Origin of the sequence: Martelella alba (assembly GCF_006516955.1) — a bacterium.
GTDB lineage: Bacteria > Pseudomonadota > Alphaproteobacteria > Rhizobiales > Rhizobiaceae > Martelella > Martelella alba.
Map to the genome: position 1 here is coordinate 398286 of NZ_VHLG01000003.1, position 57051 is coordinate 455336.

Annotated in this window: 54 protein-coding genes (2 of these 54 running past the window's edge); 22 read left to right on the forward strand and 32 right to left on the reverse strand. The window is 58.2% G+C overall.

Translation table 11 applies throughout. The annotated features are described in order from the left end of the window. Nucleotides 1-331, forward strand: the final stretch of a protein-coding gene (locus FJU08_RS08205) for a CCA tRNA nucleotidyltransferase (RefSeq protein WP_141148486.1). Its footprint begins 938 nt before the window's first position; 331 of the gene's 1269 nt are visible here — the last part of the coding sequence; its start codon lies beyond the left edge, outside the window; the stop codon is at nt 329-331. On the opposite strand, the gene FJU08_RS08210 is transcribed toward FJU08_RS08205, so the two are convergent. The 3 genes from FJU08_RS08210 to hemF form a co-directional block, all read right to left on the reverse strand. Next, nucleotides 328-513, reverse strand: coding sequence for a DUF1059 domain-containing protein (locus tag FJU08_RS08210; protein WP_141148487.1), 186 nt, complete (start codon nt 511-513; stop codon nt 328-330). The two genes, FJU08_RS08205 and FJU08_RS08210, sit on opposite strands and share 4 nt — an antisense overlap. Before the next feature lie 151 nt (nt 514-664). Continuing rightward, nucleotides 665-844, reverse strand: coding sequence for a hypothetical protein (locus FJU08_RS08215; RefSeq protein WP_141148488.1), 180 nt, complete (start codon nt 842-844; stop codon nt 665-667). Nucleotides 845-965: 121 nt separating this feature from the next. Then, nucleotides 966-1877, reverse strand: coding sequence for an oxygen-dependent coproporphyrinogen oxidase (gene hemF / locus FJU08_RS08220; RefSeq protein WP_141148489.1), 912 nt, complete (start codon nt 1875-1877; stop codon nt 966-968). Between the two features lie 129 nt (nt 1878-2006). Between hemF and FJU08_RS08225 the strand changes: the two genes are divergently transcribed. Beyond that, on the forward strand, nt 2007-2255 hold the full coding sequence (locus tag FJU08_RS08225) for a hypothetical protein (RefSeq protein WP_141148490.1): 249 nt from the start codon (nt 2007-2009) through the stop codon (nt 2253-2255). Here FJU08_RS08225 and FJU08_RS08230 read toward each other — a convergent pair. Next, the gene (locus FJU08_RS08230; protein ID WP_141148491.1) at nt 2244-2732 is read right to left on the reverse strand and encodes a tRNA (cytidine(34)-2'-O)-methyltransferase; all 489 of its coding nucleotides are present in this window, start codon (nt 2730-2732) and stop codon (nt 2244-2246) included. The genes FJU08_RS08225 and FJU08_RS08230 overlap by 12 nt on opposite strands. A gap of 54 nt (nt 2733-2786) precedes the next feature. Further along, a complete protein-coding gene (locus tag FJU08_RS08235) occupies nt 2787-4184 on the reverse strand; it encodes an SLC13 family permease (RefSeq protein WP_141148492.1) in 1398 nt (465 codons plus the stop codon). 72 nt (nt 4185-4256) lie between these two features. On the opposite strand from FJU08_RS08235, the gene FJU08_RS08240 reads away from it, so the two are divergent. Then, complete coding sequence (locus FJU08_RS08240) at nt 4257-5099, forward strand: AraC family transcriptional regulator (RefSeq protein WP_141148493.1); 843 nt, start codon at nt 4257-4259, stop codon at nt 5097-5099. On the opposite strand, the gene FJU08_RS08245 is transcribed toward FJU08_RS08240, so the two are convergent. After that, on the reverse strand, nt 5011-7125 hold the full coding sequence (locus FJU08_RS08245; RefSeq protein ID WP_181409784.1) for an FUSC family protein: 2115 nt from the start codon (nt 7123-7125) through the stop codon (nt 5011-5013). The genes FJU08_RS08240 and FJU08_RS08245 overlap by 89 nt on opposite strands. A 488-nt stretch (nt 7126-7613) precedes the next feature. Between FJU08_RS08245 and FJU08_RS08250 the strand changes: the two genes are divergently transcribed. Both FJU08_RS08250 and FJU08_RS08255 read left to right on the forward strand, forming a co-directional pair. Further along, complete coding sequence (locus FJU08_RS08250; RefSeq protein WP_141148495.1) at nt 7614-9470, forward strand: ABC transporter ATP-binding protein; 1857 nt, start codon at nt 7614-7616, stop codon at nt 9468-9470. A gap of 325 nt (nt 9471-9795) precedes the next feature. Then, the gene (locus tag FJU08_RS08255; RefSeq protein WP_141148496.1) at nt 9796-11664 is read left to right on the forward strand and encodes an ABC transporter ATP-binding protein; all 1869 of its coding nucleotides are present in this window, start codon (nt 9796-9798) and stop codon (nt 11662-11664) included. Nucleotides 11665-11670: 6 nt separating this feature from the next. Here FJU08_RS08255 and FJU08_RS08260 read toward each other — a convergent pair whose 3' ends face one another. Continuing rightward, nucleotides 11671-12618: an endonuclease/exonuclease/phosphatase family protein gene (locus FJU08_RS08260; RefSeq protein ID WP_141148497.1), complete on the reverse strand. Its 948-nt coding sequence runs from the start codon at nt 12616-12618 to the stop codon at nt 11671-11673. Nucleotides 12619-12877: 259 nt separating this feature from the next. Here FJU08_RS08260 and petA point away from each other — a divergent pair, with 259 nt between their 5' ends. The 4 genes from petA (at nt 12878) to FJU08_RS08280 (ending at nt 16293) form a co-directional block, all read left to right on the forward strand. Next, nucleotides 12878-13456 carry a ubiquinol-cytochrome c reductase iron-sulfur subunit gene (gene petA / locus FJU08_RS08265; RefSeq protein WP_407943689.1) on the forward strand — a complete coding sequence of 193 codons (579 nt, stop codon included), beginning with the start codon at nt 12878-12880 and terminating at the stop codon, nt 13454-13456. A gap of 11 nt (nt 13457-13467) precedes the next feature. Continuing rightward, the gene (locus FJU08_RS08270; protein WP_141148498.1) at nt 13468-14748 is read left to right on the forward strand and encodes a cytochrome b; all 1281 of its coding nucleotides are present in this window, start codon (nt 13468-13470) and stop codon (nt 14746-14748) included. 11 nt (nt 14749-14759) lie between these two features. Further along, the gene (locus tag FJU08_RS08275; RefSeq protein ID WP_141148499.1) at nt 14760-15614 is read left to right on the forward strand and encodes a cytochrome c1; all 855 of its coding nucleotides are present in this window, start codon (nt 14760-14762) and stop codon (nt 15612-15614) included. A 139-nt stretch (nt 15615-15753) separates the two neighbouring features. Beyond that, nucleotides 15754-16293: an adenine phosphoribosyltransferase gene (locus tag FJU08_RS08280; protein ID WP_141148500.1), complete on the forward strand. Its 540-nt coding sequence runs from the start codon at nt 15754-15756 to the stop codon at nt 16291-16293. A gap of 915 nt (nt 16294-17208) precedes the next feature. Here the strand turns inward: FJU08_RS08280 and FJU08_RS08285 are convergent. Next, complete coding sequence (locus FJU08_RS08285; RefSeq protein ID WP_141148501.1) at nt 17209-17691, reverse strand: glutathione peroxidase; 483 nt, start codon at nt 17689-17691, stop codon at nt 17209-17211. Between the two features lie 79 nt (nt 17692-17770). After that, nucleotides 17771-18874: a redox-regulated ATPase YchF gene (ychF, locus tag FJU08_RS08290; protein WP_141148502.1), complete on the reverse strand. Its 1104-nt coding sequence runs from the start codon at nt 18872-18874 to the stop codon at nt 17771-17773. A gap of 216 nt (nt 18875-19090) precedes the next feature. Here ychF and clpS point away from each other — a divergent pair, with 216 nt between their 5' ends. Beyond that, entirely contained in the window at nt 19091-19402 is a 312-nt protein-coding gene (clpS, locus tag FJU08_RS08295) for an ATP-dependent Clp protease adapter ClpS (RefSeq protein WP_141148503.1), read from the forward strand. A 5-nt stretch (nt 19403-19407) separates the two neighbouring features. Here clpS and pth read toward each other — a convergent pair whose 3' ends face one another. From pth to FJU08_RS08310, 3 genes are all read right to left on the reverse strand, one after another. Next, the gene (gene pth, locus FJU08_RS08300; protein ID WP_141148504.1) at nt 19408-20124 is read right to left on the reverse strand and encodes an aminoacyl-tRNA hydrolase; all 717 of its coding nucleotides are present in this window, start codon (nt 20122-20124) and stop codon (nt 19408-19410) included. A gap of 338 nt (nt 20125-20462) precedes the next feature. Then, the gene (locus FJU08_RS08305) at nt 20463-22841 is read right to left on the reverse strand and encodes an EAL domain-containing protein (RefSeq protein ID WP_141148505.1); all 2379 of its coding nucleotides are present in this window, start codon (nt 22839-22841) and stop codon (nt 20463-20465) included. A 291-nt stretch (nt 22842-23132) separates the two neighbouring features. Then, a complete protein-coding gene (locus FJU08_RS08310) occupies nt 23133-23750 on the reverse strand; it encodes a 50S ribosomal protein L25/general stress protein Ctc (protein WP_141148506.1) in 618 nt (205 codons plus the stop codon). 341 nt (nt 23751-24091) lie between these two features. On the opposite strand from FJU08_RS08310, the gene FJU08_RS08315 reads away from it, so the two are divergent. Beyond that, nucleotides 24092-26119, forward strand: coding sequence for a putative bifunctional diguanylate cyclase/phosphodiesterase (locus tag FJU08_RS08315; RefSeq protein WP_141148507.1), 2028 nt, complete (start codon nt 24092-24094; stop codon nt 26117-26119). 69 nt (nt 26120-26188) lie between these two features. Here the strand turns inward: FJU08_RS08315 and FJU08_RS08320 are convergent, their stop codons facing one another. The 6 genes from FJU08_RS08320 to lgt all read right to left on the reverse strand — a co-directional run bounded on the left by FJU08_RS08320 (nt 26189) and on the right by lgt (nt 32362). After that, nucleotides 26189-27121, reverse strand: a complete 933-nt coding sequence (locus FJU08_RS08320; protein ID WP_141148508.1) for a ribose-phosphate pyrophosphokinase — start codon at nt 27119-27121, stop codon at nt 26189-26191. A 146-nt stretch (nt 27122-27267) separates the two neighbouring features. After that, the gene (locus FJU08_RS08325) at nt 27268-28200 is read right to left on the reverse strand and encodes a hypothetical protein (RefSeq protein ID WP_141148509.1); all 933 of its coding nucleotides are present in this window, start codon (nt 28198-28200) and stop codon (nt 27268-27270) included. A 194-nt stretch (nt 28201-28394) separates the two neighbouring features. Further along, the gene (locus FJU08_RS08330; RefSeq protein ID WP_141148510.1) at nt 28395-29546 is read right to left on the reverse strand and encodes a M24 family metallopeptidase; all 1152 of its coding nucleotides are present in this window, start codon (nt 29544-29546) and stop codon (nt 28395-28397) included. Next, nucleotides 29547-30347 carry a peptidoglycan editing factor PgeF gene (gene pgeF, locus FJU08_RS08335; protein ID WP_141148511.1) on the reverse strand — a complete coding sequence of 267 codons (801 nt, stop codon included), beginning with the start codon at nt 30345-30347 and terminating at the stop codon, nt 29547-29549. A gap of 57 nt (nt 30348-30404) precedes the next feature. Next, nucleotides 30405-31505, reverse strand: coding sequence for a class I SAM-dependent methyltransferase (locus tag FJU08_RS08340; protein WP_141148512.1), 1101 nt, complete (start codon nt 31503-31505; stop codon nt 30405-30407). Beyond that, nucleotides 31502-32362 (reverse strand): prolipoprotein diacylglyceryl transferase, encoded by an 861-nt coding sequence (gene lgt, locus FJU08_RS08345; RefSeq protein ID WP_141148513.1) that lies wholly within the window; start codon nt 32360-32362, stop codon nt 31502-31504. The genes FJU08_RS08340 and lgt overlap by 4 nt, the downstream gene beginning before the upstream one ends. Before the next feature lie 161 nt (nt 32363-32523). Here lgt and FJU08_RS08350 point away from each other — a divergent pair, with 161 nt between their 5' ends. The 4 genes from FJU08_RS08350 to FJU08_RS08365 all read left to right on the forward strand — a co-directional run bounded on the left by FJU08_RS08350 (nt 32524) and on the right by FJU08_RS08365 (nt 34922). Further along, on the forward strand, nt 32524-32784 hold the full coding sequence (locus FJU08_RS08350; protein WP_141148514.1) for an accessory factor UbiK family protein: 261 nt from the start codon (nt 32524-32526) through the stop codon (nt 32782-32784). 424 nt (nt 32785-33208) lie between these two features. Continuing rightward, entirely contained in the window at nt 33209-33709 is a 501-nt protein-coding gene (locus FJU08_RS08355; RefSeq protein ID WP_141148515.1) for a type III secretion system chaperone family protein, read from the forward strand. 1 nt (nt 33710) lies between these two features. After that, nucleotides 33711-34532: a pyrroline-5-carboxylate reductase gene (proC, locus tag FJU08_RS08360; protein WP_141148516.1), complete on the forward strand. Its 822-nt coding sequence runs from the start codon at nt 33711-33713 to the stop codon at nt 34530-34532. Nucleotides 34533-34577: 45 nt separating this feature from the next. Next, a complete protein-coding gene (locus tag FJU08_RS08365; protein WP_141148517.1) occupies nt 34578-34922 on the forward strand; it encodes a tRNA-binding protein in 345 nt (114 codons plus the stop codon). Between the two features lie 18 nt (nt 34923-34940). Here the strand turns inward: FJU08_RS08365 and FJU08_RS08370 are convergent, their stop codons facing one another. Genes FJU08_RS08370 through FJU08_RS08380 form a run of 3 tightly spaced genes read right to left on the reverse strand, consistent with a single transcriptional unit; the run spans nt 34941 to nt 37565 of the window. Next, nucleotides 34941-36392 (reverse strand): ATP-binding protein, encoded by a 1452-nt coding sequence (locus FJU08_RS08370; protein WP_141148518.1) that lies wholly within the window; start codon nt 36390-36392, stop codon nt 34941-34943. Between the two features lie 3 nt (nt 36393-36395). Then, entirely contained in the window at nt 36396-37094 is a 699-nt protein-coding gene (locus FJU08_RS08375; protein ID WP_141148519.1) for a response regulator, read from the reverse strand. Nucleotides 37095-37130: 36 nt separating this feature from the next. Then, nucleotides 37131-37565, reverse strand: coding sequence for a MarR family winged helix-turn-helix transcriptional regulator (locus FJU08_RS08380; protein ID WP_141148520.1), 435 nt, complete (start codon nt 37563-37565; stop codon nt 37131-37133). Nucleotides 37566-37790: 225 nt separating this feature from the next. Between FJU08_RS08380 and FJU08_RS08385 the strand changes: the two genes are divergently transcribed. Further along, nucleotides 37791-38438: an MBL fold metallo-hydrolase gene (locus FJU08_RS08385; RefSeq protein WP_141148521.1), complete on the forward strand. Its 648-nt coding sequence runs from the start codon at nt 37791-37793 to the stop codon at nt 38436-38438. A gap of 770 nt (nt 38439-39208) precedes the next feature. On the opposite strand, the gene FJU08_RS08390 is transcribed toward FJU08_RS08385, so the two are convergent. Together FJU08_RS08390 and FJU08_RS08395 are read right to left on the reverse strand one after the other, a co-directional pair. After that, nucleotides 39209-39424, reverse strand: a complete 216-nt coding sequence (locus FJU08_RS08390; protein ID WP_141148522.1) for a cold-shock protein — start codon at nt 39422-39424, stop codon at nt 39209-39211. A gap of 418 nt (nt 39425-39842) precedes the next feature. Further along, a complete protein-coding gene (locus tag FJU08_RS08395) occupies nt 39843-40736 on the reverse strand; it encodes a DMT family transporter (protein ID WP_141148523.1) in 894 nt (297 codons plus the stop codon). Between the two features lie 259 nt (nt 40737-40995). Between FJU08_RS08395 and FJU08_RS08400 the strand changes: the two genes are divergently transcribed. Beyond that, complete coding sequence (locus FJU08_RS08400; protein ID WP_181409785.1) at nt 40996-42090, forward strand: DUF1176 domain-containing protein; 1095 nt, start codon at nt 40996-40998, stop codon at nt 42088-42090. Between the two features lie 392 nt (nt 42091-42482). On the opposite strand, the gene FJU08_RS08405 is transcribed toward FJU08_RS08400, so the two are convergent. Then, nucleotides 42483-42881: a hypothetical protein gene (locus tag FJU08_RS08405; protein WP_141148525.1), complete on the reverse strand. Its 399-nt coding sequence runs from the start codon at nt 42879-42881 to the stop codon at nt 42483-42485. A 403-nt stretch (nt 42882-43284) separates the two neighbouring features. On the opposite strand from FJU08_RS08405, the gene FJU08_RS08410 reads away from it, so the two are divergent. After that, nucleotides 43285-44487 (forward strand): pyridoxal phosphate-dependent aminotransferase, encoded by a 1203-nt coding sequence (locus FJU08_RS08410; protein WP_141148526.1) that lies wholly within the window; start codon nt 43285-43287, stop codon nt 44485-44487. Between the two features lie 244 nt (nt 44488-44731). Continuing rightward, nucleotides 44732-45793 carry a transporter substrate-binding domain-containing protein gene (locus FJU08_RS08415; RefSeq protein ID WP_181409786.1) on the forward strand — a complete coding sequence of 354 codons (1062 nt, stop codon included), beginning with the start codon at nt 44732-44734 and terminating at the stop codon, nt 45791-45793. Here FJU08_RS08415 and FJU08_RS08420 read toward each other — a convergent pair. Further along, nucleotides 45769-46683: a LysR family transcriptional regulator gene (locus FJU08_RS08420; RefSeq protein ID WP_141148528.1), complete on the reverse strand. Its 915-nt coding sequence runs from the start codon at nt 46681-46683 to the stop codon at nt 45769-45771. The genes FJU08_RS08415 and FJU08_RS08420 overlap by 25 nt on opposite strands. 95 nt (nt 46684-46778) lie before the next feature. On the opposite strand from FJU08_RS08420, the gene FJU08_RS08425 reads away from it, so the two are divergent. Beyond that, on the forward strand, nt 46779-47792 hold the full coding sequence (locus FJU08_RS08425; RefSeq protein WP_141148529.1) for an NAD-dependent epimerase/dehydratase family protein: 1014 nt from the start codon (nt 46779-46781) through the stop codon (nt 47790-47792). Here the strand turns inward: FJU08_RS08425 and FJU08_RS08430 are convergent. The 4 genes from FJU08_RS08430 to trxB form a co-directional block, all read right to left on the reverse strand. Continuing rightward, the gene (locus tag FJU08_RS08430) at nt 47767-48870 is read right to left on the reverse strand and encodes a calcium:cation antiporter (RefSeq protein ID WP_141148530.1); all 1104 of its coding nucleotides are present in this window, start codon (nt 48868-48870) and stop codon (nt 47767-47769) included. The genes FJU08_RS08425 and FJU08_RS08430 overlap by 26 nt on opposite strands. Nucleotides 48871-48968: 98 nt before the next feature. Beyond that, the gene (locus FJU08_RS08435) at nt 48969-50084 is read right to left on the reverse strand and encodes an alkene reductase (protein WP_141148531.1); all 1116 of its coding nucleotides are present in this window, start codon (nt 50082-50084) and stop codon (nt 48969-48971) included. 881 nt (nt 50085-50965) lie between these two features. After that, the gene (locus FJU08_RS08440) at nt 50966-51862 is read right to left on the reverse strand and encodes a LysR family transcriptional regulator VtlR (protein WP_141148623.1); all 897 of its coding nucleotides are present in this window, start codon (nt 51860-51862) and stop codon (nt 50966-50968) included. A 21-nt stretch (nt 51863-51883) separates the two neighbouring features. After that, complete coding sequence (trxB, locus tag FJU08_RS08445; RefSeq protein WP_141148532.1) at nt 51884-52861, reverse strand: thioredoxin-disulfide reductase; 978 nt, start codon at nt 52859-52861, stop codon at nt 51884-51886. A 226-nt stretch (nt 52862-53087) separates the two neighbouring features. Here trxB and FJU08_RS08450 point away from each other — a divergent pair, with 226 nt between their 5' ends. Further along, the gene (locus FJU08_RS08450) at nt 53088-53552 is read left to right on the forward strand and encodes an Lrp/AsnC family transcriptional regulator (RefSeq protein ID WP_141148533.1); all 465 of its coding nucleotides are present in this window, start codon (nt 53088-53090) and stop codon (nt 53550-53552) included. On the opposite strand, the gene FJU08_RS08455 is transcribed toward FJU08_RS08450, so the two are convergent. Beyond that, complete coding sequence (locus FJU08_RS08455; RefSeq protein ID WP_141148534.1) at nt 53549-54697, reverse strand: glycosyltransferase family 4 protein; 1149 nt, start codon at nt 54695-54697, stop codon at nt 53549-53551. The genes FJU08_RS08450 and FJU08_RS08455 overlap by 4 nt on opposite strands. Before the next feature lie 143 nt (nt 54698-54840). On the opposite strand from FJU08_RS08455, the gene FJU08_RS08460 reads away from it, so the two are divergent. Next, a complete protein-coding gene (locus FJU08_RS08460) occupies nt 54841-55572 on the forward strand; it encodes a hypothetical protein (protein ID WP_407943690.1) in 732 nt (243 codons plus the stop codon). 4 nt (nt 55573-55576) lie between these two features. Here the strand turns inward: FJU08_RS08460 and FJU08_RS08465 are convergent, their stop codons facing one another. Both FJU08_RS08465 and greA read right to left on the reverse strand, forming a co-directional pair. Next, on the reverse strand, nt 55577-56527 hold the full coding sequence (locus FJU08_RS08465; RefSeq protein ID WP_235890632.1) for a glycosyltransferase family 10 domain-containing protein: 951 nt from the start codon (nt 56525-56527) through the stop codon (nt 55577-55579). 165 nt (nt 56528-56692) lie between these two features. Continuing rightward, nucleotides 56693-57051, reverse strand: partial view of a transcription elongation factor GreA gene (gene greA / locus FJU08_RS08470; RefSeq protein WP_141148536.1) — the 3' portion only. 118 nt of this gene lie beyond the right edge of the window; 359 of the gene's 477 nt are visible here — the last part of the coding sequence; its start codon lies off the right edge, out of view; the stop codon is at nt 56693-56695.

Consider the following 57051-nt stretch of genomic DNA (forward strand, 5'->3'; position numbering starts at 1 on the left):
GCAAAGCCTCTATCGCCATGGCCGGGACGGGAGCGAAATCCGTTTGCGGCTCCAGCTGGCTTCTGCCAGGGGAAAAGCCGCTGGGGGCGATCTGGAACAGGCGGCATCTGCGGCGCGGCTCTCGGCACTTCTTGATACGGTTACCCCTTGGGAAAAGCCGGTCATGCCGATATCGGGTGCGGATGTGATCGCAGCCGGTGCAGCACCGGGACCGGCAGTCGGTGAAATTTTGAAGGCGCTGGAGAATGAATGGGTCGAGGGGGGATTTGCATATGACCGGGCGACACTTGCCGCCCGGATGGAAACGCTTGTTGCGACGTGGAAGCCTTAACCGGCTTCTGTCGTGTCGCGGATCCGTTCCTTGATGTTTTCGACCATGTTTTCACGGATGATCGTTTCACCGTGAGCGGATTTCAGATGTTCAACTGCACGAAGCACGACTTCTGCCTCATCATTGGAGGCGGTGTGCCACTTGCAGCCGGGGACGAGTGTTCCGCAAGAAAATTCCTTCATGTTGATCTCCCTTTCGCTGTTATGGCTGGCCTTTCAGACCCCCGGAATGTTGCGAGAACATTCCGAAAGCCATATGCCAGCCTCTCGCTTCGCGGAGACGCATTTGCCGGAGGAATTATAGACCCGGCCAATGCGCCGGCGATCCAGGGCTCTAGTGGTGATGCTGAGCCCAGGTTTCAAAAACCGCCGTACCTTCGCATGGCCTTCCATGCTTGGCGGCCATTTCATCAGCGTGCTGCTTGCTCTTTTGATCCTCTGGTTGATGTACAACCAAAGGGTGGTCCTTCACAGGAGCCAGCTGTTTGTCATGGGCATGGGTATGATCTGTCATGATACTGCTCCTCCCAAAGCAAGTTTGCAGCTTCAGTCTACCAAAAAGGTGGGCATAGGAAAGGCAGAATGCAACGCTTTGTTAAGAAATATTAGCGAAATGCTAAAATGTCGCAGGTCAATTAAGGCCATCTGACGACAGGCGGCATGGATGAGAGAATTGTGTCTACGTTTCCGCCCGTTTTCAGGCCGAAAATCGTGCCGCGATCGTAAAGCAGGTTGAACTCGACATAGCGACCGCGCCGGATCAACTGTTCGTCACGGTCTTCAGATGACCAGTCGTGGTTGAAATTGCTGCGCACGATCCGCGGATAAACCAGGTTGAAGGCCCGGCCGACATCCTGAACAAAGGTGAAATCGGCATCCATGCCGCCTTTGTCGTCTGTGGAGTGCTGCCAGTCGAAGAAGATGCCGCCTATGCCGCGTGCTTCCTTGCGATGTGGCAGGTAGAAATAGTCATCGCACCAGTTTTTCAGCCGGGCGTAGTCGACAATGGACGAATGCCGGTTGCAGGCCACTTCCATGGCGCGGTGAAACAGCATCGTGTCCGGGTCGGTCTGGGTGCGCCGCCGTCCGAGCACAGGGGTCAGATCGGCGCCGCCGCCATACCACCAGCTCGACGTCACGATCATGCGCGTATTCATATGCACAGCGGGCACGTTGGGGTTTACCGGATGGGCAATCAACGAAATGCCGGAGGCCCAGAAGCGGCGGTCCTCGCTTGTGCCGGGGATCTGGCTGCCAAAATCCTCGGAAAACTCACCCGAGACCGTCGAGGTATGAACGCCGACCTTTTCGAAGACACGGCCCTGCATGATTGACTTGCGTCCACCGCCCTTGCCGCCTTCGCGCGTCCAGTCCTCAGCCTCGAAACGGCCCGGCTCCATGTCGGAGAGGGGGCCGGTCAACTCGTTCTCCAGCTGTTCGAAGCTCAAGCAAATCGTGTCGCGCAGGCTCTCGAACCAGCGGCGGGCTGCTTCCTTCCGGTCCTCGATATCATCAGGCAATCCAGAGGGAAGTTGCGGTCTTTCCATGTAAAGAGGCTCCAGAGCTCGTTCGTCTGACATGTGTTGGCGGGGCATTTCCCCTGGCGGCGATATGCGAAATGACTCGCAAATCAGCCCGTTGAATCCTATCTTGTTTGTCACCCGAGGGATAGCGTCATGGCAAAACTTCCAAAGCCGCCATCCATGGATGGCCTGAAGCAACGGATCAGACATCACCGGCAGGCCGAGAGCGACGGCTTCGTGCGCTCGCGCTACGTGTTGAGTCGGGAAGAAGCGCGTGCCAAGGCTCGCGAATGGTTCGATGCCTGGCCGAAAGCAGCCTACTGGACCGAGGTGGAAAGCTGGCGTCTTGCCGAGGATGGCCGGATCGAATTCACCATGCGGCGGCTGTCGTCAGCCGATTGATGCAGAAATTGAAGCAAACCCGTCCGTCTGTCTCAGTGCTTCTCCCGCAATCATGGCGACTGACATGGCGAGGTTGATTGAGCGCTGACCTTTGACCATGGGAATGGTGATGCGATGGTCTGCGGTCTCATGCACATGATCGGGAACGCCCGCACTTTCACGGCCGAACAGCAGGATATCTCCATCGTTGAAGCCGAATTCGGGATAGGGGCTGCTTGCCTTGGTCGAGGCGAGAACCAGCCGCCGTCCTTCTGCCCTGCGCCAGGTTTCAAACGCTTCCCAGTCGACATGACGGGTGAGGGTGACGCTGGCGATATAATCGAGGCCAGCCCGCTTCAGATTGCGGTCGGAAAGGGCAAAGCCTGCCGGTTCGATGATATCGACGGCAAGGCCGAGGCAGGCGGCGAGCCTGAGAATCGTGCCGGTATTTCCGGCAATATCGGGCTGGTAAAGGGCGATGCGCAGATGCGTTGTCATGTGTTTTCTCCTATCTGCGCTTGTGCGAGGCTGCAAGGGCGATCTGTCGGGTCTTCACAGCACCCCGATCAGCTTCCACCACAGGAAATCCAGTGGCAGCAATGCGACAATGGTGATGAGGGACAGCGGCAGGGTGATCCTGATCATCCGCGAGACCGGCTGGCCGGTCACCTGCAACCCAACCATCAGCGGGGCGGCCTGATAGGGCAGCATGACGGTGGAAAAGCCGACAACCTGCGTCATCAGGACAGCTGTGACACTGAAGCCCGTCAGGTGGGACAGCTCCGCTGCCAGCGGTGCCAGTACGGCCGGGACGCCTGGAAGCGTGGTGAACATGCCGGTGAGAAAGGCCATCAGCGCCAGCGACATGAAATTGAGGAAATCGCGACCCGGCGTCAGCGGCAGGGCGTTCTCCAGCCCATGGGCAATGGCTGTGCCAAGACCGGTGGCATTGATCACGGCGCCGAGCGAGAGAATGCCGGCGGTGAAGATCAGCACGCTGAGGCTGACGGTCCTGTCGAAATCCTCCGGCTTGATTGCGCCAATGCCCGGCACCATCAGAAGAAGCGATGCGGCGAGGCCGACCCATGCGGCATTGATGCCATGCATGCTGTCGGTCATCCAGAGCGCCAGCGTAGCAAGAAGAATGGCGATCGCATACCACTGCCGGGCGGAAAGCGGGCCGGAAGCTGGTGCTTTTTCATCATGCTCAGGCAAGGGCGCCCCGGCGCGATCGGGGAAGAAATGCAGTATCAGAAACACGGTGATTACGCCCTTCAGCAGGCCGAGGACCGGAAAATGAAGCGCCAGATAGCTGGCATAGGTCAGCGTGATGCCGTGGATCGTTTCACTCGCGCCGGCCAGTACCAGATTGGGCACATTGGAAGGCAGGATGGTGAAGCCGGTCATATTGGCGGAAAGGATCAGCGTGAGCGCAATCGCCGTGTGGCCATTCGATCCCTTGGCAAACCCGGCGCGACTGGCGAGCGCCATGGCAATCGGCAGCATGACGAAGAAGCGTCCGAGCGAGGAGGGGATGATGAAGGAAAGCGAGGCCGTGGCAATGAACAGGCCGCTGATCAGCACGGCATAATGGCCAGTTAAATGGCGTCCAAGTATGACACCGAGCCTTTCGCCAAGGCCTGAACCGCGCACGGTGGCGGCGATGATCGAGCCGGAAAAGACCAGCCAGATCGCCGTCGAGGTGAAGCCGGACAGCACCACGTTTGGCGGTGCCAGCTTCAGGATCAGGGTCACGGCGAAAAACAGCAGGCTCGCCATGAAGCCGGGCACAATGCCCGTCGCCCACAGGCTGAGCGTCACGAGCACAATGCCGAGTGTTCGCGTCTGGTCTTCGGTGAGCGTCTCCGGCGGGACGATGACCAGATAAAGCGCGATGAGAAACAGCGCCAGGACAACTATATGTTTGATCGTGAGATATTTGCGCAGCATTGGACTTCGTCTGTTTGAAACTTGATAGGCGTGATCCTATTTCATGCGAATGAATTGCGGAATAGAGACATCATGACAACTGATATCGTCAATCCGACAGATTTGAGCCCGGAGGCGCCAGGCTGGCTTGTCGATCCTGCCCGGCCGCTGCTGTTTCGCGCAGGGCGCTGGAATGCGGGCGATATCGGCCGCGAACCGCATTCGCATCCGCGCGGGCAATTGCTGTGGGCGCAAGAGGGCGTGCTGACCGTGCGTTCCTGCGGCGCGCAATGGCTGGTGCCACCAAGCCATGCCGTGTGGATCGACGGCGATGTCCGCCACTCCGTGGCGATGCAGACCAGCGCGACAACCTGTTTCATATATGTCGATCCATCGGTTGAAATTTCCGGGCGCAGGCGTTGCGAGGTGCTGCATATGAGCACGTTGATGAAGGCGCTGATCCTGAGATTTCGCGCCTTGAGTGACGCATCGGGCGAGGCTGCAAGGCTGTCGCATCTGGCCACCGTTATCCTGGATGAACTGGCAGCGCTGGAGGCCGCGCCGCTCAGCCTGCCCGCCGGCAGTGATCCGCGGCTCAGGCGGGTCACGGCGCGCCTGCTGGAAAATCCCGAGGACAATACGCCCCTTGCTGCACTCGCGCCCTTTGCCGGGGCCTCCACCCGCACGCTGGAGCGCCTGTTCGTTGCGGAAACGGGCTTGCGTTTTTCCGAGTGGCGGACGCGGCTGAAGCTGATGGAGGCGGTGAATTATCTCGGTCAGGGCAAGAACAGCGCCGAGATTGCCGCGCGGCTTGGCTATCTGAGTGCCAGTGCCTTTTCAGCCGCTTTCAGGCGTCAGTTCGGCCGGCCGCCGCAGTCTTTTCTGGAGCGCGCGGACGGTGCCAGAGCCACGGTCGCCGCACGCGCTGAGGCGTGAGGTTTCCGTCTTTGTGGGCCGCACGGTTGGCCTCTGCCAGTTCACAGAGCCGGGCGATTTCCGATTCCACTTCGGCGAAACTGTCCTGGCGGCGATTGGCCCGTGTTGCCGTGACCAGCGAGCGCGGATGGCCCTCGGGATCAGCAAGGGCCAGAAGCGCGGCGCGTGCATCCTCGAGGCGGACATCTTCGGGCGGCGGGTCGTCAAGCGTGCGCTCTTCGGCATAGGCGGTGATCCGGTCACACAGGCGTTCAGCACCAGCAACGGCTGGAAACCAGGCGGCCGCTTCGCGGCCTGCCGGTGGCGGTTCGGCAATGAAACGCTGCAGCTGGGTGCGAAGGTCGGACAGCTTGCGCAGCGCCAGCCATTCTGCATCGGAAAGTGTCCGGTGAAATGCCGGTAACCCGTCTTTGCCCGGAGCTGGGGCCGTGGCGGCTTCCAGATAGGCGCCGACACTGGTCAGCGCGGTGGCAAAGATTTCATTGAGCCTGCGCCCCTGCGAACGCGGCCAGATCATGTAACCGAAAATCAGTGCGATGGCCGAGCCGAGCACGGTGTCGACGAGGCGCTGCAATCCATAACTGGCCGAATGGCCCGGCACGACCACATCAATCATCAAAAGAATGATCGGCGTGATGAAGGTGACCATGAGCGCATAGGATCTAAGGCCGGCAAAAGGCAGAATGGCGCAGAGAGCGGCGATGCAGATGATCTGCGGATAGCCTGCGGGCACGAAGATGGCAATTGCCGTGCCGAGCATGACGCCAAGCACGGTGCCGATCGAGCGATGGATGGCACGCACAAAAACCGAGCCGAAGTCCGGTTTCAGCACGATGGCGACGGTCATCGGCAGCCAGTAGGAATGATCACCGCTCTTGAAGTGGCCGGCTATCACGGCAATGCCGATGCAAAGGGCAAGCTTGGCAGCGGAAACGACCACTTCGCGCCCCAGAATGAGCCGGCGGGCGAGCCTTGCGACAATGCGGGTGGAAAGCAGAGACGACCGGCTGGCCTCCCGCGTCTCGGCGTGGTCGGGCTCCGGTCGGGAAGACCAGATTGTCTCGGCCAGCCGCTCCGTCGCGCGCATCAACTCGCCGGTCTCGCGCGGTGAAGGGCCGGGATGGCGCACGGGCGTCACCGGCGGCGGGGGCGGCTCGCGCTGATCCTTTTCCACCGCATCGGCGATCAGTTGCAACCAGCTGGCAACGCGGCGAAGTTCGGGAACCGTCGCCCGTCCGGCAATGATGATCATGTTCAGGTGGTTGGCAAGGCTGACGATTTCAGCGGCATGCAGCACATAACGGGTGCGTGCGCGGCTGTGGCTGCGCTTTTCAATCAGCGAGGAATAGGCGGTCTTGGTGATGTCGGTCACACTGCGGCGCGCCTCCACCAGTTCGCGCCTTGCGCGGTAGGAGGATTGGGTTTCCATGACGCGCGCAACCGCCAGCGCATGCTCGGCGATATGGTCGAAAATGCGGGCAAGCGTCCTGCGCTCCGGCCTGTCGCGGTCCATCATTGCGCCAAGCCCCAGAAGCAGGCAGACAAAGCCGGCCCCGCTCAGAAATTCCAGAAAGGTCCGGTAGATCGAGCCCTCCGCTGGCACCGCGGTGACAACCACGGCCAGCACCAGCATGTTCATGGCGCCGGTGGAAAAAGCCGCGCCATAGCCGCTGATCAGGCCGGAAATGAAAGCGATCAGAATGAGAAGGGCGAGTGTGAGATAGCCGTGACCGGCGATCTGCGGCCCGATCAGACAGCCGGACAGGCCAACCAGCGTCGAGATCGCGATCTGGCGGAAGCGTTCGCGATAGGGGTCGAGCCGGACGGCAACAGCCGTCAGAAAACCGCCGAGCGAGATATAAAGGGCACCCCCCATCTGGCCAGACATCATGCCGAGAAAAAGCGGCAGGCTGGTTGCGATGGCCAGCCGCAGCGCGTGGCGCCAGGGCCGGTAGGGGGCGGGGGCAATCAGCGCCAGATTGTGAACCCAGGCAGCCGGGCGGAGCGTGAGGTTTCGAAGCGGCATCAAGGTCTCGTCACGTTTTCCGAGCGCTGGGCTGACGCAGGGTTCCGCGCACATTCTAGCGTCGATTCAAGCGATGCGACAGGGCGCTGTCCAGCGCTATTGGAATTTATTCCAGTCCAAATGACTGAAAAAGCAGCATTATCACTCCGAGAGTTGCAATTTTGGTACAGCAAATGCAAATGAAAGCCTCGTTGTGCCCAATTGCTATGCAAATCGATCTGAATCGGATAAGAACACAACCGTCTTTTCTCTAACGAACGCAGGAGGCATCGGAATGAGTGATATCTACCCAGCTGTGATGCTCGGCGTTCTGCCCGTACGGGCCGCCTGATCTTCCGGGCTTGTTTCTTTTCACATCCAGAAATTTTTCTTTTGTCCTGACGCGGGATCGACATGCCCGTGTCTCTGCTTTCCGGGTCGCCTGACGCCTGTCTTGTGTCTTTTGCGTCTGCGATTTTTGCCGAAAGCAGGTCGAACGGAGTTTTGTCATGTTTGGCTGGTTTGAACAGCGCTTGAATGCTTATCCTCAAGAGGAGCCGAACACGCCGCCCAACGGCCTGTTCAGGTTCCTGTGGCATTATTCGAAGCCGGCATTGCCGTGGCTGATCGCCATGTCGATCAGTTCCGCGATCATTGCTGTCGGTGAAGTTATTCTGTTCCAGTTTCTGGGCGATATCGTCAACTGGCTGTCGACGGCAGACCGGGCGACCTTCCTGCAATCGGAATGGCCGCGCCTGGCCGGCATGGCGGCACTGGTGCTTTTCATCCTGCCGGCGGTCGTGATCTTTGATTCGCTGGTCATGCACCAGACGCTACTCGGTAACTTTCCGATGATCGCGCGCTGGCAGATGCATCGCTATCTGCTGCGGCACGGCATGAATTTCTTTGCTAACGAGTTTGCCGGCCGGGTTTCCACCAAGGTCATGCAAACCTCTCTGGCGGTGCGCGAAACGGTGATGAAGGCGCTGGACGTATTTGTCTATGTCTTCACCTTCTTCATCACCATGCTGGTGGTCGTCGGATCTGCGGACTGGCGCATGCTGCTGCCGCTGCTGCTGTGGATTTCGGTCTATATCGGGCTGATCGCCTTCTTCGTGCCGCGTCTGAAAAAGATTTCGGCCGATCAGGCGGATGCGCGCTCGATGATGACGGGCCGGATCGTCGACAGTTACACCAATATCGCCACGGTGAAGCTGTTTTCACATGCCGGTCGCGAGGCCGTCTATGCCAAGGAAAGCATGGATGGCTTCCTCGATACGGTCTATCGGCAAATGCGGCGGATCACCCAGTTCCAGGCGCTGGTCTATATCAACAACGCCATGGCCCTGTTTCTGATTGCCGGGCTTGGCATTGGCCTGTGGATCAGCGGTCATATCGCAGTCGGCGCGATCGCGGTTGCCATCGGCCTAGCCATGCGCATCAATGGCATGTCGCAGTGGATCATGTGGGAAGTCTCGGCTCTGTTCGAGAATATCGGCACGGTCTATGACGGCATGGGGATGATGACCAAGACGCATGAGGTCGTTGACGCTGCCGATGCAAAGGCGCTGACGGTCGAAAAGGGCGGGATTGTCTATGACGATGTCACCTTCAATTACGGGCGGAAGAAGGGCGTGGTGGAAAACCTTACTCTGGAAATCCGTCCCGGTGAGAAGGTTGGTCTGGTCGGGCGCTCCGGTGCGGGCAAGACCACGCTGATGAACATGCTGCTGCGCTTCTATGATCTGGAAGGCGGTCGCATCCTCATCGATGGTCAGAATGTCGCGACGGTGACGCAGGAAAGCCTTCGGGCCAATATCGGCGTGGTGACGCAGGATACCTCGCTGCTGCATCGCTCGATCCGCGACAACATCGCCTATTCGCATCCCGAAGCCAGCGATGAGGCGGTGATTGCCGCGGCCAAACGCGCCAATGCCTGGGACTTCATTCAGGGGCTTTCCGACATGAAGGGGCGCACCGGTCTTGATGCCCATGTCGGTGAGCGCGGTGTGAAGCTTTCCGGCGGTCAGCGCCAGCGTATCGCCATTGCGCGGGTGTTCCTGAAGGACGCGCCGATCCTGATCCTGGATGAAGCGACATCGGCGCTTGATTCCGAGGTCGAGGCGGCCATTCAGGAAAGCCTGTTCGGGCTGATGGAAGGAAAGACGGTCATCGCGATTGCGCACCGGCTTTCGACCCTGACCGAGATGGACCGGTTGATCGTCCTCGACAAGGGGCAGATCGTCGAGACCGGGACGCATCAGGCTCTGGCGCATGGCAGCGGCATTTATGCCGATCTGTGGCGGCGCCAGTCGGGTGGGTTCCTGGCTGATGAACCGGCCACGTCGGAAGCTGCTGCCGAATAAAATCACGAAAGCCGGGTGCGTGAGGGATCCGGCTTTCATCAGGCTGTTGACAAAGTGATTCAGCTTGTCTGTTTTGGGGGATAACCACACCTCCATCGTCATCCCCGTGCTTGTCACGGGGACCCATATTCTTAAGGCTTTGAATAAGCTGAGTCTCTTGCAGCGCGGACGCGCGCCGGCTTGGATGCCTGTGGACCAAGCACAGGCATGACGTTAGCGAAGGAAATAGGGTTTGTCAGCAATCTGGTGAAAGCTGGGTTCCAAAAAGACCCGGCTTTCAGTGTTTTCATTTTACCTTGTTCTCATTTTAATATATGCGGTTGTCATGTTTTTTCGCGCTATTTCACGTGTTTTCGAAAACTGGATTGATCCCTTTGCGGAGCGGCCGGCCGCCATGCCGCCGACGCAGCTGTGGGCGTTCATTCTTTATCATGTCCGCCAGGGCAAATGGCCCTTCATTGCCATGCTGGTCATTGGCGGTGGCGTTGCGCTCATGGAAACGGCCTCCTTCTGGTTCATGGGCGTGCTGATTGACTTTCTGAGCGACACGCCGCGCGAGGCTGGCTGGACCGGGTTGATTGCCGATCATGGCTGGGCGCTTTTCGGCATGGCCTTTGCCATGGTGGTGTTGCGCTTCCTGTTCACATCGCTGCAGACTCTTCTGGAAGAGCAGACGCTCGTCTGCGGCTTCGTCAATCTGGTCCGTTGGCAGAATTATCGCTATGTCGCACGCCAGTCGCTGGATTTCTTCCAGAATGATTTCGCCGGGCGCATCGTCACCAAGGTGACGCAGGCGGGCCAGGCGATCGGCGACCTGATGTCGGCGCTTTTGCAGGTCGTCTGGTTCATGGTCATCTACACGGTTTCGACCCTCATTCTGATGGCTGGGCTCAACTGGCGTTTTGCCGCGCTGATTGGTGTCTGGATCGGCATTTTCGCGCTGCTGGCCTGGTATTTCGTTCCGAAGATCCGCGAAAATGCCAAGGAACTGGCCGAAGCAAATTCGGTCATGACGGGGCGGATGGTCGATTCCTATTCGAACATTTTGACGCTGAAGCTGTTCGGTCGCGACAGCATGAATGATGACTATATGCGCGGCGGTTTCGAGCGACTCTTGGATCGCGCCCGGCGCTTCACCCGGCTGATCACGGGCGTGCGTTCATCGCTCTCGCTTCTGTCCGGCATCATGATCACGCTGATTGCAGGGCTGTCCGTTCAATACTGGTTCGCCGATACGCTGACCTCCGGCGAGGTTGCCTTCACCATCGGTCTGGCGCTGCGCCTCAGCATGCTTTTGGGGCGGATGATGATGCAGATGAACGGTATCATGCGTTCGCTCGGCACCGTGCAGAATTCAGCCGAACTGATCGCCCAGCCGATCCGTCTGGTCGATCAGCCGGAAGCGGGAACGCTTGAGGTGAAGCGTCCGGCGGTGTCCTTTGAAAATGTCAGCTTTTCCTATGGCGCAGCGAAGGGGCGGCCTGTCATCCGCAATCTGTCACTCGATATCGCGCCGGGTGAGAAGGTCGGCATTGTTGGCCGTTCGGGCGCTGGGAAGTCGACCCTCGTCAACCTGCTATTGCGTTTTTATGATCTGGAATCCGGCCGGATCCTGATCGACGGTCAGGACATTGCAACCGTTACTCAGGAAAGCCTGCGCGCGCGGATCGGCATGGTGACACAGGATACCGCCCTTCTGCACCGGGCGATCCGCGACAATATCAGCTTTGGCCAGAACGAGGCTGAAGAGGAAGAACTCTGGCAGGCGGCGGCGCGCGCCGAGGCCGATGATTTCATCGCCACGCTGGAGGATCAACGCGGCCGCAAGGGGTTCGATGCCTTTGTCGGCGAGCGTGGTGTCAAGCTTTCCGGCGGCCAGCGCCAGCGCATCGCCATTGCCCGTGTGATGCTGAAGGATGCGCCGATCCTGGTGCTGGACGAGGCGACTTCGGCGCTTGATTCAGAGGTCGAGGCGGCGATCCAGTCCAATCTGTTGCGCCTGATGGAGGGCAAGACCGTGCTCGCCATCGCCCACCGATTGTCAACCATTGCCGCCCTTGACCGCCTTATCATTATGGACAAGGGCGAGATTGTCGAAATGGGAAGCCACGAGGATCTGCTTAAGTCAGGTGGCATCTATGCCGGGCTGTGGGCGCGTCAGTCCGGGGGCTTCCTGCCGGAAACGGCCGAGTAGAGCCGGTCAATTCTGCGCGTTATCGCTTTCGCCAATGGAAATCTCGGCCGTCAATCCGTAGTGGTTCGAACCGAGATTGTCCTCTATCCGTTGAAGCCTGTCGATATGTGCAGGCGGGCGCACGAAGATATGATCGATGGCAAGGCCCAGTGAAGGAGCGGCAACAGGCCAGGTCTTGGGTTGGTGGGCCGCTGTCCGAAGCCCGGTGACACGCAGGAAACGTTGCATGTCGCCTGCCAGAATGGAAGAGTTGAAATCGCCGGCAACAATGACGGGCTCCTTGCTTTGCCGCCATCCGCGTTGACCGGCTGTCTGTAACTCGTCGATGTGAAAATCATCATAGTATGGCTTGGTGAGATGCATACCGATTACGGTGACCGTCTGATCGGAGACCGTGATACGCGCCTGCATGTAACGATCAGGGCGTAGCTTCCCGATGGATGTTACGATTGCGTTCTGGAGTGGATGGCGCGAGAGGATCAGCAGATCGCAGGTCTGGGTTTTTTCGCCACAGCCCAGCCGGTAAGGATAGGTCTTTGACAGTTGCGGCAGGTGGCTGGCCATTGTACCTGCTTCGAGGATGAAGGCGATGTCGGCATCTGCCGATTGGAGAAAGGCCGCGACCTTGTCGGCCTGGGTGTTGCTCTCGAGAATATTGAATTCGACCACTTTCAGCTTTGGTCCTGTCTTGTTGACGGCGACGGGCTGCTCAAAATGCGTGCCGAGATAATTCAGATAGACCAGCATTGCCAGCGACAACCCGAGCGGGACGATCGAATTTGGCCACTGCCCGGTTGCCAGCAAAAGCAGTGACAGGATGAGGGCAAAGATTGCCAGATGAAGCCGCATGCCGCCGATGAAGGAAAAGAACCAGGAATTTGAAAAAACCGGGATTACACACAGAATAAGGGCGAGCAGCGCCGAGGCGCTGAGAAGTGTCGAAATCGTTTTCAAATTGATGTTCCGCAGGAGATGAACGAATAGGCACTTTTAAAATCAAGCGCAGTTTAGCATGCGGTGCGTTTGTCAGGCAATTATGAACCGATATCTGGCATTTCTTATATGGCGCAAATACGGCCGAGACTGGACATCAACCGGTATCGCGCTTAAAACTTTATGATCATAACAGAAGCCGGTCGCGCTTCCGTCGGGGGACCGACATGGGAGAGGGGGCGCCAAACGGTGTCAGGCACTGGCGGATGGAGGGTTTGCTGTGCAGGAAGAAAATGTGCCGTCGGATGCCTCCGGCGAGCCTACCCGGCGTGATTTTCTTTTTTTGACCACAGGCGTTGCCGCCGCTGTGGGGGGCGTTGCTGCGGCCTGGCCTTTCATTGATCAGATGCAGCCGGATGCCTCGACACTGGCGCTCTCGGTAGTGGAGGTGGATGTGTCGAGCCTTGAACCGGGCATGTCGCTTACTGTCAAATGGCGCGGCAAACCGGTTTTCATCCGCAATCGCACAGACAGGGAAATCGAGGAAGCCAAGGCCGTGCCGCTTGTCGATTTGAAAGATCCGGTCGCACGCAATGCCAATCTGGCTGCTGATGCCACGGCCACGGATATCGATCGCTCGGCCGGTGACGGCAAGGAAAACTGGATCGTCATGATCGGCTCCTGCACCCATCTTGGCTGCATTCCGATCGGCCAGTCCGGGGATTTCGGCGGCTGGTTCTGTCCCTGCCACGGTTCGCATTACGATACGGCCGGCCGCATTCGCAAGGGACCTGCACCGCAGAACCTGGCTGTTCCTGTTTTCACATTCGCTTCCGACACCGTGATCCGGATTGGCTGAGGGGACAACCGATGAGTGATCATTCGACCTACGTGCCGAAAAGCGGTGTCGCCCGATGGATCGACAGCCGCCTGCCGCTGCCGCGCCTCGTGCATGACAGTTTTGTGTCCTATCCTGTGCCGCGCAATCTGAACTATGCCTATACGTTTGGCGCCATGCTGTCGGTCATGCTGGTGGTGCAGATTGCCACTGGCGTGGTGCTGGCGATGCATTATACCGCCTCGACCGACGGCGCTTTTCTCTCTGTCGAGAAGATGATGCGTGACGTCAATTATGGCTGGCTGCTGCGCTATATGCATTCCAATGGCGCTTCCTTCTTCTTTGTCGCCGTCTATCTCCATATCGCCCGCGGGCTTTATTATGGCTCCTACAAGGCCCCACGAGAGATCCTCTGGATCCTTGGCGTGGTCATCTACCTGCTGATGATGGCGACCGGTTTTATGGGCTATGTGCTGCCCTGGGGTCAGATGTCATTCTGGGGAGCGACGGTGATCACCGGTTTCTTCACCGCCTTTCCGCTGGTTGGTGACTGGATCCAGCAATTGCTGCTTGGCGGCTTTGCTGTCGGCCAGCCGACGCTGTCGCGCTTTTTCGCGCTTCATTACCTGCTGCCCTTCATGATCGCCGGTGTGGTGATCCTGCATGTCTGGGCGCTGCATGTGACAGGGCAGACCAACCCGACCGGCGTGGAAGTGAAGTCGAAGAGCGATACGGTGCCCTTCACGCCCTATGCGACGCTGAAGGATGCGCTGGGGGTAACGGTGTTCCTGATCGTCTATGCCTGGTTCGTGTTCTACCTGCCGAATTTTCTCGGCCATCCGGATAATTATATTCCTGCCGATGCGATGAAGACGCCATCGCATATCGTGCCGGAATGGTATTATCTGCCCTTCTACGCCATGCTGCGCGCCATCACCTTCAATGTCGGGCCGATCGATTCCAAGCTTGGCGGCGTGCTGGTGATGTTCGGTTCGATCCTGATCCTGTTCTTCCTGCCCTGGCTGGATACGTCAAAAGTGCGCTCGGCGGCCTACCGGCCCTGGTTCAAACTGTTCTTCTGGCTGTTTGTTGCCAATGCGCTGATGCTCGGCTGGCTTGGCTCACAGACGGCTGAAGGCATCTATGTGACCATGTCGCAGCTCGGCACGCTTTACTATTTCGGCTTTTTCCTGGTGATCATGCCGGTGCTGGGGATCGTGGAAAAACCGACCCGAATCCCCAACTCCATCACCGAATCAGTGCTGGAAAAGGCCGAACGGCGCGCGGCCAGAACCAAGACAAGCGGGGCCTGAGGGAGACGATGATGAAAAAGCTTCTCGCGCGTTTCCTTCTTGCCGGCCTTCTGGCTCCTGTCTGTCTCGGTCCGGCCCTTGCAGCGGAGGAGGGAGAGGGTGGTACACCGCATTTCCCGCTGAAACATCCGCCGTCGGAAAGCTGGAGCTTTTCCGGTCCCTTCGGCACCTATGATCGCGCCCAGTTGCAGCGCGGTCTCAAGGTCTACAAGGATGTCTGTTCTGCCTGCCACTCGCTCAATCTGGTGGCCTTCCGCAATCTGACGGATCTCGGTTATTCTGAAGATCAGGTGAAGGCGCTTGCTGCCGAATACGAAGTGCAGGATGGACCGGACAATGACGGCAATATGTATATGCGCCCGGCCGTGCCATCCGATTATTTTCCCGCCCCCTTTGCCAATACCGAACAGGCAGCCGCCTCCAATGGCGGTGCCGCACCCCCGGATCTTTCGCTGATGGCGAAGGCACGCGGCATCAATCGCGGTTTTCCGACCTTCATTTTCGACATGTTCACCCAGTATCAGGAAGGCGGGCCGGACTATATTCATGCGCTGCTGACCGGCTTTCAGGATCCGCCGAAAGGGGTGGAGGTGCCGGCCGGCTCCTACTACAACCCCTATTTCGCCAATGCCGCCACCCTTGCCATGGCACCGCCGCTTTCCGATGGGATCGTGACCTATGATGACGGGACGCCGGAAACAGTGGATCAATATGCCAAAGACGTATCGGCCTTTCTGATGTGGACGGCAGAGCCCAAGCTGGAGGCCCGCAAGCAGACGGGGCTTGTGGTGATGGTGTTCCTGATCATCCTCACCCTCTTGGTCTACCTCACCAAAAAAGCGGTCTATGCAGGCAAGGATCATTGATTTTTACGCTGCAAACGTGAACAAAAGAGGCGTTTGCCGCCGTGTTCGTCGCGGCATGCGACCTACCGCGACACCGGTGCTGCCGGCTTGCCCGCGAACGGGTCGGCAGAATAGTGGATACTGAAAGGAATTCTGGCATATGAGCGCCAAATATGAGCTGGCTGATTCAATTCGGTCGATCCCCGACTACCCCAAGCCCGGCATTATCTTCCGCGACATCACCACGCTTCTGGGCGATGCCCGCGCTTTCAGGCGTGCGGTCGATGAACTGGTTCAGCCCTATGTCGGCATGAAGATCGACAAGGTCGCCGGTATTGAGGCGCGCGGTTTCATTCTCGGCGGCGCACTGGCCCATCAACTTTCCGCGGGCTTTATCCCGATCCGCAAGAAGGGCAAGCTGCCCGACAAGACTGTGAGCATGACCTACAGCCTGGAATATGGCGAAGACGAAATGGAAATGCATGTCGATGCGATCAAACCGGGCGAGAAGGTCATTCTTGTCGATGATCTGATTGCCACCGGTGGCACAGCTGAAGGCGCGGTGAAGCTGCTGCGCCAGATTGGCGCCGAGATCGTCTCGGCCTGCTTCATCATCGATCTGGTTGATCTGCCCGGCCGCAAGAAGCTCGAAGCCATGGATGTCGAGGTTCGTTCGCTGGTTCAGTTCGAAGGCCATTGAGATTTTTGCCGGACCCTTCGCCTGCCGGCGTTGGGTCCGGCAGACAGGCTGCGCCAGCGAACGCCCCGGTATGTCAGTCTTGCCGGTCAGTCTTTCGACCGGCTTTTGCCGGGCGGCGTTGCGTCAGTGACCGGCGTTGCACCTTGATCCGCATGCGCCTGAAGGCTTCCGGCCGCTGCGCCTCGCAATGGATCCGCGCTTCTCTCCCGGTCAGCTCCGCCCGTCCGGTTTTCATGTGGCGGGCGGCAGGGCGCAGATGTTGCACGCTGCGCTGGCGCGCAATTTGATCTTTTCGGCTCCGACCCGCGTTCCGCCATTATGTTTTCGCCACTTGATCCTGCCAATCGCCGCTTCGTTCCGGGCTGAATGGGCCGTCCATCTGTTCGCTGCGGTTCAGGCCGTGACGGCTGCCGCTGAGCGGCATTGCTGCCAGCCGGGACCGGCGGGCCAGGCTGGTGGTCCGATGCACTGGTCTGTTGCTGCTCTCTGCGGCCAAGTGTTGCCTCAACCCGTGAGATCAACTGATTGGTGATGATCAGTTCGCTATAGACACATACCTGCATGATCAGGTTCTGCTGCCGCAGAAGTCTGTTTTCTCTCTGCAGATTTTCATTCTGCCGCCGCAGCCTGTCGGCTTCCACTTGTGCCACCGAGGCAATTTCCTGTCGCTCGGCCCATCGCCTGACCTGATCCCAGCCATGCTGTTCCAAGACCGGTGGCCTGCTGTTATGGCCGGGAGGCGGCCTTTGCGAATAGTGGGTGCTGGTGATCATGCCCATCCCTTTTTCTTGAAAGTTCAAGCATAATCATTGCGAAGGACGATAAAAAAATCAGTTTTCGTGAAGGCTTGCCCGTCCGGGTGGTTGGACATGAGAAAGGGTAAGGGGTGGTGGCTTGGCTGTTGCCGGCGTGGTCTCAGGCGGCAAGAGCTGCCTTGATGTCGTCTTCAATCTCTTCCGGCTTGACGGTCGGGGCGTAGCGTTTCAGCGGTTCGCCATCCTTGCCCACCAGGAACTTGGTGAAGTTCCACTTGATCATGCCGGACCCCAGAAAGCCGGGCTTGTCCTTCTTCAGATCGGCGTAGAGCGGGTGGGCTTTGTCGCCATTGACATCGATCTTGGAGAACATCGGGAAATCGACGTTGAAGCTGGTCTTGCAGAAATCAGCGATCTCTTGGTCGCTGCCCGGCTCCTGGCCGCCAAACTGGTTGCAGGGAAATCCGAGAACGACAAGACCCTGTTCGCCATATCGGCGATAGAGCGCTTCCAAACCCTCATATTGCGGGGTGAAACCGCAGCCGCTGGCCGTGTTGACGATGAGGAGGACCTTGCCCTCATAGGTGCTGAGGCTGATCGTCTCGCCGGTGATGCCCACTGCCTCGAAATCATAGACGCTCATATCTGCCTCGCATGTCTTATTGCTGTGAGGCTCAATGTGCGTCGGATGCCGCCCCCGTTCAAGGGGCGGCAGGCCTCGATCACGTGTTGAAGCGGAAATGGATCACATCGCCATCATGGACGACATATTCCTTGCCTTCGTCGCGTGCCTTGCCCGCTTCCTTGGCGCCGGTTTCGCCCTTGCAGGCGACATAGTCGTCAAAGGCAATGGTGAAGGCGCGGATGAAGCCGCGTTCAAAATCGGTGTGAATAACACCTGCGGCCTGTGGGGCCTTGGTACCACGACGGATCGTCCAGGCACGGGTTTCCTTCGGGCCGACGGTGAAATAGGTGATCAGATCGAGAAGCTTGTAGCCGGCGCGGATCAGACGGTCGAGACCGGCCTCTTCAAGGCCAAGCTCCGAGAGGAACATTTCCGCCTCTTCCGCATCAAGCTGGGCCACTTCTGCCTCGATGGCAGCAGAGATGATGACCGTCTCGGCGGACTGTTTCTCGGCCATTTCTGCAACGGCTGCAGTGTGCTCATTGCCCTTGGCCGCATCCGGTTCGGCGACATTGCAGACATAGAGTACCGGCTTGGAGGTCAGAAGGTTGAGCCCCTTGAGGATCTTGATGTCTTCCGGGTCAAGCGTGGCATTCAGGCTGCGCACCGGCTTGCCGTCTTGGAGCAGTGCCAGCGAGGCTTCCATGACCGGCAGGTTGGCGATGGCTTCCTTGTCCTTGCCGGTGGCGCGCTTGCGAGTCTGGTCGACACGGCGTTCCAGGCTTTCAAGATCCGCCAGCATCAGCTCGGTCTCGATCGTATCGGCATCGGCAACAGGGTCGATCCGGCCTTCGACATGGGTGATATCATCATCCTCGAAGCAGCGCAGCACGTGAACCACGGCATCGACTTCGCGGATATTGGCGAGAAACTGGTTGCCGAGACCCTCTCCCTTGGACGCGCCGCGCACCAGGCCGGCAATATCAACGAAGGAGATGCGGGTCGGGATGATTTCCTTGGAGCCGGCGATCTTCGCCAGTTCGGTCATGCGCGCGTCAGGAACCGCAACTTCACCGGTATTGGGCTCGATGGTGCAGAAGGGGTAGTTGGCAGCCTGCGCCGCCGCCGTCTTGGTCAGCGCATTGAAGAGGGTCGACTTGCCGACATTGGGAAGGCCGACGATACCGCATTTGAAGCCCATGGGAATGTCTCGCAGTTATTTCAAAAGGTCTGGCCCGTGGCTATGGGCGATGTTGACGGTCAAGGTCAAGGCTTGATCGCCTTTGATTGGCTTTTCCGGGTCGCATCTTGCAAGAATGATGGCAAAAGCGCAGAATACAGACGTTGCCTTTTGTCAATTTGCCGTGCAAAGACAGGCCGATTTCAGTTTTTCACATCCAGGAAGCAGGCTCCGGTCATGAGCAATCAGGGTACCGATCTCAAGAGTGCGACCAAAAGCGCGCCGAAGATCCAGCGTCCGCGATTATACAAGGTCATTCTCGTCAATGACGATTACACGCCGCGCGAATTCGTTATCGTTGTGCTGAAGTCCGTGTTCCGTACCAGTGAGGATCAGGGATATCGCATCATGATGACCGCGCATCAGAAAGGCAGCTGTGTTGTTGCGGTCTATTCGCGCGATATCGCCGAGACCAAGGCCAAGGAGGCCGTGGACCTTGCCAGGGAGCTGGGCTTTCCGCTGATGTTCACGACAGAACCGGAAGAGTAATCCGTTCAGTCGTCCTTTTTGTCGCCGAGCAATTTTTTCAGCATGTCGGCCATCGGTCCCGAGGCCGGCATTTTCTTTTGCCGGTGGTCGCGGGCCTTGTGGATATGGGACTGGGCCTTTTTGGGCTGCGGTGCAGCGGCCGGAGGGCGTGACGGTTCATTGCCGGACAGCGCCAGCTTGTTCATGAATTGCGAATCCTCGCCGCGTACCAGCATGGCAGCATTGGCGGAAAGAGCCTCCAGCAAAGCCTCAAGCCAGTCCCGGTCGGCCTTGGCGAAATCGCCAAGCACGTGGCCGTGCACGCGCTCCTTGGAACCTGGATGGCCGATGCCGAGACGCAGGCGTCGGTAATCCGCGCCGCAATGGGCATCGATCGAACGGATACCGTTATGGCCGCCGGAGCCGCCGCCGGTCTTGATCCGTGCCTTGCCGGGGATGAGATCGAGTTCATCATAGATCACGATCAGATCGGCAGTGGTGAGCTTGTAGAAGCGCAGCGCCTCGCCGACGGCTTCACCGGAGGCATTCATATAGGTCTGCGGCTTGATCAGCAGCACCTTTTCGCCCGCCAGGGTTCCCTCGCTGATCAGCCCCTTGAATTTTTTCGACCAGGGCGAAAATCCATTCTTGTCCGAGATCGCGTCAACGGCCATGAAGCCGATATTGTGGCGGTTGCCTGCATATTGTCCGCCGGGATTGCCGAGACCTGCAATGATGATCATATGATGATATCCTTTCGCAACTGGCCTCTTGGCGCCTAAAACAGGCGGCTGTCAAGCGCAAGCGGTGATTATACCAAGAGTCGATGATTGGGACCCATATGACCGGAGCGATCTTAAAAGCCGGCTAGGCGAAAACCGCAGACGTAGCCATAGCTACGGCGAGGATTTTCAACGACGCGGGCTTTCAAGATCGCCCGGCCCCGAAGGGGTGCGGCTGGCATGGCCACCGAGGGCGTCAAAATCCTCGTGCGATGCTCCGGCATCGCTCTGCGGTATTTTCCTACTCGGGCGACCATGCCAGCGCGCATCATATGAGTTCTAATCATTGACTCTTGGTATTAGTGGCTCTTGAGAATGCCGCCCGGCGCCTCGCGCTCGAGAAAGGCCAGTGTATCAGCCAGCGACATGGGGCGGGCATATAAGAAGCCCTGCGCTGACTGGATGCCGATCCGGTGTACAAGGGCGGCCTGTTCGGCGGTTTCAACCCCTTCGGCGATCATGTGACATTCCATCTTTTGCGAGATCGCGGCAATGCCCTCGATCAGGCGCTGGCTTCTGGCGCTAATCAGAGGATCGGGATCGGTGCTGGCGGTTGTGAAGGATTTGTCGATTTTAATGACGTCGACGTGAAAACGGTTCAGATAGGAAAGTGACGAAAAACCGGTGCCGAAGTCATCCAGCGCGATGATGCAGCCACTGCTGCGCAACTGTTCCAGTGCAGACCTGACCGAGGGATGGTCTTCCAAAAAGACGGCTTCGGTGATTTCGATTGTCAGCATTTCGGGCGCGACGCCGCTTTCCTCCAGTTTCTCGCTGACGAAGTCCGCTGTTTCCGCCGTCAATTGCAGGGGGGAAAAATTGACGGCGATACGACACTGGCCAGGCGGGAGTTTTGCGGCGATCAGCGGAAAACGGGTGAGCGCCTTTTCAAGGATCTGCCGGCCGATGTCGTCGATCAACAGCGTCTCCTCCGCCACTTCAACGAAATTCCCCGGTGAGAGAATGCCTTTTTGTGGATGGCGCAGGCGCATCAGAGCTTCAAATCCGATGATCCGGCCTGTTGCAAGCGCGATAATGGGCTGGAAGAAGGGTTCGAACCAGCCATTGGCCAGGCCATCGGCAATGTCGACCTCGATCATGGCCCGCTCGCGCGCGCGCTGCAGCATATTGGGGTGGAAGAAACTCACCCCGTCGCGGCCGAGCCGTTTCTGCTGATACATGGCGAGATCGGCACGGCGCAAAAGCTCGCGCCGTGTCAGGGCATCATTCGGATAAAGCGCGATCCCGATGCTGACCGAGGTGGAGACCATGATATCACCAGCCGCAAAGTCTTCATCACAGGCGCTCAGGATCTGCGCTGCAGTTCGGCGCGCATCATCGATCACGTCCTTTCCTGCGATGACGATGGCGAATTCATCGCCTCCCAGGCGCGCGGCCAGCCGTGCCCTTGCAAAAATCGGCTCCAGGCGTGCACAAAAAGCGCGCAGAAGCTCATCGCCGGCGGAGTGGCCGTGGCTGTCATTGATACTCTTGAAGCGGTCGAGGTCGATATAGAGGCAGGCAAGTCTGGTCGTGTGGTCGGCATCAGAAATGGCGTAGTCCAGCGCCTCTTCAAAGCCGACGCGATTGAGCAACCCTGTCAGGTAATCGGTGACGGCCTGATGCTCGATCCGTGCCTCCGAGCGGCGTAATTCGGTGATATCGGTCATGACGCTGAGCATTTCCACGCCGCCATTAATGGTCGATACGGCGGTTTCGACGATCAGCACGTCGAGAATATCGCCATTCGCCTTGAGCAGCCGCAAAGTCGTATTCTGGGCCGGTTCACCAATCCTGTGGTTTGTAAGGCGCCGGCGATAGATATCGCGATCCGCCTCGACCACAAGCTCGGCGAAGGGGCGGCCGATGACAGCATTTCTACGATAGCCCGTGGCGACCAGCCAATAGTCGCTGACTGCGCTGATCACACCGGTCATGGTAGAGGAAAACTGCATTGCAGGTGTCAGGTTGTAGAGGTCTGATGCGCGGCGATGCGCCTGCTGGAGAAGTTGTTCTTCCTGCTCCAGCTTGTCCTGCATTTCGTTGAAGCTTCGGGCGATTTTGGCGAACTCATCATTGGAATGCGGCGTCACGCGCTGGCGATAGCCGAGCCGCCGCGTCGTTTCCATGGCGTCTGTCAGACTGCGCAAGGGGCGGATGATCAGGTGGCGGTGAATGGCAATGGAGGCGGCAAACAGCATCAATATGCCGAGAACAAAAATCGACAGTGTCAGCAATTCAGTATGGGAGAACCCTGACAGCAGCCCCGGACGATGAAAGAAAAGCTTGAGCGCACCGATTTCTTCATAAGTCGACAGCGTTTTGTAGGCGATCGGACGGGTTAGCGAAGGGAGGCGAAGGGCTGCCTGGTCACTTAACCCCGGCTCGTTCATGCTGATTGCAATCGCACCGGTCTTGTCTGCGATGACAACACGGGCAATGTCCGGCTCGATAATGATGCGCTGCGCGATCGTGTTCACGCTTGAGCGGTCAAAATCCCAGACGGGTTTTGCAAGTGCGAGGGCGTTCATTTCAGCAAGGCTGGCCAGCCCGGTTTCGGCCTGTTCTCTGGCACGCTGCATGGAAATGATGGTCAGGCCGCCGAGCAGAAGCAGCAATACCACTGCGAGCACGATGCTCACGAAGTTCCTGAAGCGGTTTTCGATCGAACGGATCATCTATCACCGGCTGAAATGCGACCACGCCGGATGTGCCATGTCGCAGCGCATCCAAAGTCATTACCGGGTAATCATGGTAGCGTTTGCGGTCAAAAGGCAAGCGAAGCCCGGTAATATTTTACGCCTGAGTTTATTTTAGAAAATGCCGGAAATTAAAGCGTGTAGCTTATGTTTAGGGTGCGTATCAAAGGTTGCCGCGGTCTGTAGCGCGTCGGTCGATACTGCGGACAAGCAAAAAGCCGCATGCCCAAGAGCATGCGGCTTCGCGATAAAGAGCAGGCTCTGGTGAGCTTATTCTTCGGCTTCACCTTCAGCTTCTTCGGCTTCAGCAGCAACGCCGCCAGCCGGAGCTGCGATGGTCGCGATGGTGAAATCACGATCGGTGATGACCGGGGTAACCTTTTCCGGCAGGTTGACTGCGGAAATGTGAACCGAGTCACCGGCCTTGACTGTGGCGAGGTCAACGGTGATCGAATCGGGGATCGCATTGGCCGGGCAGAGCAGCTCGACTTCGTGACGAACAACGTTCAGAACGCCGCCGACCTTGATGCCGGGGCAGATGTCTTCGTTGACGAAGTGAACCGGAACGGCAACCGTAACCAGGCTCTTTTCAGAGACGCGCAGGAAATCGACGTGAACGACGAAATCGCGGACCGGATCAAGCTGGTAATCCTTCGGCAGAACCTGGTAGGTTTCCTTGCCGACTTCAACCGACATCATAGAGGTCATGAAGCCGCCACCGAAGATGCGCTTGCTGATCTCATTGGTCGAGATGGCGATCGAAACAGGAGCCTGCTTGTCGCCGTAGATGACTGCAGGTGTCAGGCCATTGCGGCGCAGTTCGCGGGAGGACCCCTTACCAACCCGATCGCGCGCTTCGGCCTTGAGCACGTAAGTTTCCTTGCTCATGGCAATTCCTTTCAGAGTGTATAGCGGAGTGTTCTGCGGCTTTGTCCGGGACAAGAACGCAAAACGGAAGTACAAGACTCCCATCCGCGCTGCCTCCAAGGGTGTCTGCACGGACGCTGCTGCTATAATCCAGAAAGGGGAAATGTCAAGCACTGACGAAGAAACGGCTGGAATCAGTCAGTCATTTATGCGATTTTTTTGAAGCAGATAACTAAAGCAGCGAAAAAAACAATGATTGCTCTGCCACAGTTGCCCGATTTGGGCAGTGGAGTCCATATTGACCCGCTTTTGGGATATGCAGTCGTGCTGCTTTTCCCGAATGTCCTTTATCGAGGTGCTGAATGACGGCCCTTGTGACCTGTCTCACGGTTCAGCATTCTCATTTTACCGTTCTGATTGCGCTGCTTGTCGCCCTGACGGGCGGGTTCTTAACCATGAGTCTGATGGAACGGGTGCGTGGCGCCGGTGGAAGTCAGTTTGCGATATGGCTTTTCCTTGCTGGTTTCGTCGGCGGCGTAACGGCCTGGTCAACGCATTTCATTGCCATGCTTGGCTATGTTGTCGACGTGCCACATGCCTATGACCGGGTGCTGACCTTCGTGTCTCTGGCAGTTGCAATATGCACGACCGTGTTTGCCATTTTCGTCGCCTTTGCGGCGCGCGGCAGCGCGCTTGTCGAGGCTGCCGGCGTCGTGTTCGGCTTCGGCGTCGCGCTGATGCATTTTGTCGGAATGCGCGGCTTCAAGGTTGCAGGCTATATGGAATGGTCGGTCGCGAGCATCGTCTGGGCTCTGGCTCTGGGCAGTGTGTTTGGCGCCCTGTGCTTTTCTGTCTGTCTGCGCGCCAAGATGAAGCGCCCCGAATGGCTTGCCGCGCTGCTTTTCGCCCTGTCGGTCTTCAGCATTCATTTCATAAGCATGGCTGGGCTGTCGATTGTTCCGGCGTCCGGCATTGTGTTGTCAGGGGCGGATCTGCCGTCTCGAACCATGGTTTTCGTCACGCTTCAGGTCACGTCGATCGTCCTCATTCTGGGCGTTTCCATTCTGATTCTCGACAGCAAGACCCGGGAGGGATTTGATGAGCGTATTCTTCAGGCAAGTGCACGTGATGCTCTGACTGGTCTTTCCAATCGTGTGGGCTTCAACGAGCAATTCGCCCTGTTTTTCGAGCGCGCGCGCGCGCGCCACCGGCAATTGGCGGTGATTCATCTTGATATTTCCCGCTTCAAGCAGATCAACGATGTTCATGGGCACCTTGCCGGTGATTATGTGTTGCGTGTGATGACGTCGCGCCTGTCATCCTGTCTTGGCAGTGCCGATTTTCTCGCCCGTGTCGGCAGCGATGAATTTGCTCTTGTGGTCGAGGCCTATAATTATCGTAGCGATGCATTGCGCTTGATGCGGCGGGTTGCGGCTGAGTTCGACAAGCCGATCGATTGGAGCGGCAAACAGATCAGCGTTGATTTCAGGGCCGGGATTGCCATTTTCCCCGCCGACGGACTGGAGCCAGATGAGCTGATCGCGCGTGCCGATGCGGCGCTTTTGCGGGCCAAGCGTTCGGCCAGCGAGCGCACTCTGTTTTATGATGCGCGGCAGGATCACCATGAGCGCCGCCGCAATGCGCTCGCCTTCGATATGCGCCGTTCACTGCAGGAGGGTGAATTCGAGCTCTTCTATCAGCAGCAGCACTTGACTGATGATCGATCCATTTTCGGCTTTGAGGTTCTTTTGCGCTGGTTTCACAAGGAGCTCGGATTTGTGCCGCCGGATGAATTCATTCCAATTGCCGAGCAGACCGGTTTTATCATGGAGCTTGGTGAATGGGTTCTGCGCGAGGCCTGCATGAACGCAGTCAGTTGGAAAAAGCCTTATCAAGTGGGGGTGAATGTGGCGCCCCTGCAGCTTGCCGATGAGCGCTTGCCGGCCAAGGTGAAGGCAATCCTGGAAGAAAGTGGCCTGCCGCCGCAGCGTCTGGAACTGGAAATCACCGAGACCGGCATTATCGCTGATTATAACCGGGCATTGGCTGTGATTACCGAGCTCAAGCGGCTTGGGGTCAAGGTGGCGATGGATGATTTCGGTACGGGGAATTCGTCGCTCCGTACCCTGCAGCAGTTCCCCTTCGACAAGATCAAGGTTGATCGTTCCTTCGTCTCCGGCCTGCCCGATGATCAGCTGTCAGCGGCGATCCTGCGAGCGACCGTCATTATCGGCGAGAGCCTCGGCACGCGTGTTCTGGCCGAAGGGGTTGAGACTGATGAACAGCTCGCCTTCCTGCTTCGGGAAAACTGCATGCGTGCACAGGGTTATCTGTTTGGCCGGCCCAAGCCATTCGAAGAAATCAGATCGCTGGTGATGGCGGAGGATTGATGCCTCCGGATAGGCAAAGAGCGGCGCTTCTAACGCCGCTCTTTTACTGAAATTCGTATATGGCCCTGTTCAGTCGAACAGGCTGGACACCGAGCTTTCGTGGCTGGTGCGGTTGATCGCCTCGCCGATCAGCGACGCCGTGGTGACGACGCGGATATTCGGCGACGAGATCACGTCGCCGCGCGGCTGGATCGAATCCGTTATGACCAGTTCCTTCAGGGCGGAATTGGCGATGCGCTGCACAGCCGTTCCGGACAGGACGCCATGGGTGATATAGGCGGCCACGCTCAGCGCACCGTTTTTCAGAAGCGCTTCGGCCGCATTGCAAAGCGTGCCACCGGAATCGATGATGTCATCGATCAGGATGCATTCCTTGCCTGCGACATCGCCGATGATGTTCATGACCTCCGACTCGCCTGGGCGCTCGCGGCGCTTGTCGACGATGGCCAGAAGACAGTCCAGACGTTTGGCAAGCGCACGTGCGCGCACTACGCCGCCGACATCGGGGGATACGACCATGACATTATCAAGGTTGCGGCGTGCCTTGATGTCCCGTGTCAGGATCGGCAGCGCATAGAGATTGTCGGTTGGGATATCGAAGAAACCCTGGATCTGCCCGGCGTGAAGATCAAGCGTCATAACACGGTTCGCACCGGCCTGCGTGATCAGATTTGCCACCAGCTTGGCTGAGATCGGTGTACGGGGGCCAGGTTTGCGATCCTGCCGCGCATAGCCGAAATAGGGAAGGACTGCAGTGATCCTTCGTGCCGAGGACCGACGGAACGCATCAATCATGATGAGCAGTTCCATCAGGTGGTCATTGGTCGGAAACGACGTCGACTGGACGACAAAGACGTCCTCACCACGCACATTTTCCTGGATCTCAACGAAAATTTCCTGGTCAGCAAATCGTCTGACACTGGCTATCCCCATGGGGACGTTGAGATAGTTGCAGATCGCATCGGCGAGTTGCCGATTCGAATTGCCTGCGAAAACTTTCATTTCAGCTCGCCCATTGCCGTCGTTATGGTCGCCTTTTACCGCTCTTAGATGCGAATGCAAGTCGCTAAAGAGGTCGTGTGGTGTTTTTCCGTCGATTTATGACGAAAGGGTGTCATTTCGGTGTCGCCGGGCAGTTTCATTAAAAGTCAGCCCTGCGAGTCCAGCCAGACCATCAGGTCGGCTACGCTCTTCTGTCCGATTGTTTCCATCGTCTGGCTTGAAACTGCGCTCCAGGGGTCGTCCGCCTTTGTCGGCGGTACTTCCTGCTGGCCCTGAATGCGGTGAACGCGCTGCCCCTTGGCATCCATGACGTCCCAGACATAGATCACCGCGACGCTGTCCTCCTTGTTGACGGCCGAGAAATAGCCCTTAAGGCTGAGATCGGCACTGTCATCACTCATCGGCTCAATGGTAAGCCCGGCGGCGCGCGCGCCTTCTCCGAGACGGGAGGAGAGCGGCTGCAGCTTGTCATCCGGTGCCCCGACAATCGGCAGGAACCGGATCGAGCTGGCATTGGCGAGCGACGATGCCGGGCCCGTGCTGGCCGGACCCGTGCTAGCCGGGCTAAGTGAGGCGGCCTGCCTGGCAGGCGCGGTCGTTGTTACCGGTGGCGGACTGGACTGCTGTGCCTGCTGCTGAATGGGAGCGGGCTGTTGCCCGGTTGATGCGATGGTGGCCGCAGCCGGTACGGCAGCGCTCTGGCTGGCTGGCAGGGCTGGCGTATCATTGGCGATATTGGCGGCCTGTGCGCCGAATGTGCTTGGCGCCCTGCCAATGCCCGGCGTGCCGTTCAGTGTTGTCGCTGTTGGTGCTGTCGAAGAGGTGAGCGTGGTCGCAGCCTGGCCGTATGTGGTTGGCTGGCTCACCTGCGGCGCGGCAGAGGGCGGAGGCAGGCTCTCGCTGGTGACGCTGTCGTCGGGAACCGTTGTGGAAAGCGGGGTCGTTTGAACCAGCGTCGGCTGATCATTGCCGCCACCCACACTCTGCGGTGGCGACTGGCTCACATTCAGCGCATCACTCGTCGTGCATGCGGTGAGCGTTATGGACAACAATGCGAGGCCCGCGAATTTGCCCGCCACGTTCAACCCCTTGCTTCGTTTCTTGCGCGCAGCGGCCGATCAACAGATCTCGCCCGTCGCTCATACTTGTCTCTTTGGCCTGCCAGCTGCGAGGGCAACCGGCATCCAGATTTCCGCCCGTTGTTTACACTACTTGTCTTAAGGCTTCCTGATGCAGCCGTGCGATATTGTCATTTCTGCGGCAGTGCGGGCGATCAGTGGTGGATCATGCCGAGTGGGTGGCGTGAAAGTGGCCTTGGGGCGTTCTCTGTAGTCAGATAGGTGCGCCCGAGTGTCATCGCCGTACCCGTATCCGAATCCATGATGATCATATGAACGAAGAGCGACATGCCTGGCTCGATCGCCTGCATATTGCCGGTGTGGAACATCTGGTGCTCCATCCATGACGGTGCGAAGCGGGCGCCGAGCGAATAGCCGCAGGCATTCAGCCGGTGGCGGGAGAGGTTGAACGCGTCCATCACCTCGGCGTGGCGATCAAAGACACTGCCGAAATTATTGCCGGGTCGAAGGATTTCCTCAATCGCCTCGATGCAGTCGTGGCAGGCCCGGTAAAGTTCGCGGTGCCTGTCGGATGGTGTGCCGGTCAGAAGTGTGCGCATGGCGGCAACATGATAGTGGCGGTAGACGCCGGCCCATTCGAGTGTCAGCTGATCATCCTGATCTAAAAGTCGCCGCCCGGTTTTGGAACGGCACAGGAGTGCTGCCTCGCCGGAGCCGATGATGAAATCATTGGCTGGCGGATCGCCGCCGCCGGAATAGACGGCAGCATGCATGGCTGCCAGAATATCGGCTTCGCTGGCGCCCGGTACCGCAAGCGGCAGGGCGGCGTCCAGCGCATCGTCGCAAAGGGCGGCAGCGCTTTCAATATAGGTGATTTCCGCCGGGCTCTTGATCAGCCGCAGCTGGCTGACAAGATAGGATGCATCTTCAAGATGGCAGAAGCTCTGCAACTGGCTTTCGACCTGGTTGGCGACACGCCCGGTCATACCATGGGTATCATATTCCACCCCGACCTTTGCGCCCAGAAGATCGAAATCCGACATCAGTTCCTTGAGGTCGCGGCTCGGATCGCTCTGACCGCGATCAACCCAGATGCGGATATCGCCGATATTGGAGGTAAGCCGTGCCTGCCTTAAATCGGCTGAGCGGGTCAGGAGTGCCATGCGGCCATCGGCCGTGACGACGAGGCACTGGAAGAAGACGAAGCCGAACGTATCGTAACCGGTCAGCCAGTACATGCTTTCCTGGGCGAAAAGCAGTATGGCATCCAGCTTGCGGGCCTTTATGCCCGCCGTGAGCCGCTCCATGCGCTTTTGATATTCCTCGCTCGAAAATACCGGTTCCATCTAGCGTTCTCCAATTGCAATGGCAGAGATCTGCCGGCCGTAATCCGCTTCACGCCGATGCGTGGTTCTGCGGTAAGAAAACAGCCCGTCCTCATCGCCATAGGTGCAGTGATCAATGATCTCGAAGCCAATGCCGGCCGCGTTGAGTTTCTCGCCGACAAAGGCCGGCAGATCGAACATGGCATGGCCCCGGTTGATCGATGGCGAGAAGAAACGATGATTGTCGGTATTGTGTTCCTTGAAGGTCGCGACAAATTCCGGGCCGACCTCGTAGGCTGCGCGGGAAATGGTCGGGCCGAGGCAGGCAGTGATGTTTTCGCGCATCGCCCCCATCTTTTCCATTGCTGTAATCGTTGCCTCAAGGATGCCGGTAAAGGCGCCGCGCCAGCCCGAATGCGCCGCTGCGATGACACCGGCGCTGGGGTCGGCAAACAGTACCGGCCCGCAATCCGCCGTTAAGACACCGAGCACAAGGCCCGGTGTTTTTGTCACCAGTGCGTCAGCCTGGGGGCGGCCATCGGCAAAGGGGGCGGAAACGGCAACGGCCTCGGCGGAATGAACCTGATGAACCGTGATGAGATTGTCTGCCGTCGCCCCGAACCAACCGGCAACGCGGGCGCGGTTTTCAATGACATCTTCCATCCTGTCCTTTGAGCCGGGGCCGCAATTGAGACTGGCATAGATCCCGGTTGAGACCCCGCCCGTGCGGGAAAAAAAGCCATGACGAATGGATGTTCCTGCCGTCTTTTCGGCAAGACGGGAACTTTGCAGGGGTGCCAGATCCGGCGTCCTGTTGAGCATGGCGCGCTTCCTCATTATCGGTTTTGACAACGATGGTGGTTGGCGCGGACGCCAATGTCAATCGGCAGGTAAAAACGGTGGCAGTACAATGGCTGAACCGGAGACGGCAAGAACCTTGAACAGATCACCCATTTCGCCCGGGCCGTTGCCGGCCAGCCGCTGCGCGGCCTCGATGATCGTCTTCTGCGTCGCTGTGTCGCGACCGCGCCCCAGCTGTGAGGCGCGGGCGCCGAGACCAAGACCGGCGAGGAAATCGCCCTGCATGATTGGACAGTGCAGATGCAGTCCGGCGGCGGCGGCAACTGCGGCAAGGGCTGAGAAATCGACATGGCTGGTCAGGTCGGCTTCGCCCGGATGGGCAAGAACAGGATCATATCTGTGATGGTGAAGGGCCTGCAGCGTATCACCAAAACCGGGCTGCAAATGGCCGTAGTCGATGATCAGCGCTGTACCGTTATTTTGCTTCAGACGCTCGGATATTGTCGCCATCAACGCCTCGCGGGCAGGCGCGATTTCAAAGAGGCTCCCCACTGGTGCCGTGCCTGCGTTTGATGGCAGAGCGTGCCGATCCAGTCGCGCAGGTCCGATCAGGAAGGCAAGCCTGCCCTTGTCATCAAGTCCGACCAGCCGTTCGGAAAAGCCCTTTTCGGTCTTGATGAACTGGCGGATCGGCAGAGCGTCGAAAAGCTCGTTGGCGACAAAAAGCGTGAAGCCTTCCGGCACGGTCTCCATCCGATCGACCCAGTGCAGCTTCTGCCGGTGGCGGGCGAGCGTGCCTTCCTGCCGCCTGCGAAGTTCCGGGCTTGTTTCGAGCAGATAGACCGAAATTTTCTCGTAAAGGGTAGGGGCGAGGGTGGCGATCACCTTCAGCATGTCCGCCATCATCGTGCCGCGGCCCGGGCCACCCTCAATCAGTATCACCTGTTCCGGCCGGGCATGGGCCTGCCAGGCGGCAACAAGGCAGGTACCGACAAGTTCACCGAATAGCTGGGAGATTTCCGGTGCGGTGGTGAAATCGCCAGCGCGGCCAAGCGGATCGCGGGTCAGGTAATAGCCGAATTCCGGATCGGCAAGGCAAAGCTGGAAATAGACGCTGACCGGGATCGGCCCGTCTTCGGCAATCATGCGGATCAGCTTTTCACCAAGTGCCGTGGTCACGCCGCCATGCCCGTTTCATGCCGGTGCGCGCGGTGGATCGCGAACCAGATACCCCAGAGACCGGCGGCGAGCATTGGCAGGGACAGGATCATGCCCATGGTCAGCCAGCCGCCATAAAGATAGCCGAGCTGGATATCCGGCTGACGGAAAAACTCGACGAAAATCCGCGATAAGGCGTAAAGGCAGATGAAGACGCTCGACGTCAGTCCCGGTTTTTTCAGCGTGCCGAGGAAACGGGCGAGAACAAACAGGATCAAAAGACTGGCCAGGCCTTCAAGGCCCGCTTCGTAAAGCTGGCTCGGATGGCGCGGCAAGGGGCCGCCGGTGGGAAAGACCATCGCCCATGGCACATCGGAAACGCGGCCCCAGAGCTCGCCATTGATGAAATTGGCAATCCGGCCGAAGAAAAGTCCGATTGGCGTAACCGTTGCCATCAGGTCGAACAGGCTCCAGGTTGAAATCCGATTGCGGCGCGAAAACAGGATCATCACCGTGATCATGCCCAAAAGCCCGCCATGGAAGGACATGCCGCCATCCCATATCCTGAAAATCAGCAGCGGGTCTGCGATAAATTGCGGCAGGTCGTAGAACAGCATATAGCCAAGCCGCCCGCCAATGATGATGCCCAGCACCGACCAGGTGATGAAATCATCCAGTTTGGTCTGCGTCAGCGGCGGTGCGTCATCACGCCAGATCGCAGTCTGTTTCAGCAGGTAGCGGGCATAGAGCCAGCCGAGCAGAATGCCCGCGACATAGGCGATGCCGTACCAGTGAACGGCAAGCGGGCCGAGGCTGAAGGCAATCGGGTCGATATTGGGATAGCTGAGCGAGGCTTCGACGATCTGATCTGGCTGCAAGGGCTGAGTTCCGTTATGATGGCGGCGAAGATGGCCGGTCTTTGTGACGCGGTCAAGACGTCGCCTTGGTGGCTTTTGGTCTTGCGCCTTTGTGCGGCTGTCACTACTTGAGTTCTGGAACGGGCGCCACGCCTGCCCGGTATTTCGTAAGGGAGACAGGAATGAGCACCGGCACAAATCGCATTCTCGATGATCTGGCCAAGCTGATGACGGATGCCGCGGGCTCCGTTCAAAGCGCCGGCAAGGACGTGGAAACGGCTTTCAAGGCGCAGGCCGAGCGTTGGCTCAACAGCATGGACATCGTCAAACGTGACGAGTTTGAGGCTGTGCGCGAAATGGCCATCAAGGCCCGTGACGAGAATGAGGCACTGGCGGCCAAGATCGCCGAACTGGAAGCCAAACTCGCCGATAAGGCGGAGTAACCGTATATTACATTGACGATCCTGATGTTAGCGACGACAGCGCAATGAATCAGGGCATTCGTCCGTTTGGCATCGTCTTGGATTGACAGGAAGGCTCCGGTTTTTTGCCGGGGCTTTCTTTTTTAGGCCTCTGCCGGGTTTTTCCCACATTTCTTTCAAAAAAAAACCGGCCTGTGGACATGCCGAAAAAAGCCAGTGTCATGAATCGCTTAAGAGTCTCACCTGAATCATTTTCGCAGCTTCACGGTGGTGGCTTTGCCTTGTTCTGGCGATCGGGGGGCTTCCGTTCCCTGAGCCGCGTTATAGACTGATTTTAAAAGATGATTCGAAATTTGGAATTCGGTGGAGCGTGACTTCAGGCGCTAGTGTTCGCTACTGCGATACCGCATTGTAAGGTCCAGGTCTTCAACCTGAAAGGTGATCAATGAGCCTTCTCGAATGGGAAATGGAACGGCAGTCCAATCCGGTGGACATGATTGAGTTCGTGGCCTCCAGCAATGACTGGTCGTTTGAGCGTTCCGGTGAGGACGAGATTGCCATGACGGTTGGCGGTCGCTGGGCCGACTACCATGTTTCCTTCTCCTGGATGGCCGATTGCGAAGCGCTGCATCTTGCCTGCGCCTTTGATCTGAAAGTGCCCGACCGGCGCATGAATGAAGTGGTCAAGCTTCTCACGCGGGTCAATGGCCAAGTCCTGATGGGGCATTTTGATTTCTGGCGGCAGGAAAGCGTCGTTGTCTTCCGCCAGTCCCTGCTTCTGGCTGGCGGTGCCGAGCCGACCAACCAGCAGGTCGAGGGGCTGTTGTCTTTCGGTCTTGATTCCTGCGAAGCCTATTTCCAGGCGTTCCAGTTCGTGGTCTGGTCAGGTATGGCAGCCGATGAGGCGCTCGCCGCCGTTCTCTTCGAAACCGTGGGGGAAGCCTGATATGTCGTCACTTGCAGGACTTGGCAAACTGGTGCTTGTCGGTGCCGGTAATATGGGCGGTGCAATGCTGTCCGGCTGGATTGCCGGTGGTATACGGCCCGACAATGTTCTGGTGATTGACCCCAACCCGTCCGATTCCATTCGTGCGCTGATGGATCGCAGCGGCGTCCGCTATGCCATGCTGCCGCCGGAAAATGTTACCGCCGATATTCTTGTGCTCGCGGTCAAGCCGCAGGTCATGTATGCGGTTCTTGAAACGCTTGCGCCGGTGATCGGCCCGGACACGCTGGTCATCTCGATTGCCGCGGGAAAGACGCTTTCCTATTTTGAGGAGCGTCTCGGCGCGCTTGCAATGATCCGAACGATTCCCAATACGCCAGCCATGGTGAAAAAGGGCATGATTGGCGCTTTTGCGAATGAACGTGCGGGCGATCAGCAAAAGGCTGATGCCGAGACGCTGCTTTCAGCGGTCGGTCAGGTCGAATGGGTGGAAAAGGAAGCCGATATCGATGCTGTGACGGCCGTTTCCGGCAGCGGCCCGGCTTATGTCTTTTATCTGGTCGAGTGCATGGCCGAAGCCGGTCGCAAGCTTGGTCTGCCGGAAGATCTCGCCATGCGGCTTGCGCGCGGCACGGTAATTGGTGCTGGCGCGCTTCTTGAAGGTGCGGGTGATGACGCTGCGACCCTGCGCAAGAATGTCACCTCGCCGGGGGGCACCACGGCTGCAGCCCTTGCTCATCTGATGGCCGAGGACGCATTGCAGCCGGTGTTTGACAAGGCGCTTGCCGCTGCCCGTGACCGTTCCGAGGAGCTTTCCGGCTGACCGTCAGACGGTTCACTTTTAAATCTCCTGCAGGAAAGAGTGCGCATGGCTTCCGACGAAATCAGCTTTGATGACTTCATGAAGGTCGATATCCGTGTCGGCACGATTGTCGAGGCAGAGACTTTTCCCGAAGCGCGCAAACCTGCCTACAAGCTTCGCATTGATTTTGGCAACGAGATTGGCATCAAGCGTTCATCGGCGCAGATCACGGTGCATTACACACCGGAGCAGCTGGTCGGGCGTCAGGTTCTTGCCGTGGTGAATTTTCCGCCACGTCAGATCGGCCCGGTGCGCTCCGAGGTGCTGACGCTAGGTTTTGCCGATGAAGATGGCGCCATCGTACTGGCCGGTGTTGATAAGTCTCTGCCCAACGGCCAGCGTCTGATGTAGGGGTGCTCTCCGTCTTGTTTACACCGGAATTGCGATCACGGCGCGTAGACCGCCGAGCGGGCTGTCATCCAGCGTGACATTGCCGCCATGGCTGCGGGCGAGGTCTCTGGCGATGGCAAGGCCGAGGCCGGTGCCTGATGAATCGAGGTTGCGCGCATCATCGAGCCTGAGAAAAGGCTTGAAGACATCCTCGCGCTTTTCGGCCGGGATGCCTGGTCCGTCATCGTCAAAGATAATGGTCACCCATTTGCGCTCGTGGCGGACGGTAATGTCCAGCCGGTTTGCGTAACGCCGTGCATTGGATGCCAGATTGCCGACAAGCCGGGCAAAGGCATTGGGGCGCACTTCGATCTCGTCCTCGCCCTCGATTGTGTAGTTCAGGACTTTTCCGTGGAGTTCGAAATCTTCCTGCTGGCGTTCCATCACCGCGCCGAGACTGACGGTGTCGGAGGTTTCCTCGCCGTCACCGCGGGCGAAATCGATATAGCCCTGCAGCATGCGCTGCATTTCCTCGACATCGTCGTTGAGCGCTTCGATCTCGGGAGAACTGTCGAGCAGGGCGAGCTGCAGCTTGAAGCGCGTCAGGATCGTGCGCAGATCATGGCTGACTCCGTTCAACATGGTGGTGCGTTGTTCGATCTGGCGTTCGATGCGTTCGCGCATCAGGACAAAGGCGAGGCCGGCCCGGCGAATTTCCACGGCGCCGCGCGGGGTGAAGGGGGCGGTCGATCTCTGGCCCTTGCCGAAACTTTCCGCAGCACGCGTCAGTGACAGGATCGGGCGGATCTGGCCGCGCAGGAACAGTGTGGCAATGCCGATCAGGACCAGCGATGTGCCGACCATCCAGAGAATGAAAATATGGGTGTTGGAGGCATAGGTCATGCTGCGCCTGGCGAAGACGCGCAGAATGCCCTTGTCTAGTTTGACCCGGATTTCGACGAGGCGGGAATTGCCGACCGTGTCGATGAAGAAAGGACGCCCGATCCGTTCGGAGATCTGCTGGGCAAGCACCTGGTCCAGAAGGCCGAAGAAAGGTTTCGGCAGCGGCGGGGGCAGCTGTCCTTCCGGCTCGATGGCGACGCGCAGGTTCATGTCCTCGCGGGCAATCCGGATAATATCATCATAAGTATCCGGGCTGGTGCTCTCGATCAGGTCGATGATGGCGGCGATATCGCCGGTCACCGCAGCCGAAAGGCGTTCGGTCACCATCTGCCAGTGACGCTCCATGAACACCGTGGCGATGACAGCCTGCAGCAGCAACATCGGCATGATGATGATGAGAAGCGAGCGGGCATAAAGACCACGCGGCAATCGATGATGAACGAAGCGTGCGAAGGTTTTGTAAGAGCCAAGGATCTGTCGCCCTGGCGGCACGGTCTGAACCGTACACAGGCTGGTCCAGAGCCGCCGGTTAAGGTTTCGCCATCGGCGGAAAAAGGTGAGCAGCCCGTGCTTCAATCGCGACACCATGCGCTAGTCCCGGCTCAGACGGTAACCGATGCCGCGCACCGTTTGAAGGTATCGGGGATTGGCCGGATCGGTTTCGATCTTGCGCCGCAGACGGTTGATCTGCACGTCGATAGTGCGCTCATTGATATCGGAGGTCGAACTGGCAAGATCGAGCCTGCCGACGGTTTCGCCAACCTCGGCTGCCAGCATGGACATGATATCCTGCTCCCGGTCCGTCAGCCGGATGAGTTCGCCGCCTTTTTTCAACTCCTTGCGGGCCAGGGAATAGGCATAGGGCCCAAACATAACCACTTCAATGGCCGGTGTCTGCGGTGTCTGGCTGCGGCGCAGGATATTGCTGATTCGCAGCAGAAGCTCCCGTGGCTCAAAGGGTTTGGCGAGATAGTCATCTGCGCCTGCCTCAAGGCCGGCAATGCGGGCATCTGCCTCCGCCCGGGCCGTCAGCAGCAGAACCGGGACATCGCGAATCTTGCGGAGGCTGGCGGTGAGCGACAGTCCATCCTCGCCAGGCATCATCACATCAAGCACCAGAAGGTCGAATTCCAACCCGTCGAGTTTGCGGCGCGCATCGGCCGCATCGATTGCCGTCGTCACCCGGTAGCCGCTTTCACCCAGATAGCGTTTCAGAAGGGTTCGGATGCGGGTGTCGTCATCAACGATAAGAATATGGGCGGCATCGTCGGCCGGCATGGTACTGCTCATCGGTTCAACTGGCCTCCGGATTGTTGTCGTCACCGCTCAGCATTTCTGCCGGGTCGTATCACACATTTTATCGAGAAAGTTGAATATGGTCTCGCGGTCCTCCGGCGCAAGCTTTTCCATCGCGCCCTCAACGCGCTTAAGCTGGGGGGCAACAAGCGTACAGCGCAATCTTTCCCCTTTTTCCGTCAGGTAAAGGCGGCGCTGGCGCCGGTCGCTCGGGCCCGCAGCCTGTCGCACATAGCCCATGTCGATCAGCTGCTTTAAGACGCGGGCAAGACTCTGCTTGGTGATCTTGAGAATGTCGAGTAGGTCGGCGACGGTCATGCCGGGATGACGGCCGACAAAGTGGATGACGCGGTGATGTGCACGGCCGAAGCCAAGTTCGGCCAGGATGACGTCAGGATCCGAAACAAAATCACGATAAGCGAAGAACAGGAGTTCGACGATCCTGAATTCATCCGTTTCCTCCAAGGCAATATCCACGCTTCCGGCGCTTTTTCTGGCTTCATTCAACACGTTGTTCCCATCCCGATCCTCGTCACCCCTGCTGTATTCCGGCACTTGGCAGGAACAGTCATTATGACATAGGTTTAGCGCCGTTCGACGTCGGTGAGAAGGGCATTGGACCGGCTTTCCGGGGGCAAGGAAGACATGAGTCGCGCTTGCGGGCGCGAAGTAATAGAGAGGGCCAGTCAGATGGCAAAGCTTCAGGCCGGGATCATTCCGGTAACGCCGTTGCAGCAAAATTGCACCGTCATGTTTGATGCCGAGACCCGTCAGGGTGTGATTGTCGATCCCGGCGGCGATGTCGATGTGATCGTTCAGACGCTTGAAGAAAACGGACTGACGCTGTCGGCGATCTGGCTGACCCACGGTCATCTTGATCATGCCGGCGGTGCCATGGAACTAAAGCAAAGGCTCGGGCTTGAGATCATCGGCCCGCATGAGGCCGACAAGCCTCTTCTTGAAAATATTGAGGAGAGCGCCAAGCGTTTCAACATGGAGGGTATGGTTCACAATGCCTATCCCGACCGTTTCCTGAACGATGGCGAAACGGTCAGCTTTGGCGATCATGTCTTCGAGGTCTATCATTGTCCCGGTCATGCGCCTGGCCATGTGATCTATTTCAACCGCGAGCAGGGCTTTGCCCATCTCGGTGATGTGTTGTTCAACGGCTCTGTCGGACGCACGGATCTGCCGGGCGGCGATCACCAGACGCTGATGAATTCGATCCGGGACAAGGTTTTGCCGCTTGGCGATGAGGTCGGCTTCATCTGCGGGCACGGGCCGGGTGGACGCATTGGCGAGGAACGCAGGACCAATCCCTTCCTCAAAGGGTTGTGAAGCCCGGTCCGGGGCCAATTTCGATACGCGAGGCATGGCCGCCTGTTCCGGCGGCCTCAAAGCGCTTCCCTGACGGGAAGCGCTTTGAGTGTTGACAAAGTCATTCAGATTGCCTGCTCGGGGTCACAGAACTAGCCCCCTCCGTCGTCATCCCCGCGCTTGTCGCGGGGATCCAACTCCCTAAGTCATTGAACAAAAAGAACCCTTCGCCGTGCCGGCGCACGTCCGCTGGATGCGTGCGGGACCAAGCACAGGCATGACGTCAGAGGGTGCAGATCGGTTTGTCAGAAGTCTGAGCGCTTCCCAGTTGGGAAGCGCTTGCAGTTTTTGTTGATCACGGACCAGAGTGACCGCTGCCGCAGGGGCAGGCAGGTGAGTAGGCCGTCAGTGCTTCATGTGTTCGGGCAAAGCAAGACGGCCTGAATGTTCCATGCCAAGTGAACAGGTCAAACGACCGACGAAATGCGCCAGATCAATGCAGCGCAGTCACAAGGCATGCCTTAACAGTCGCAAGAGCATAGGAGTTTTGCAGAAATCGCGTCGCGGTAGGCGCGGAGTGCAAGCGAAGTCAATGCGGGATGGCCTGATCCCTTCGGATATTCGGCACATAAATGCAGGCGCCTGCGCACGAAGCGCCCACGTTTGACGAAACGGCCTGCGTCTGTCGCGAAACATGCGCTTCGCTTCAGCTATGCAGCCGGAAGGTGCCGCAAAACCGATCCCGCAGACGCCTGGTCTCCAGCATTAAGGTTTTGGGGTTCAGGTCTGTTTCAGCCTGCGATCTGCAGGTTGACGGCCTTCGGGCCCTTGCCGCGACGATCTGGCTCGGTGTCGAAGCTGACCTTCTGGTTTTCAGTCAGGCCGGTCAAACCGGAAGACTGAACGGCGGAAATATGGACGAAAATGTCCGCGCCGCCATTGTCCGGCTTGATGAAGCCGTAGCCCTTGTCTGTGTTGAAAAATTTTACAATGCCTGTTTCGGCCATTCTCTGGGTCCTTTGCTCTCCGCCTCCGCTTTCTCTCGGAGGGGGATCATTCCAATGCTCGATCGCCCGTGAAGGGCAGCGCAGGCAGTTCTTGAATTGTGAGGAAAGGTACCGTTGTTACCGCGGCTCTCGATCATCCCGGGATACAACCTCAGGTTAACCTTAAAGAGATACCGCCCGGAATATTAGCGTTTCCGGCGCGCATGGATTATTGGTCTTCCCGTGCTCGCAAAATGCCCGAACACCGTTACAATGCGGTGTTTGCTGGACATTTGCAAGCGAAACTTTGCAGCAAAAGTCATGGTTGCGGCTTTTTCCGGTGTCGGTCTTGCACATCGTGGTTGTTTAATGGTGCGCGACAAGGTCATTTGTCTTTCGGGCTCTTCGTAATCTCGAAGATGCGCAGAAATGATATTGCTCAGGCCGGGTTTTGTTTTTTTCGTCCAAGTTCAGGCAGAAGCTCAACCATGATGATCGCCAGAAACATCAGCGCGCAGCCGAGATAACCTGCGGGGACAAGCCTTTCATCAAGAAAGATCGCAGCGCCGAGCGCGCCGAATAGTGTTTCCATTGACAGAAAGATTGCAGCCTGTGGCGCGGTGGTATAGCGCTGGCCGACCACCTGCAGGGCGAAGGCGAGTCCGGATGAGATGATGCCGACATAGAGAATTTCGCCCCACGATCCGGTGATTGAAGCCAGGCTGACAGGTTCGCCGGTAACAAGACCCGTCGCCATGCCGAGCAGGCCGCACACGAGAAATTGTACTACCGACAGCATTAGCGGCCTGCCGCTCGGGCCAACGAAAACTCCGACAAGGGTCATCTGAGCCGCCCAAAAGAGTGCGCAGAAGATTGTCAGCCAGTCACCGATGTTCAATCTTGAAAGGTTGCCGCCTGAGAGAAGGTAGATACCGCCAAGCGCCATAAGGGCTGCCGGCCAGACGACCGGGTGGGGCGGCTTTTTCAGGACCAGCAGGGCTATTGCCGGAACAGCGAGCACATAAAGGCCGGTGAGAAAGCTGGAATTGGTGACGCTGGTATGGATGATACCGACCTGCTGCAGCGCCGAGCCGCCGAACAATGCGACGCCGATGAGCGCGAAATGGCCATAATCGCGGCGGACAAGGCGTCTTTCAGATCTGGCACCTTCGGCAAGCGCGAAGGGCAGAACCACAGCGGCCGCCAGCAGGAAACGGATACCGATGAACCAGTATGGCCCTATATAGGTCATGGCGGTGGATTGGGCAACGAAGCCGCCGCCCCAGATGGCTGCTGCGAGGAGAAGGACACTGTTTGCTTGTAGCCGGTTCATCTGTGGTTCATGCAGTTTGTTGATAAAGTCGCCGCGTCGTTGCGCTTTTTGCTGAAAAAGGTGATTTCTGCGTCGCATAAACACAGCTCTGCACGAAAGCAAGGATGAACCGCTTCAGGGGCGGCAGATCCGGGGCGTGCGGCCATTGCTGCAACGCAATTGGTTCGCCATATCGTGGCGAATTTGCTAGAAGGCATGTTTGAAAATGCGAGTGGCATTGGAACTGGCGCGGGTAATGGCAGGAAAGAGGACGCGAGGGATGAAGATGTGCAAAGCTCTGGCCGGGGCTTTTATTGCTGTCGGCTTGAACGTCGTGAGCCTTGTCGTACCCGCATCGGCCTTCGAGTTCCGCCAGTTCGGTGACTGGGGGGTCAGTTGCGACAATGCCTATGATTGCACGATCTCTTTCAATCCGGCCACAACGCCGACCGACAAGTCAGGCCTGAGCGGGTTGCAATGGCATCGCACCATTGATCCCTCTTCGCCGCTTTTGATGTCGTTGCCGTTTCCCCCCGGTCTTTCGCAAAAGGCCGATGGCAAGGGGACTTTCTCCATCGCGGTGGATGGCGTCGAGCGCTACAGCGTTGCGATCAAGGATCTCAGCCGTGATGATGTTCTCGGTACCTTTGGCGTCAAGGAGCCGGATGGGCTGCGTGCATTGTTCACGACCATGACCACGGGGCGGGTCGCCACGATCAGCTACAGCGGTGCTGCGGGCGATTTTTCCAGCCAGATCAAACTTGACGGTCTGGACGCGGGCGGTCGCTATGTCGATCGGCTTCAGGAACGCAATGGGCGGACTGACGCGCTTATTGTTGTCGGATCAGTGCCGCCGCCGGCCAATTCAGCGGTACACGCCATCGACAGCCTGTCGCAACTGCCGGATTCGGTTTTGCGCAATCTGACCGATGAGAAGAGTGTGTGTTACACGACCGAGGATCAGCTGGCGCAGGCCGACGCCTTTGCCTTCGATACCTCGGCAGGCTCGGCCATCGTCCTGCCATGCGGTCCGAGCGGGGCTTATAATCAGCCCTATCAGATCTATGTCGGCAATGATGAAACGTATCATCGCTCTGAGTTTCCCAATGTCAGCGATACAGGTATTACGGTTCTGGAAACGGTCTACAATGTCAGCTTCGATCTCAGGGAACGCAAGCTGACCTCGGTCTATCTTGGTCGCGGGCTCGGTGATTGCGGTGTCGCCCATTACTGGAAGATCGATGACAAGGCCACCGGCAATCCGCTCGTCCTGACCGAGGAGCGTGGAAAAAACGCCTGCGACGGAAGCGGCGTTGGTGCCGATAAGTGGCCGGTTACCTGGTCGGCAGACCAGCGCGACACGACAGAGAAATAGCATCGGCAATATCCCGTCGGTGCCGTCGCTGCATTTGGAGTGCTTTTAGATCTGAATGAGTGAGATCGGCGCTCTATCCGGTCGCTTCTTGCCGTATGGTCTTGATGATCCTCGCCTGGCTCCGGTCGGGTCAACCGCCAGCGGGCGATTGACACGGTCGTTCTCATCGCCTGTGGCGGCGGATCGGCAACACATGATATCCCGCCTTGAATAGTGCGCGCTTCACGCCTCTGTTCAGCGTCCAGCTTCTCTGAAAGAAAACTATTCTCAGCAATCACCATGCACTGGCATGGGGCTGATGATTTGAGCTGGCGGTGGCTCACCGTACAGATCTGCGCCAGAAGGTGCCGTTGAGACTGCTGGCAGTTCGGCTGACCCTTTTGACGCTTGCGCTAGAACAGGCCGGCGGCGTCGCGGTTGCGGCGTTCCTCATCCTTGCGCAGTGAGGACATGCTTTCGCGCCAAAGGAAGGAGGCGCCCAGCACCATGGCGACGAAAGTGGCCATCAGCAGCCCCATGACGAGATCTCTGGTCAGCATGTCTGAGGTGAGACCTTCCGGCGCCGCAATCGTCGCGCCCTGCGGGAAGGTGAGGTAGTAGTTGAGCAGCAGGGCTGAAGGGTGCTGCAGGGCCGTTACACCGTCTGCCTGGGTCAACGGTGCGATATGGTGGTCGACCGGCGCGGCCAGGGCCGGTGTTGCGGCGGCCAGAAGGCCGAGCGATGCCAGCAGCATTTTCGTCCTGCCGATTGGGGCGGAAACGATGCGGGCAGCATATCTTTTCAGTTTCATGACCCGTTTCCTTTCGAACAGCCTTTCGATGTCGATTAATTAACCAAGAGATTGCGTTCTGAACTGGGCCAAAACAGGGGTGTTGCAACGGTTTTTAAGGCAAATTTATGATTGTATTAACGTCAGGTTAAATTGGCGTGGACTGACCTAGTCTTTCAAGGCTTTGAGCCTGTGGATATTTCCGTATGCCCTTACTGTCCGATTGCAGGTCAGCGCTGCGGCGGCAGGCGGATTGTGGCTGATCCGTCAAGAAAGAGGCCGAAAAAGAGGCCGTCGGGAAACTGGCGCACCGATTGCTCTTGAAACCGGCGCAAAAGTGCGATTAGACCAATGACGCTGAAAAGATAGATGTGAAACTGGCTTTTCAGATGACAAAACCTCAATTCAAATCAGGACACTGATCATGGCCTTTCTTGCAGACGCCCTTTCTCGTGTGAAGCCTTCCGCCACTATCGCCGTGGCCCAGAAAGCACGCGACCTCAAAGCGAAAGGTCGTGACGTGATCAGTCTTGGCGCGGGCGAACCCGATTTCGATACGCCGGACAATATCAAGGAAGCCGCGATCGAAGCGATCAAGCGCGGTGAGACAAAGTATACGCCCGTGCCCGGCATCCAGCCGCTGCGTGAGGCGATTGCCGCCAAGTTCAAGCGCGAAAACGACCTTGATTACAAAGCTTCGCAGGTGATCGTCGGGACCGGCGGCAAGCAGATCCTGTTCAACGCGCTGATGGCGACGCTGAATGCCGGGGATGAAGTGATCATTCCGGCACCTTACTGGGTCTCCTACCCGGAAATGGTCTCGCTTTGCGGCGGTACGCCGGTCTTCGTCGCCACGACGCAGGAGAACAATTTCAAGCTTCAGCCGGAAGATCTGGAAAAGGCTATCACGCCGAAGACCAAGTGGTTCATCTTCAACTCGCCGTCCAATCCCTCGGGTGCGGCCTATTCGCATGATGAGCTGAAGGCGCTGACCGACGTGCTGATGAAGCATGAAAATGTCTGGGTTCTGACCGATGACATGTATGAGCATCTGACCTATGGCGATTTCAAATTCGTCACGCCGGCCCAGGTTGAGCCCGGTCTCTATGACCGTACGCTGACGATGAACGGTGTTTCGAAAGCCTATGCCATGACTGGCTGGCGTATCGGTTATGCGGCCGGTCCGGCGCCGCTGATCACTGCGATGTCGACGATCCAGAGCCAGCAGACGTCCGGCGCGTGCTCGATTGCCCAGTGGGCTTCGGTCGAAGCGCTGAATGGTCCGCAGGACTTCATTCCGATGAGCAAGGTCGCCTTTGAGAAGCGTCGCGATCTGGTGGTCTCGATGCTCAACCAGGCCGTTGGTATCGAGTGCCCGAAGCCAGAAGGTGCATTCTATGTCTATCCGTCCTGTGCAGGGCTGATGGGCAAGACCGCCCCGTCAGGCAATGTTATGGAAACGGACGAGGATTTCGTCACCGAACTTTTGGAAGCAGAAGGCGTTGCCGTCGTTCACGGCTCGGCCTTTGGCCTCGGTCCGAACTTCCGCATTTCCTACGCAACATCGGATGAACTGCTGGAAGAATCCTGCCGCCGCATCCAGCGTTTCTGCGCGGCTTGCAAGTAATATACCGCTTTCATAGCGGCTGATCGGGAGGCGGGCAGCAATGTCCGCCTCCTTTGGTTTTGGGGCGCTGGGTTAACAACTTGCGGAAAAGACGCTATAGCGGCCATATATCCCATATCTTCAACAGGTTGCCATCGCCGCTATGTCTGCCGTTTTGTTACTTTCTGCCCCAGCTCGCATTGCGTGTTATTGGACGCGTTTTACCGTTTGCCTGGTCGCGTTCCTGGCGCTGGGTATCGGCCTCGTGCATGCTCAGCAGGCGAATACGGCCGCGCCATCGGTTGATACCGCTGCATCGGGCGGCACCGAGCCGCATCTGGTGATCGGTACGCATGCCGCGCCGCCATTCGTCGCCCAGCGCTCCGATGGCGGCTGGTATGGCATCAGCATCGATCTCTTGAATGAGATCGCCGATGAGGTCGGCTTCACTTATAAGCTTGTCGATCTTGATAAGGATGAACTTGTGGCAAGCGTTGCGAGCGGCAAGATCGATGCAGCCATCGGCGCGGTGCCGATCAACGGAAAGGATGAGACGCGGATCGACTTCACGCAGCCCTATTATCACAGCGGCATAGGTGTCGCGGTCCATGATGCCAATCCGGTCGAGCTGGCCTTCATTTTCAAGCTGATGACCTCGCCGGCCTTTCTGTCAACCATCAGTCTGCTGATCGGGCCTGTCTTTTTCTTTGGTGCGCTGATCTGGTTGCTGGAGCGGCGCGCCAACCCCCAGCAATTCGAACACCGGCCCGGACGCGGTGTGTTCAGTGGCTTTTGGTGGGCGACGGTAACAATGACCACGGTCGGCTATGGCGACAAGGCGCCGGTCACCTTTCTTGGCCGGCTTCTGGCGATGGCATGGATGTTCATCGCCCTTTTGCTCGCCAGTGTTACCACTGCGCAGCTGGCGGCCGGTCTGACATCGAGCATGCGTGAAACCGTGGTGGCTGGCCTCGGTGATCTGGGACATGTCCGTGTCGGCACGGTTTCCGGGTCTCCGGCCGAAGTGGCGCTGAAGGCGCTCAGTATTCCCGCTTCCGGTTTTGACAATGTCGATGCTGGCCTTTCAGCGCTTTCCGCCCACAAGATTGATGCCTTTGCCTATGACAAGCCGGTCCTGGATTGGGTGACGCAGTCCAGGTCCGGTCTCAAGGTCAGCGATATTGTTTTTTCAGAGGAGAGCTATGGTCTGATCCTGCCGCAGAAGGATGCGCTGCGCGAACCGATTGATGTTGCCATTCTGAACCTGCTCGATACCAAGCAGTGGGATCTGGTTCTCAAACGCTACATGCCGGATCTGTCTGACTGATCGTCTTCACCGATATAAGCGCGCATGCCTGCATAAAGGGCGTCAAATGTTGCGCGGCAGCGGGGCGAATGCCTGAGGTCCTCATGCATGGCGATATAGACCGGCAGCGTCAGCGGTATGGCGCCTTCAATGACTTCGACCAGATCTTTCTCTCGCCGGCCGAGCTGCAACTGGCAAAGACCGATGCCAAGGCCTGCGCGGATGGCGGCAAGCTGGGCAAGATTGCTGTCGGTTCTGATTCTGAAATGCGGCATGGCGATATCAGGGAAGGCGCGCATGCTGTCGCGGACATAGCTTAGTTCGCGGTCAAAGCCGATAACCGTATGGCGGGCGAGATCGTCGAAGCCTTGCGGTATGCCATGACGTTCGAGATAGCGACGATGGGCAAAGCAGCCAATGCCGATCCGGCCGGCAAAGCGCATTCTTAGCGCTTCCTGCGTCGGCTCAATCATGCGCAACGCTATATCGGCCTTGCGCAGCAATAGATCCTCCACCGAATCGGAGATCGAAAGCTCCACTTCGAGCGCCGGATGGGCCGCAAGCAGCGGTTCGAGCACCGCAGGCAGGACTTCAACGCCGATCACCTCGCTGACACTGATACGCACTGTACCCGAGACCTGACCGGCTTGCTGCGATGCCGCACGACCAAGTGCCGATGCGGTTGCCGCCATGGCCTCGGCCAGCGGCTTCATCGACAGCGCGATCTCTGTTGGCTGCAAGCCCTGCTGGGACCGGGTGAAAAGCGGCTGGCCCGCCGCCGCTTCCAGCGCGGCCACATGCCGCCCTATGGTTGGCTGCGTCAGCGCAAGCTCGCGCGCTGCAGCGGAGAGCGAGCCTTTCTCCAGCACGGCCAGCAAAGTGCGATAATGGTCCCAGCTCAGTTCGCTCATATATTTATGTATAGCATCGGCAACATTTTATGCAATTCCGTATGGCCTCATGTCACGGCATTATTGTTCCATCAGGAATGATGTGGAGATGTGAGATGACTGAGACAAAGGGACGTGAGCGGCCCGTAGCACTGGTTCTGGGCGCGGGCGGCGGCATTGGCGGGGCTGTGGCAAAGGTGCTGGCTGCGCGTGGCTTCAAGGTAAGGGCACTGTCACGGCGTGCAGCGGAAATGCGAGTAGCGCGGCCCGAATATGACTGGGTTTCCGGCGATGCCATGAACGGCGCGGATGTCCGCCGGGCGGCGGAAGACGCGACGCTGATCTTCCATGGCGTCAATCCGCCGGGTTATCAGAACTGGGAAACGCTCGCCGTGCCAATGCTCGACAATACGATTGCCGCCGCGCGTGCGAGCGGGGCGCTGATCCTGTTTCCCGGCACGGTCTATAATTTCGGCCGCGAGCAATTGCCGGAACCTGCCGAGGATGCAGTCCAGACGGCCACGACCAAAAAGGGGCGGATCCGTATCACGATGGAGAACCGCCTGCGCGATGCCGCTGCGGCCGGAACCCAGGTCATCATCGTCAGGGCCGGGGACTATTTCGGGCCAGAGGTTGCCAATAGCTGGTTCAGCTATCTGGTGAAATCCGGCAGGCCGGTCCGTTCCGTCACCCGGATCGGCCGCAAGGGCGTCGGTCACCAATGGGCCTATCTGCCGGACGTGGCCGAAACGATGATGCAGCTGGTAGAGCGCCGATCCGAGCTGCAAGCCTTCTCGGTATTTCACTTCGAAGGGACGTGGGATGCAGATGGTGAGCGGATGATCGAAACCATTGGCCGGGTTGCGGGGCGCGACAATCTGGCGGTCAAAAGCTTTCCCTGGTGGATGGTGCCGTTTGCCGCGCCCTTCGTTACTGTGATGCGCGAGGTGCAGGAAGTGTCCTATCTCTGGCGTGAGCCTTTGCACATGCGCAATGACCGGCTCGTTGCTGTGCTTGGTGCCGAGCCGCGGACCCCGCTGGAAACGGCGATCCGTGCGACGCTGATCGGGCAGGGATGTTTGCCGGGGCCGGATGGGCTCCCCTTTACAGCCCCAGCACGGACAGCATGAGGAAGGTGGCGAACAGCACGAAATGCGTCATGCCCTCGATCGCGTTGGTTTCGCCGTCATTGACGTTGATGGCGGCGGCGACCAGCGTGATGGCGACCATGGTGATCTGAACCGGTGTCATGGCCATGATAAACGGCTGGCCGGTGAAAAGCGCAATCGCCTCGACCACGGGCACCGTCAGAATGACGGTCGAAAGCGATGCGCCGAGGGCGATGTTCATGACCGCCTGCATGCGGTTGCCAAGTGCGGCGCGCAATGCGGTAAGGATTTCCGGTCCGGCCGAGATCGCGGCGACGAGAATGGCGGTTAGCGCCAGTGGCGCGCCCGTGCCCTCCAGTCCGTGATTGAGGAAGGATGACATGAATTCCGCCAGCAGGCCGATCAGAACGACGCCAGCGATGATGATGCCAATGGAGAAGCTTGTTGATCCGCTCTCGTCGTCTTCTCCATGTTGCTGGCCGTCTTCTGCAATGACATGCTGTTTTTTCGGAGCGCGGTAGGAGAAGAAGTAGCTGTGCTGGCCAACCTGCATCTTCAGGAAGAGCGCATAAAGGGCGAGCATGGCGACTATGGTGAAGCCCGAATAGAAGTGCCACTTCGCCTGGGGAACGAAGTCGGGCACGATCATCGATATGCCCATCGCCGTCAGGATCATCACGGAATAGGTCTTGCCTGAATCACTGTTATAGGGCTGTTCGCCATGCTTCAGCCCACCCAGGAGCGCTGCCAGGCCGAGTATGCCATTGATATCCAGCATGACGGCTGAATAGATCGTGTCGCGCACCAGCGTGGGCTGTTCGCTTTCCGCCATCATGATCACCAGGATCAGCACCTCCACCATCACGGCGGAAAGGGTGAGGATCATGGTCCCGTAAGGGTCGCCTGCCTTTTCCGCGAGAATTTCCGCGTGATGGGCGACGCGCAGCGAGGCGCAGGCAATGGAGGCCACCAGAAGCGCTGCAATGAGCAGCAGGACCGGCCTCGACGCATGGGCAAGCAGATGTTCGAGATAATAGGCGATTGCCGCCGCCGGCAATGCCTGAAGCAGTAAAAGCTCGCCTTTCAGCGCGCGCAGCATGGCATATCCCCAAAGCGAGGTTGATGTGATCCTGTATCCACTATCAACGTGGCACGCTGACAAAGGTTTCTGCGCGCCACCATCCTTGTCCCCGGTTTTCAGCCGCCGAGGAACGGATAATCAATATAACCTTCCGCGCCGCCGCCATAAAGCGTGCGCTGGTTCAGCGGATTGAGCGATGCATTGATCCTGAGGCGTCTGACATAATCCGGATTGGCAATGAAGGCACGGCCAAAGCCGATCAGATCGGCATGTTCCTTCTCCAGCGCATCAATGGCCAGGTTGCGGTCATAGCCATTATTGACCATCCACGCGCCGGTTCCATCGGTGCGGTAGTAAATCTGGCGCATCTCGTCGTAATCGAAGGGCCGCCCGCCCTGGCTGAAACTGCGTTCGCCGCCGGTGGCGCCCTCGATCACATGCACGTAAGCGAGATCATAGGCGGAGAGCTGGCTGGCAATATAGTTGAACAGGCTCTGCGGGTCGCCGTCCTGGACATCGTTGGAAGGTGTGACCGGCGACAGCAGCACGGCGGTTCGGCCGGAGCCGATCTCGCGGCTGACAGCACCGACAATGTCGAACAGGAAGCGGGCGCGATTTTCGATCGGTCCACCATAAAGATCGGTGCGTTGATTGCTGCCGGAGCGCAGAAACTGGTCAATCAGATACCCGTTGCCGCCATAGACCTCGACACCGTCAAAGCCGGCTGCCATGGCGTTGCGGGCGGCCTTGCGGTAGTCGCTGATGATTTCCGAGATTTCGAACGGCTTGAGCGCGCGCGGCATCGACGTCTCGACGAAGTCACCGGTTCCGTCCGGGTAGACGACAAAGGTTTTGGCCTTGGCCTGGATCGCCGAAGGGGCGACGGGCGGGTCGCCGAAGGGCTGGAGCGATTTGTGTGAAATACGCCCGACATGCCAGAGCTGGCAGAAGATTCGCCCGCCTGCCTCATGGACAGCACTGGTGACCTGGCGCCAGCCGGCAATCGCTTCATCCGTATAAAGACCGGGAACATCGGAAAAGCCCTGGGCCTGTTCGGTGATCGCGGTTGCCTCAGAAATGATCAGGCCGGCGGTGGCGCGCTGCCGGTAATATTCGACATTCAGTTCATTGGGAACCGCTTCGGGGGAACGGTTGCGCGTCATGGCAGCCATGACGATGCGATTCTCCAGCGTGACATCACCGATGGTGATTGGGTCAAAGAGATTGGCCATGTATTCCCTTTCAGTGCCGACCGGCCGCGATTGCCGTTACGAGAACTACATGATGGTCTCGCGCGGCGCAATTTCTCATCAGATACATTTACCGTTACAGCGCTTGAACCGGAAAAATCCGGATCGCATGGCGACGTTTCGTATCGTAAGACCGTTATCATAGGGAAAAAGCGGTAAGAATTCGTTTACTCAGATTCGAAATTTTGCCGACTTTGAAAAACGCAAAAAAAAAGGACCACCAAATCGGGGTCCTTATGAGTTGTGAAGGTAAAACCTCCAGAGGGGAACAGCTGCTGCAGCGGGACTGGAGAGCCAACCGCCAGACGCATCAGCTATTAGTGGATATGGTTCTTTTTTGTGCGCATTGCAATAGTTTTCAGCGGGCGATGCGAAAAAAAAGTTCAGACCCCGCTGAAGCGCAAAAAAAAAGGGCCTCCGAAACCGGGGCCCTATAAGTTAGAAGGCTTCTCAAAACCTCCAGAGGGGAACAGCTGCTGCGGTGAGCCAGGGAGAAGTTGGCCACCAACTGCATCAGCTATGTGCGATATGCTCTTTCATTAGGCAATTTTCAATATTCTATTGTGCATGGCAGCTATGCATTTCACGAAAAATCATTACTATTATGACTAAATTCAAGTCACCTTAGGTGTCGGCCTAAAATATAGGCATTTTTAAGGCGCTTGGGGTCTGCCTCGCTGCTATCGCCTTTCGAAGGAAATAGCGCGGACTCGGTCAATCTGGCCTGATTCTTGCCCTGCGCGGCGTATTGCGGCCCGCACCGCCTTTCCGATTGCCTGGAATGAACACTACGCACAAGCGATTCGGCAATTGCAACCGGTGAAGCCGGTTTGACGATTGTCGTCTTGTCTGCCTGCCGGTGCTCAGAAGCTCCAGTTGCGGGCCTTTGACACGATGAAATCGCGGAAAACCTTCAGCTTGGCCGAATTTTTCATTTCATCAGGATAGCAGAAATAGGTGTCGAAGGTCGGAACATCGGCATGGGTGACGAGCTGCAGCAGGCCGGGATCGCGTCCGACGATATAATCGGGCAGCATGGCGATGCCGATGCCGAGCAAGGCAGCACGCTTGATTGATGTCAGCGAGTTGATCTGCAAATGCGCCGGGCGCGGATTGTCGGATGAGCGTCCTGCGATCTCAAGCCAGTTCACATCGAGCAGGTAGCTCGGTGCCGGCTCACCGAAGGAGATGATTCGGTGATTGTCGAGATCCTCGATGGTCTGCGGCTCGCCATAGCGGTTGATATAGGAGGGCGAGGCGTAGACATGCATATGCACGGTGAACAGTTTGCGCTGGATCAGATCCGGCTGCTGCGGCTGGCGCAGGCGGATGGCGCAATCGGCGTGGCGCATGTTCACGTCCAGCTCTTCATTGTCGAAGATCAGCTGGATCTGCATGTCGGGGTATAGCTGGAGAAATTCCTGCACCTTGTCCGTCAGCCAGCCCTGTCCGAGCCCGACCGTGGTTGTGACGCGCAGCTTGCCGGACGGCTTTTCCTTGGTCTCCGTCAGGCGCATGCGCACGCCTTCGAGTTTCAGGAGCACGTCATGGGCGGTACGGTAAAGCAGTTCGCCCTGTTCCGTCAGGATCAGGCCGCGCGCATGGCGGTGGAACAGCTTGACGCCGACATCCTGCTCAAGCGCGCTGACCTGACGGCTGATGGCGGACTGGGAAAGATGGAGCTTGTCTGCCGCATGGGTAAAAGAGCCCGCCTCGGCTGCAGCATGGAAAATGCGCAGCTTGTCCCAGTCCAGAGGCATTCCTGAGCTCTTCATGTCCGTCTACTCCGCAGCGGCGAGCGTTCCCGCTTTCTGGGCAGTGAGGAAACGATCCGCTTCCAGCGCTGCCATACATCCCATTCCCGCCGCGGTTACCGCCTGACGGTAGTTGTCGTCCGTAACATCGCCGGCGCCGAAGACCCCTTCAATGCTGGTCTTGGTCGTGCCGGGCTCGGTCCAAAGATAGCCATTCGGCTTCAAGCGTAATTGATCCTTGACAAGATCCACCTGCGGAGCGTGGCCGATGGCGACAAAAACGCCGTCTGCCGCGGCTTCGCGGGTTTCGCCCGTCACGACGTTTTTCAGTCGTGCTCCGCTGACTGTCGCGGGCAGGGGAGGCACTGCACTGGAACCGAGAATTTCGTCAATGGCGTGATTCCAGATTACACGCACATTCTCAAGCGCGAAAAGCCGTTCCTGCAGGATTTTCTCGGCCCTGAAGCTTTCGCGGCGGTGAACGACCGTGACACTCTTGGCGATATTGGCAAGGTAAAGCGCCTCTTCGACGGCGGAGTTGCCGCCGCCGACAACAATCACATCCTTGTTGCGATAGAAGAAGCCATCGCATGTGGCGCAGGCGGAAACGCCGCCGCCCATGAAATGTTGTTCGCTTTCGATGCCGAGCCATTTGGCCTTGGCGCCGGTTGCCAGGATCACCGTATCGGCCGTCCAGGTGACGCCGGAATCCGTCGTTGCGACAAATGGCCGCTTGGTGAGATCAAGCCCCGTCACGATGTCGTTGACGATCTCGGCGCCGACATGTTCCGCCTGTTCCAGCATCTGGCTCATCAGCCAGGGACCCTGGATAGGATCGGCAAAACCCGGATAATTTTCCACGTCAGTCGTAATCATCAGCTGTCCGCCCTGATCAAGGCCGGCAATCAGTACAGGCTTCAGCATGGCGCGGGCGGCGTAAATGGCAGCGGTATATCCGGCGGGACCGGAGCCGATGATCAGCACGGGGCTGTGACGATCGGACATATCAGTTCCTTTCAATGACGGCCTGGCCGCAGCAATGGCGGCGCCTTCCGTCCGTAAATTCTGTTTCCCTCATTTATGGCTGCTCCCCCCCAGCTTTCAAGGTGGTGATCTTCGCTACCAACAGAGCATTTCATACAGTTGAAAGATTCATACCTGTTGTTGTAATATTATTGCGCAAATCAGGGTGGCTTCTAATCGCCAATCTCACATCATGAAGGAATATGGTATGCGCGCCGATCTCGATGCGGTCGATCTGAAGATTTTGCGTGAATTGCAGCGCGACGGGCGTATCACCAATGTCGATCTTGCCGAACGGGTTGGCATTTCCGCACCGCCCTGCCTGCGCCGGGTTCGCCGGCTTGAGGAGGCTGGCATTATCGAGGGCTATCATGCCATGCTGAGCGCACCAAAGCTTGGCTATGATCTGGTCGCATTCTGTATGGTTGGTCTGAAGCACCAGTCCGAGGCCGAGCTCAAGGCCTTTTCCAAGGCCACGGATGACTGGCCGATGGTGCGTCAGGCCTGGATGACCTCCGGCGAAACCGATTTCCTGCTGCATTGCGTTGCCGAAAATCTGATGCAGTTTCAGGATTTCGTCATCGAGGTTCTGACCAGCCATGAGCATGTCGACACGGTGCGCACCATGCTGACGATCCGCCAGGTCAAGAAGGTGGGGCTGGTGGCGCTTTAGCGACCGTCCCTGTTCATGATTTCCTCGAGCCGCTGATAGGCGGAAAACTCCTGTTCCAGCATATTCTGCGTGGTAAAGTGGGCCAGTACATGACTGCGGCCGGCTTCTCCCATGCGCCGACATTCGTCCGGCGCGTCCAGCAGGCGGTCGATGGCCTCTGCCATCGCATCGGCGTTGCCAGGCGGCACAAGCAGGCCGGTTTTTCCATCGATCACGGTTTCCAGGCTGCCGCCATGGGCGGTTGCGATGATCGGCCGCGCCATGGCCTCGGCTTCAATGGCGACCCGGCCAAAGGCTTCCGGGCGCACCGAGGCGGAAACGGCAATGTCGCAGGCACTCAGTACTGCGGGAATATCGGAACGGCTGCCGCAAAGCCTGACCCTGTCGGTCAGGCCGCATGCGGAGATCAGGTTTTTCAGACTATCTATGGTCGATTCCTGGCCGCTGCCGACGATGGCCAGCCGGGCATTGCCATGGCGGCTCCTGGCCAGCGCCTCGACAAGGAAGCGGTGCCCCTTCCAGTCGGTCACCCGCCCGACAATTACAATCAGCGGCGCATCGGCCGTGCCGCCAAGCTCGACACGAATCCGGGCAATGCTGTCCGATGCGATTTTCGCCGGGTCGAACTGCTCCGGCTCAACTCCGCGCGGGGCAACGATGATCCTGTCTGCGGGGTAGCCATAGACGGCAATGATGTGATCACGGATAAAAGCTGAATTGGCAACAACCATCGGCCCCTTCAGCATGACGCCGTTATAGATCCGTTTCAATCGGCCTGAATGGCCGTAAACGCCGTGGAAGGTCGTGAGGAAACCGACCTTGCGCCGGGCCATGCGCGTTGCCCAATATCCCGCCCAGGCCGGGGCCCGGCTTCTGGCATGAAGAATATCAATCCCTTCGTTGTCGATGAGGGCGGCGAGCTTCCGGGCGTTCTGCCAGATTGCCAGCGGTGATTTGGCGCCCACAGCAAGCTGAATGTGGCGCGAACCGGCCTGTTCAACCGCCTCGACCAGACGGCCGCCAGCGCTGACGACGATATTTGTGAGGCCGCGCTGTTGCAGGAATGCCGCCATTTCGATGGTTCCGCGCTCGACGCCACCATCGCCAAGTGCGGGCAGGATCTGCATGATGCGGGATTTGGTCATGGCGTCACTCCGGGAACTTCGTGCTGATGACGCCTATCAATGTGGCTCGTGCTAGGCAAGCGCTCATGCTCGCAGGTAATATATTGGCATTCCCGAAGCCGATGGGATATTGAACGGCCGAAAGCTGAAACGGAGTGATGAGCGTGCAGACCATCGTGTGCATGAAATGGGGAACGCGTTACCCGGCCGATTATGTCAATCGTATGTGGTCGGCGATCAAACGGAATACCGAGCGTGAAACCCGCCTGGTCTGCTTTACCGATGATCCGGACGGTATTGACCCTGCGGTGACAACCTTCCCCCTGCCGGACATTACCATACCCGAGGTTCTGGCCTGGACGCCCTGGCGCAAGCTTTCACTCTGGCAGGCGCCGCTTGCCGATCTCGAGGGCGATATCCTGTTTCTCGATCTCGACATCGTTATCACAGGTAATCTTGATGATCTGTTCGATTTTGCGCCTGGCAAATACTGCGTCTGCGAGAACTGGACTCAGAAGGGCAAGGGCATCGGCAATACATCGGTTTTCCGCTGGCACGTCGGACGCAACACGCATGTTTTCAATGATTTCAATGCGGACGGCTATCCGATCTTTCAAAAATACCGCATCGAGCAGACCTATATCTCAGACGTTGTCGATGACATGGTGTTCTGGCCCCAAGAATGGTGCGTCAGCTTCAAACATTCACTCGTTCCCGCCTGGCCGCTAAATTTCTTCAAGGTGCCGCCGCTGCCGGCGGGGACCAGGGTCGTCGCCTTTACAGGCAAACCCGATCCCGATGAGGCCGCAATTGGAAAATGGCCAGCGGGCAAGGCCTGGAAGAAGCTTTACAAGCATGTCCGGCCGACACCCTGGATTGGGGAAAACTGGCGCTGAAACGTCAGCCCCGGATGATGTTTGAAAGCCGGTTTTTAAAATGCAAGGCTTCGCGGAAGACTGCCGTAAACAGCGCTGACAGAGGATTGGAATTTCGGGTGGCGCGGTAGGATTTGATGCTGGTTGCGCCGGGAATGTAGCCGGTATTTCTGTTTTCGGTGACGATATTGGTCACCAGCGTGAAGCAGTTGTAATCCTCGATCACCCGTCTGCGTGCTTCAATGATCGCCGGCAGGCGCTTTTCATATTCATTGTTTTCAATCGCCGCCTTTATGATCGCCACAGCCTCGCCCGGCTTGCGGATATCAAGTGCGATGAAGCTTTCTGCCGGAAAATAGTCGGCTGCGTTGGGCGCACCGAAATAAAACGGCAGCGCCAGACCTAAAAAAGCATCCGACAGTTTTTCGGTGATGTGGTGCGGGGCCACATGGTTCTCGATGGCCAGGTGGTATCTGAATGGATCAATCGCTTCGGCCTTGTCGCCCATAGGCTTGCGACCATGTCCGAAGACGTCCATTTCGGGCAGGGCTGTTGCTGCAAATTCAGTAAAGTCGTAACGCAGCCGGTGTAGGGTGTGCCCCTGCCGTTTCGTAGAGCAGACGGTTGAGAGTTGCCGGCTTTTTGCGGGGAAACTATTGGCGATCATGTCGGCAGTTCGGTTCGGTCCGCCGCCGGTTCCGTAGAACCAGAACAATCCGACCTGGTGCCAGATCCGCCCTGGATGCCTCAGGGCAAAGGGTTCCTGGCTGGTCAGGACATGTCCGAACTGGCGGGTGAAGGCGTGATTATATATCCGCACCCCGCTTGGCTCGCCGGTCAGGAGGATCGTGTTTTGTGATGGGCAGGCGAGATGTTCCACACGGCCCATGCGACGCTTGTCAACATCGACCGGCAGATCGTCATAGACGACGAGCCAGTCATAATCAGACGCGTCGGCATCGAAGATAAATTTCACGCCTCTCGTCTCTTCGAAGCCCGGAAGCAACTGCCTTGTAAAAGCAAGTTGCGGTCCCTTCAGCATGGGGCCACGGGCGACGAATTTGATACGTATGGGCTGGGGGTCGTGCATGCTCAGCGGCTCAGCATGTCGAAATGGCGGCCGAGAGCCGCCAGCGACAGCTTATTTCCAGAGGACTTCGAGAATTTCATAGGAGCGGGCGCCGCCCGGTGCGTTGACTTCAACGCTGTCACCCTCTTCCTTGCCGATCAGTGCACGTGCAATCGGGGACGAGATCGAGATCTTGCCTTCCTTCACATCAGCCTCGAAGTTGCCGACGATCTGATAGACTTTTTCGTCGTCGGTTTCTTCATCGACGAGCTTCACGGTCGCGCCGAATTTGACCTTCGAGCCCGACATGGTCGCCGGATCGACAATTTCCAGACGTGCGGTCACATCTTCCAGCTCGCCGATGCGCCCTTCATTGTAGCTCTGGGCTTCCTTGGCGGCATGATATTCGGCATTTTCCGAAAGGTCGCCAT

Bases quoted from the DNA above. Each gene is read 5' to 3' on its own strand.
- FJU08_RS08310 (WP_141148506.1), bottom strand. From the start codon at position 23,750: ATGAGCAAGGAAACTTACGTGCTCAAGGCCGAAGCGCGCGATCGGGTT.
- FJU08_RS08355 (WP_141148515.1), top strand. From the start codon at position 33,209: ATGAGCCTTCTCGAATGGGAAATGGAACGGCAGTCCAATCCGGTGGAC.
- ychF (WP_141148502.1), bottom strand. From the start codon at position 18,874: ATGGGCTTCAAATGCGGTATCGTCGGCCTTCCCAATGTCGGCAAGTCG.
- trxB (WP_141148532.1), bottom strand. From the start codon at position 52,861: ATGTCCGATCGTCACAGCCCCGTGCTGATCATCGGCTCCGGTCCCGCC.
- FJU08_RS08435 (WP_141148531.1), bottom strand. From the start codon at position 50,084: ATGGCCAATCTCTTTGACCCAATCACCATCGGTGATGTCACGCTGGAG.
- FJU08_RS08390 (WP_141148522.1), bottom strand. From the start codon at position 39,424: ATGGCCGAAACAGGCATTGTAAAATTTTTCAACACAGACAAGGGCTAC.
- hemF (WP_141148489.1), bottom strand. From the start codon at position 1,877: ATGGAAAGACCGCAACTTCCCTCTGGATTGCCTGATGATATCGAGGAC.
- FJU08_RS08405 (WP_141148525.1), bottom strand. From the start codon at position 42,881: ATGAAACTGAAAAGATATGCTGCCCGCATCGTTTCCGCCCCAATCGGC.
- FJU08_RS08450 (WP_141148533.1), top strand. From the start codon at position 53,088: ATGCGCGCCGATCTCGATGCGGTCGATCTGAAGATTTTGCGTGAATTG.
- FJU08_RS08385 (WP_141148521.1), top strand. From the start codon at position 37,791: ATGGCAAAGCTTCAGGCCGGGATCATTCCGGTAACGCCGTTGCAGCAA.
- clpS (WP_141148503.1), top strand. From the start codon at position 19,091: ATGAGCAATCAGGGTACCGATCTCAAGAGTGCGACCAAAAGCGCGCCG.
- FJU08_RS08210 (WP_141148487.1), bottom strand. From the start codon at position 513: ATGAAGGAATTTTCTTGCGGAACACTCGTCCCCGGCTGCAAGTGGCAC.
- pth (WP_141148504.1), bottom strand. From the start codon at position 20,124: ATGATCATCATTGCAGGTCTCGGCAATCCCGGCGGACAATATGCAGGC.
- FJU08_RS08285 (WP_141148501.1), bottom strand. From the start codon at position 17,691: ATGAGCGTCTATGATTTCGAGGCAGTGGGCATCACCGGCGAGACGATC.
- FJU08_RS08330 (WP_141148510.1), bottom strand. From the start codon at position 29,546: ATGGAACCGGTATTTTCGAGCGAGGAATATCAAAAGCGCATGGAGCGG.
- FJU08_RS08270 (WP_141148498.1), top strand. From the start codon at position 13,468: ATGAGTGATCATTCGACCTACGTGCCGAAAAGCGGTGTCGCCCGATGG.
- FJU08_RS08410 (WP_141148526.1), top strand. From the start codon at position 43,285: ATGGCCTTTCTTGCAGACGCCCTTTCTCGTGTGAAGCCTTCCGCCACT.
- FJU08_RS08430 (WP_141148530.1), bottom strand. From the start codon at position 48,870: ATGCTGCGCGCGCTGAAAGGCGAGCTTTTACTGCTTCAGGCATTGCCG.
- FJU08_RS08440 (WP_141148623.1), bottom strand. From the start codon at position 51,862: ATGCCTCTGGACTGGGACAAGCTGCGCATTTTCCATGCTGCAGCCGAG.
- FJU08_RS08230 (WP_141148491.1), bottom strand. From the start codon at position 2,732: ATGACAACGCATCTGCGCATCGCCCTTTACCAGCCCGATATTGCCGGA.
- FJU08_RS08250 (WP_141148495.1), top strand. From the start codon at position 7,614: ATGTTTGGCTGGTTTGAACAGCGCTTGAATGCTTATCCTCAAGAGGAG.
- FJU08_RS08455 (WP_141148534.1), bottom strand. From the start codon at position 54,697: ATGACCAAATCCCGCATCATGCAGATCCTGCCCGCACTTGGCGATGGT.
- FJU08_RS08400 (WP_181409785.1), top strand. From the start codon at position 40,996: ATGAAGATGTGCAAAGCTCTGGCCGGGGCTTTTATTGCTGTCGGCTTG.
- FJU08_RS08240 (WP_141148493.1), top strand. From the start codon at position 4,257: ATGACAACTGATATCGTCAATCCGACAGATTTGAGCCCGGAGGCGCCA.
- FJU08_RS08375 (WP_141148519.1), bottom strand. From the start codon at position 37,094: ATGAGCAGTACCATGCCGGCCGACGATGCCGCCCATATTCTTATCGTT.
- FJU08_RS08280 (WP_141148500.1), top strand. From the start codon at position 15,754: ATGAGCGCCAAATATGAGCTGGCTGATTCAATTCGGTCGATCCCCGAC.
- FJU08_RS08370 (WP_141148518.1), bottom strand. From the start codon at position 36,392: ATGGTGTCGCGATTGAAGCACGGGCTGCTCACCTTTTTCCGCCGATGG.
- FJU08_RS08425 (WP_141148529.1), top strand. From the start codon at position 46,779: ATGACTGAGACAAAGGGACGTGAGCGGCCCGTAGCACTGGTTCTGGGC.
- FJU08_RS08215 (WP_141148488.1), bottom strand. From the start codon at position 844: ATGACAGATCATACCCATGCCCATGACAAACAGCTGGCTCCTGTGAAG.
- FJU08_RS08420 (WP_141148528.1), bottom strand. From the start codon at position 46,683: ATGAGCGAACTGAGCTGGGACCATTATCGCACTTTGCTGGCCGTGCTG.
- FJU08_RS08320 (WP_141148508.1), bottom strand. From the start codon at position 27,121: ATGAAAGTTTTCGCAGGCAATTCGAATCGGCAACTCGCCGATGCGATC.
- FJU08_RS08275 (WP_141148499.1), top strand. From the start codon at position 14,760: ATGAAAAAGCTTCTCGCGCGTTTCCTTCTTGCCGGCCTTCTGGCTCCT.
- FJU08_RS08235 (WP_141148492.1), bottom strand. From the start codon at position 4,184: ATGCTGCGCAAATATCTCACGATCAAACATATAGTTGTCCTGGCGCTG.
- FJU08_RS08245 (WP_181409784.1), bottom strand. From the start codon at position 7,125: ATGCCGCTTCGAAACCTCACGCTCCGCCCGGCTGCCTGGGTTCACAAT.
- FJU08_RS08365 (WP_141148517.1), top strand. From the start codon at position 34,578: ATGGCTTCCGACGAAATCAGCTTTGATGACTTCATGAAGGTCGATATC.
- FJU08_RS08350 (WP_141148514.1), top strand. From the start codon at position 32,524: ATGAGCACCGGCACAAATCGCATTCTCGATGATCTGGCCAAGCTGATG.
- FJU08_RS08305 (WP_141148505.1), bottom strand. From the start codon at position 22,841: ATGATCCGTTCGATCGAAAACCGCTTCAGGAACTTCGTGAGCATCGTG.
- FJU08_RS08315 (WP_141148507.1), top strand. From the start codon at position 24,092: ATGACGGCCCTTGTGACCTGTCTCACGGTTCAGCATTCTCATTTTACC.
- FJU08_RS08255 (WP_141148496.1), top strand. From the start codon at position 9,796: ATGTTTTTTCGCGCTATTTCACGTGTTTTCGAAAACTGGATTGATCCC.
- FJU08_RS08395 (WP_141148523.1), bottom strand. From the start codon at position 40,736: ATGAACCGGCTACAAGCAAACAGTGTCCTTCTCCTCGCAGCAGCCATC.
- pgeF (WP_141148511.1), bottom strand. From the start codon at position 30,347: ATGCTCAACAGGACGCCGGATCTGGCACCCCTGCAAAGTTCCCGTCTT.
- FJU08_RS08225 (WP_141148490.1), top strand. From the start codon at position 2,007: ATGGCAAAACTTCCAAAGCCGCCATCCATGGATGGCCTGAAGCAACGG.
- proC (WP_141148516.1), top strand. From the start codon at position 33,711: ATGTCGTCACTTGCAGGACTTGGCAAACTGGTGCTTGTCGGTGCCGGT.